Below are 57671 nucleotides of genomic sequence, written 5' to 3' on the forward strand. Positions count from 1 at the left end.
GTAGAGAAGAATAAGCATAATAAGTATTGAAAACACCACACCGAGAATGGGAATGAAGATGAACCATTTCTTCTTAACAATTGCAGGAGCCGTTTTTCTAAGCGTTTCATTTTTCTTCAGTTTGAAAACCGCAAACATCGTGGGAATAATCACCGCGATTCCTCCAATCGAAGCGAAGGCTGCAAATAGGTTTAGGCCGGATTCGCCGACTGAAATCAGCATAATGGAAGAGAGAAGCCAAATAATTGTCAGCAAAACCCATGGTGTTCCTCTCTTGTTGACCAGTCCGAGTTTCGAGGGGAATACTCGAAGTTTGCACAGCGCAAGCAAAGATCTAGTACCCCACATGTATGTAGCGTTTATCGTTGTGGCGATAGCGAGTATCGGACCGCCGAATGCAAAGACGTAGAAAAGAAATCCGCTAAGGTAATTCGAAGCTACATCATTAAGAGTGCCGTTAGCCATTACCTCTTCTCCCACTCCAAAAGAGACTATTGCCATCAAAAGATAGCAGATCAGAACAATTGAAAGAGATAACATAACTGAAAGCGGGAGATTTTTTCTGGGATTCTCCACTTCTCCGCCCAGCTCTATTACGGCATTTGAACCGGCGAAAGTAAATGTAAGGAGCGCAGAAGCGTAAATCATTGGACCCAATCCCGTTGAAAAGAGTCCTTCAAGGTTTCTCGGGTCGATTTTTGCAACGCCCGGAACGGTGTAAATGGCAATCGCTACAAAGAGGAGAGCAACAAATACTATCTCTACTATAGAAGCCGTTTTCAGCCCGAGCAGATTGACTACATAGAAGAATGTGAGAATTATCAAAGCGACAGGTACGACAGAAATTCCATTCCAAATTCCTTTCATGTAGGATGCCAGTGCCAGAGCATTCAACGGAAAAAGTCCCACAAATGCACCGAAGAGATAGGCCCAGAGACCAAGGAATGCAACTTTGGGTGAAAAGAGGAAAGCGCCGTACTTGAAGGTTCCACCGGTCGTGGGAAGTGTCGATCCAAGCAACATGACGTTTATCATTATTATCGCCATAGGAAGAAAGGCAAAGATAAAGGCAACGATGGTCCCAATCCCGGCACTTTTGTAAGCTATCGGCATATAGACAAATATGCCTGCACCAATAGTCATACCTACTTCTAAAGCAACAAGATCCCAGAACTTGAGTGATTTCTTCATTTGAGACACCTTTCTGGCCAAATTAGAAGGCATTCAGAATGGCCTGACAGTATATGGCGTATTATACAGTAAATCTTCTCTATAGAAAATTCTCCTATATCCATGACTTCTGGGGGTTCGGGTGACGATCTAACTCTCTCCGCTTTTTCAGAAGGGGATACTATGGCCTGCGCCGGATACTCAACATCTCTTGAAAGGTCGGGCGTTTCTTCGGAAACTAAAGATCTTTGGGTTATTGAAGTCAAGAAATCGAAAGCGTACCTGTCGCGAATAGTTCAAGAGCGAAGGTTTTTACGTGTCCACTAAATGAAATTGGTGGGAAGACTAGAAACCTCAAGTAAACTGTTCAACGCGGTTCTATGCATGAATTTTACGGATTGTCATACGCTTTCACAATTTTGGGCAGCAGATACACTGTCTGTCAGTCGTCATGTTAGGTGGTTCTAGATTGCTGATCCATATCTCGAAAAAGTCATGAGTGAGCGTTACGTAGCAGGTTTTTCTCTGAGAACCCAGTTTCCCAATTGAAGCGTTCCTGTACAGGTCTTGGAGACTACTGTGCTACAATCAGTTTGGATCCGTTCTTCGATAAATGGAGTGTGAAATAAATGGGCCTTTATGCGGTCATTACCGCCGACATTATTCAGTCCAGAAAGCAGGTGCTTCCATTTGAGAGAATTGAGCAGACTCTTGCTTCCTTCGCAGGAGAGCATCTCGTCAAGTCGTTCGCACTGTCAAGAGGCGACGAAATTCAAGGCGTAGTATCTGATCTAAGTGTCATCGTATCGCTGGTGCGAAGGTTAAGATACGTTATGTGGCCTTTAGCCCTTAGGGTGGGGATGAGCATCGGCGAAATAGAAGATGACAAACTTAAAAAGGCTGGCACTTCGTGGGATTTGAGCGGAGAGGTTTTCTTCAGCGCAAGAGACGCTCTTGACATGGCAAAGAAATCAAGGGTTTCTAACACGTTCTTTCTTTGCAGTGATGAACTTTTATCCACTGCACTGAACACGTCTCTTTCTCTACTGGAGACTATTGAAAGCGGCTGGACTGAAAAGCAGTGGCAGGCCGTTCATGTATATGAAAGGGAGGGGACCTACGAGAAGGCGGCCAGGGTTCTGGGAGTTACTGCTCCGGCCGTGCAGCAGCATTGTGATAAAGCTGGCTGGAACGTGGTTAGGGCGGCGGAGAAGGAACTGGCGAAATTGATCTCTCTTTCATTGAATATATAAACCATTATAGATTTATTTGTACCAAATAAAGTTATATAGCCTTATATAAGATAAATAAAGTCTTTAAGATTAAATGTGGTATTTATCCATGATTAGAAAGTATCTTTCTGGAACTGGATGGAGGCAAATATGAATGGATTCATGATACCTTTAGCTCTTTCGATCTTGGCTCATGTACTCGCCGATTTCTTGTTCCAAACAGACAACACTGCAAAGGAAAAAAGCGAGCAACAGGCAAAAGGCTTCCTGAAACACTGGATCGTTGTTTTCTTGACGCTTTTAGTCTTGATGATGCCCTTCGGACTCATGGATGTGCTTCTGTATTGTGTAGTCCTTTCACTGTTCCACATACTTCTGGACGTCTTCAAGTCCAGCATTGAAAGTAAACGTGGCCCGGCTACCAGGTTTTCGATGTTTATTATTGACCAACTTCTTCATCTAATGTTGATCGTCTTTCTTGTTCCGATTTCCAGTTTTACAATAGCCAGAAGCTTTTCTGCCTTTATAGTTTGGATAGATTTTCATACAGGACTAGATTTAGCCGTACTTCCGGTTAGTAAAATGCTTTCCGTACTTATTGTCTATCTATATGTTCTCTTTGCGGGAGCGGTATTCATAAGAAAGCTTTTCGACCTGATATACAAGAACCAGCCGGACTACCTTGAGAGAATCGTTGGAAACAGCTCCTCTCTAGATAATGTGAGAACGGGAAAAGCGATCGGCATCTTCGAAAGACTTCTAGTTCTAACACTTTACCTCACGGGAAACGTGGCTTCCATAACAATTGTCATTGCCGCGAAATCTCTGGCAAGATTCAAGAACTTCGATAACAAAGACTTTGCCGAGTACTATCTTATCGGGACACTGGCTAGCGTGATGATTGCAATCATCGGTGGCATGATCTTGGAGGTTCTTTGAAAACGTTATGCGCAAAGAGTTTAGTAGTGTGAGGATAGAGGTTAGAAAATCAAGATCAAAAATCGTATCTCGCCGTGTTTGAGAGAAAGCCGTCCTTGGATAAGATCAAAACCAGATCCAGAAACAAGTTCGGGATGACCCTGAACAAGAGCATTTCAGGGCAGGCTCCGTGGAATGACAAAGAATGCTTATTCCGAAAGCGTCTCAATCTGTCATGAACTTGTTTCAGCATCCCGGTTATGAGAGCCGCTGAGCGCTTAAAAGCGGAGAACCCGCTGATCGCTGTGAAGAGCCGTCCTTGGTTCTTCGTTGTTTGTTAGAATAAGAGAGGCAGGGGATGCAAGATAAGTCCAGTCCTTTGGATAAGATCAAAAGCAAGATCCCGGATCAAGTCCGGGATGACAGAGTGAGAGGCTTTCACAAAGCGCCCGGACAACTTCCTCAGTTGCATTGAAACCCTGAACTGATTGCCGGTTCTCTTCACGAGACCCCAGACCCTGTAATCGATACCCCGCGCTCCGCGTCATCTGAACTTGTTTCAGCATCTAGGTCTAGCGTTCAGGTTTTGGTTCTTATTCTTGCAACTTGGAACTTGCATCTTGCAACTAATTTCAGCTCTTTCGAACCTGCTATCCCAGACGCCGGATTATTGAAAAGAGAGGACTGATTTCATTTCATCACCCAACTGATGGTCGAATGTTGGATCCGTTATAGGAGAATTCTACACGACTCGCATATCTTTGTTTACAGTGAGGAAGAGAAGAATAGATAATGCTAGAAATGTAGAAGCGACAATGAAGATCTCTTCTGAATGAACGACCCAGAAGATCCACTAAAACTTCAGCATGGGAAGGTCATTGAGTTACTGCCGATCTTCATATCAAAGATGATAGACTTTATAGTAAACATTGTCTCACACTGGAGTATTTATGAAGAACCGGCTAATCTCTCTTTTCCTAGCTGCAATTGCTACAGTTTTCGCCGCTGTCATAATTTTCGCGATGACAGAAGTAAGGTATTCCAAAATAGAGAATCACATCGCAAACTCCGCCAGGATAATCACGGAGAATAACGCAAAGACCGCCTTCCTCGGTTACTTCCACTGGGATTCGATGTACGAGGCTTTGGAGTCAGGTGATGCCGACTTCGTTATCTACAATCTAGAAGATCTGCTGAAGAACAATAGCCTGATCGAGGGTGTCGTTGTCGTGTACCGCAACGAGGAATTCGTATCTGCCGGTGAAAGCTTCCAGACTCTTAGAGATCACACGATTGGAGCTTCGGCCTTCTACGAGATCATTCCAAGTGGAGAGGACTTATTGGCGACGATGAGAGTTACCGATAGCGCCGGCTTGGAGAGTCTGAAAGACTCATATGCTATTCTGAAACTTAATCTAGACGAGATTCTAAGATTATTGACTACTGAAGACTACAGATTATCGAGTGTAGAAGGGACTTCCGTGTTCGAAGGTATCTCACTTTCTATTATCAGAAAGTGGTCTCCCGCCAATTATGCTACTGTGAGTCTCGTTTTCCTGATGTCGCTTTCATTCACTATGATTGTTCAGCGTTTGGAAGGCAAAAGGTCTATAGCATCCAAGAACAACGAGATGCTGTTGCTTCTAAACCACATCCCAACACTTATCTGGTACTTCAAAGATTCCGAGACTTTCGGGATCGTAAACAAGTCATTTGCGGAGTTCTTTGGCATGCGTCCGGAAGATATCGAAGGAAGGAAGATTCGCGAGATCTTTTCGGGAGAAGACCTCTCAACAAGTATTGAAACCAATAAACTAGTCTTTGCTGGCAAAGAGGAGCACATTTACGAGCAAGATACCAGGAATTCGAAAGGCGAGCTTAGAACTCTGATTGTTACCAAGACTCCGGAAATCGATGAAAACGGTAATATAAAATCCGTAGTCTGCTCTGCATGTGACGTAACGGATGAACGCAAGGCTCTCAGAAGAATAGAGCTCATCCAGTTCGGGCTCGACAACGCAAACGATGAGGCTTTCTGGATTGCCCCTGACGGATCGATTCTCTACGCAAACAGCGCTGCTTGCAAGAGTCTCGGGTATTCGAGAGAAGAGATAACTGCAATGAAGGTCAATGATCTTGACAAATCTCTAGAAGCTGATGACAGAAAAAGCAGCTGGGAGAGGCTCAAATCAAACGGGAAAGACAATTTCGAGGCATACCATCTGAGAAAGGATGGTTCCACTTTCCCCGTTGAAATCAACAGAAACTATTTTAAGTACGATGGAAGAGAATATGAATTCACGTTTGCGCGGGATATTTCTGACCGCTTAAAAAGTTTTGAGATTCTTGAAAGAGACAAGTTCAGGATCGAACGGCTCCACGAGGCGGCTCTCAATCTCGAAAGGTGCAGTGAACTGCAGAGCGTCTACGACCTTGTCATCGAAGCGGCAAAAGAGATTCTCGAATTCGACATTTGCTTCATATGCGTAAGGGAAGAAGAAAATCTCGTAATAAAGGCGTCTTCCAACCTGAATCCACGGGATCCCCTGGAAATGTCGATCGATAAGGGCATTGTAGGAAGGACTTATAGAGAGAAGAAGTCATATGTAATCGATGATATCCAGGAGTTTCCCGGTGCTCTTAGAACAAACGATATATATAGAGCTGGACTCAGTGTACCGGTTGGAGATGTCGGAGTCTTTCAGGCAATGTCCGTGAAAAAGGCGATCTTTGGCGAACAGGAATTGCGTCTTGCTGAACTCCTGATGTCTCATGCCCGCGAAGCGATTGTGAGGATTGAAACAGAGAAGCGCATGAATTACATGTCTCTTCACGATAAACTTACCGACCTTTACAACAGGTTGTACTTCGAGGAAGAGCTTAAAAGACTTGAAGGCTCTAGATTCTACCCCATCTCAATTGTTTCGGCAGATATCGATGGACTGAAGTTGATCAACGATACGATGGGTCACTCAAGAGGAGACCAGATACTCATCGAGCTTTCGCAGATATTGAGATCTTGCTTCAGAAAGACGGATGTTGTGGCGAGATTTGGGGGAGATGAATTCGCAATAATATTGATCAAGACGGACGAGGAGATTACAGAAAAGATCGCTCTGCGGGTAAGAAAGATTGTGGAAAAATTCAACATGAACAACTCCGGACCGCCTCTAAGTGTTTCGATGGGTATTGCTACGAGCAATGGCCCTGAACAAGAACTTGTTGAAACACTTAAGCAAGCCGATGACTTGATGTACCGCGATAAACTTTACAGAAGTTCGAGCGTTAGAAGTCAGATGGTCAACACACTCCTTGTAACTCTAGCCGAAAAAGACCAGATCTCAGGAGGGCATGCGAAGAGACTTCAGAAACTCTGCCTTGAACTTGGAAGAAGAGCCAGACTTAGCACGAGGCAGTTGAGCGACCTTGCATTGTTCGCACAGGTGCACGATCTCGGAAAGGTGGGAATTCCAGACAGCATTCTGTTTAAACCAGGTCCTTTGACCGCTGATGAATGGAGGATAATGAAGCTACATCCTGAAAAGGGATATAGGATAGCGATCTCATCTCCCGACCTCTCTTCAGTTGCGGATTTGATTCTCAAGCATCACGAAAGATGGGATGGAAGGGGTTACCCGCTGGGCATAAGCGGTGAAGACATTCCAATAGAATGCCGGATTCTCTCGATTGTCGATGCCTTTGATGCTATGACAAACGACAGGCCTTACAGTAGGGCGATAAGCAAAGAAGAGGCAGTTGAAGAAATAGTGAACTGCTCAGGTACCCAGTTTGACCCGAAACTGGTCCAAATGTTTAAGAGTATCGTGAGCAATGAACTTGTTTAGATCTCGTTGATTACCAGCTTCACCTTTTTGTAGCTGAAGATAGAAATCAAGATAGCTACCGCAAGCGACGCTAGAGAAATCAGGATGAGCCAGATATTTGAATTGCTCTCTGAAGCGCCACTCAGTATTGTTGTTAGTGGCATTATTGCACCAAAGCTGAGGCCCATGCAGATCACCTGGTTCAGAAGGACAAACTTTGTTCTCATAAAAGTATTCGGATTATCCATCTGATCCGGTGGGGATACCAGGACACCCCTGATTCCTAATAGAGAAGAGGTAATATATAGGACGAAGACTATGGGAACTACAACAAAATAGCCGAATGACTCGCCCTTCACGAGTATGCTGGTTGTGAGAACCCCGACGAAGAGAACTGACCCCAGCAGAACGGGCAAGGTTGCCTTCAGGGCTATCATTCTTCCCAGAGAGATGGGAAGTGTCTTTGTCGTTTCAATGAAAGGGAACTCTCTTCCCATAAGAAATGCAGATTGAATTGTTGTAAAAATAGTGCTTATGAGCACCGTAGTAAATATCGAAGCAACAGCGTCATCTGAAATGAGTCCGAAAATCAGACCGAACACTACGGGGTAGAAAAGATAGTATATAAGTTGCTCATAACGCTTATAGATTTTTAGCTCTCTTCTCAGCAACACCCCTCGCGATCTCCCATTAAAGGAGACCGTTTTCGTTCTGCTTTTTGTATAGGAAACCGGTTCAAACTTAATAGATGAAGCTACTCTGAAAAATATGTATCCCAAAACCGGAATTGCCCCAAGGCCTACAAGAAGATAAATCGGCTGCTCCGAAGCTTTTACACTCCAGGTAAAAACGTTCATGGGATTCGAAAGAACTCCCCATGCGGATGCCAGCTTCTGCAAGTACAGCGGTATATTGTCCGTGCTTCTCGGAACCAGCTGAACGATAATAAAAAACATGAAACCAGCGATTATCTGAACAACAAACATCACTTTTCGCGCTGCCGCCCTTGACATGAACTTTCCGAAAGCCACTGAAACTATGGAGGCCAAGAGCACAGTGTCTATTACTACCAGAACGAGCGCGGGAATCCCAATCCATGGACTGGGATCGACTCTCAGATGAAAAGGAAGAGCTATTCCGATGAAGACGGATAAGGTAAGACCCTGATATACAGTCGATATCATTATTTGATAGGCTATTATGCTGACTCTTTTCACGGGAAGAACGAGAAGCATATCTATCTCCTCATTTCTCATGAAGAGATATGATGACGTCGCGGAGAAAGAAATCAGGAAGAAGAACCCTGAGATAGTTAGGAAGAAACCTGCCATAACCTTTCCAAGAGAGACTCCCTCGATAGAGACCCCTGCAGTAGATCCATATACCTCCCAAAGAAACGTGCCGATCATAATCGCAAATACGGCGAAAATAAATAGCTGACCGGAAAGGCCACCCCTATTGCCTCTCTTGCCTGGGAAGAGAAACAGCTTGTGTTTGAAGAATAGCTTTAAATCATTCAAAGGGGCCACCTCACAGTGCACTTACTATTTCCTGGATGTCTTCATCCTCACCGGTTAACTGAAGGAAGAGGTTTTCGAGAGTTTCCCTTTCATCGGCACCGGCCTTCCTTCTCAATTCATTCATTGTACCTTCCGAAATCAACTTCCCCTTATTGATTATTCCTATCCTGTCACACATCTTTTCAGCGATTTCAAGTACGTGGGTCGTCATAAAAATCGTAGATCCCTCATTCTTGTACTTCTCCAGAAGCATCTTCAGGATTTTTGCGCTTCTTGCATCGAGGCCGACTGTGGGTTCGTCCAGGAATATCACTTCGGGCCGTCTCATCAGAACGGATATGACCATTATCTTTTGTTTCATGCCGTGGGACATCTCGGAGATCATCTTACCTAGATAATCGATTCCAAAGGCTTCGCATAGCTCCCCGACTCTTTTCTTCGCTTCTTGCTTCTTGTCAGGGAAGACGTCCATTATGAACTCCAGAAACTCCGCACCCGTGAAGTAAGAGTAGATTCTTGGCTCATCGGGTACAACGCCAATCCTGCTCTTGATAAGCAGTTCGTTTCTGGAAAAGTCCATATCGAGTATTTTCACCTCTCCAGATGTGGGTTTCAAAGTGCCCGTCAACATTCTTATGGTAGTAGTTTTTCCGGCCCCGTTCGGTCCAAGAAAGCCGTATATCTCCCCTGAACTAATAGACAGATCTATCTCATTCACTACAGGGTCTTTGTCGAAGACCTTGGTAAGCTTTTTACAGCTGATCATTTGGATCCCTCCAGACTCTACTGCTAAGTGTCGGCCAGATTGTTCACACGCCCCAATTTTACGACAAGAGTCAAAGCATTTCAAATTACGTTACGATTCCAATTCATCTGCGAGGCGTTCAATCTCTACATAGGCGATGAATCGTAAAGTCAGATGATATAATGGGCTGAGTTCATGAGGTGTGAATATGAGAAGAGCGATATCCTTTATCATATTGGCCGTAGTAGTCGTGATTCTGTTGTCCGGAATAAACGGGTTTAGCTTTGACCCCTCGCCTGCTGCCTTTTTGAGCGACGACGATTCGGAGCTTGAGGCGTTCAACAAGATCGCGGAAGTTTTCGGCGATACCGGATCGATAGTTTTGATTCTTGAAGCTTCTCAAACCTCTTTGGAGCTCTTGAAAAGCGTCACCGAGAAGATCAATTCTCTTGACTGGGTGAAATCCGCTTTGTCTCCCACCGAGGCCGTTAAGCTGGGAAGCTTCAATCTTTTTACGATGAGTATTCCATCGGGAAGCTACGTTTATGAAGATGAGGGCCGACTGGTTCTTAATGAAGAACTGCTCACGGATCCCGTTTACAGCAATCTGATCGTTTCTTCCGATGGCAGGTACTATGCGATCATGATTACCATAGCAGAGGGGAACGAGCTGAAAAGTGACATGATGATCCCGGAACTGCGTTCGGTACTGGACTCTTCCGGCGTAGAAAGCTACAAATTGATCGGAGAAAGTGTTGCTAATTTCGAAACCTTCAGGTCGATCTTTGATCTCACCTTCAAGTATCCACCCTTCATACTGCTTGCCATCATGGCAGTTTACATGATCAAGTTCAGAAGAATATCGCTATCACTTTTAACCCTTGTACCACCTTTGGCTGCAGTAATGGTGATAGTAGGAATAATGGGACTGCTCAAACTTTCTATAAACAGTCTTACGGTTATGATACCTTCGTTCATAATTATAATTGGCAGTGCTTACGGGATGCATTTTCTATCGAGATTTGAAGAAAACATCCATATGAAGAATGCCGTCAGAAGGACCATCCACGAAGAGAGAGTGCCTATACTCTTTTCTGCTCTTACAACTATGGCGGGCTTTTCTTCATACATCCTACTCGATATGAAGGCCTTTCAGGAAATGGGGATATTCGTCTGCTCCGGGATCTTTTTATCGGCGATTTTTACTATCACTGTCCTTCCGGGGCTTGTTACCCCTAAGGCGGGCACTAAACGCGAGGTTTTGCCACCAAGGGATGTTCACCCATTAGTTAAAAGAGCGGTTATCTGGGTTGTCGTTGCCACAAGTATTGTCTCTCCCTTACTAATCATCACTATTCCAATGACGATTGATCAGTATAATTTTTTCAAGGAGGATTCAGAGATCAGAGAAAGCGCAAGAACGATGAAGGAAGCCTTCGGTTGGTTGACGAATTATACTCTCATGGTTGAACCTGCTAAGGGAGCAAGCATTTCATTCACAGGTGACCAGGTTGAGAATCTAGAAGCTTTCGAACAGGAGTTGAAGGGGATTGAAGGAGTTTCAAAGGTTTTGAGTCTCTTTGACCTTTCGAGAGAGACCAACGTACCCTTACCTTTGATGATCAGAGTGCTCAACTCTACAGAGGCATTTGGTGATTCTACTTCACTTCTGGTCAGTGACAATGCGATCCGTTTCAACATCTTTTCATCTCAGAGCGACAGCCTGAGTGCTGAGAGATTGAAAGCCGCAGTCGAAAAGGCCATAAGAAAATTCCCTGAAATGAACAAGAACTTCGAATTCACTCTGGCTGGAACAACTCTCATATGGGAGAGCGTCAATTCATCGGTAGTCAAGAACCAGATTCAAAGTCTAATTGTCTCATTTGGGCTAATCATATTGCTTCTGTTTTCTATATTCAGGAGCTTGAAATCAACCATAATAGCTACTATTCCAATTCTGCTGACAGCACTGTTCAACTTCGTCTTTATGGCCGTTTTCAGGATCCCCCTAAGCATTTCTACAGCTCTTATTTCGGGGATGTTGATGGGACTGGTAATCGACTACGCTATCCATTTCACGATCTGGTTTAGGAGATTTGGTGATTCACATAAGGCTTATGAACAAACGGCTAGGGCAATTCTTACAAATGGTATAAGTCTTGTAGCGGGTTTCTCGGTTTTGCTCCTCACACCATTACTGCTTTATGTGGATGTTGCGAAACTTATGGTAAGCGGGCTAGCTGTGGGAATGGTTCTTACCCTAATACTTCTCCCCGAAATCGCATCGAGGAGTGAAAGGTTTTTGAGCAGGGGCAAAGACTCCGACTGATATAATTCTTATAATAATCAACTGGAGGTGCGTGGTTCTGAAGGCACTTGTTTCTCTTCTCCCAGAGGATTTGGATCGTTTCGTCAGAGGGATATGGGACGAACTGAAGACAGAGTTTGGTTTTTATTCAGTTTTTCTAACCCCTTTTCCTCATATAACCTTCTGCATTGTGGAAGAGGAGGAGACTGGAATCGACCCTTTGATCGAGGTCATAGCTTCCAGTACGCCTCCTTTGATGGCCAGAACGGAGTATCTAGGAGTCTTCTCCGGTGAGAAACCCGTGATCTTCATTGGACTCGCAAGGAATTCGCGTTTAGCATCTCTCCACCATGCTTTATGGACCGAACTCCGCGATTCGGTAAACAACAGAGCGATCGCTTATGATGAAGACCACTGGATACCTCATATTACAGTTGTTTTTGGAGATGATCTTAAACGATCCAACATTGGTCCTGTTATGGAGAGACTTGCCTTCAGGGATTTTCATCACGAGTTTACAATAGACAATCTGACCATACTCGAAGAGGTTCCCGACGAAGGGATAGTTGTCAGGAAGAAGCTGAAGCTCGCCGGCCAGTCGAAGAAAGATTGACCTGTATCTGGCTCTTACAATCCCTTCTCAAAGGGTAAACAACTAGAAATCCAGCTACCAGATTACCTGTTTGTTATAATCTATCCAAAGAAGGAGGTAGATGCATGAGAAAAGTTGGCTGGAAGGACATAGATCTGAAGATTGCGCTACCGGAAGACGTGAAATCTACTGAGTGTATTGGCGAACTGGAAGAGTTTATAGGTCAGGAAAGAGCCATAAGGGCACTTGAGACTGGACTTCACATAGATGCGAAGGGTTACAATGTGTTTGTTTCGGGTACTACCAACACTGGCAGAAGGACCTTTGTAAGTCGCTATCTCAAAAAGAAAGTCGAGGGCACTAAAACCCCCGGAGACTGGATATACGTCTATAATTTTGACGACCCAAGGTCTCCAAACTCAATATCCCTTGAAGCGGGAACGGGAAAGATATTTCAGAAGGAAATGAATGACTTTGTCGAGATCGCTATAAACTCCATTGGCGAGAGCTTTCAAAGCGAGGACTATCAGCAGAAAGTTACATCCTTACAGAATGAACAGTCGGAGAAACGTTCAAACATGCTGAAGGAACTCGTTGAGAAGGCCAAAGAGAAAGACTACACCGTTCAAATAAACCAGACCGGAGTCGCAACAATTCCTATATGGAACGGAAAACCACTTACGCAGGAAGTATATGAGGCTCTTCCCGAAGATTATCAGAAGCAGATTACGAAGAAGGGCGAAGAGGTTCGTGAGCTGGTTAATTCCTATCTTCTGAAACTGAGCAAGATGGAAAAAGACTTCGGCGAAAAGTATAAGGAACTGAACAGAAAAGTTGCCTCATTTGCCGTTGAAGGTCACATAAGGGAGATGAAGGATAGATTCAGCGAAAGTAAAGAGGTTGTAGAGTTTATTGAGAGCATGAAGAAGGATCTTCTTGACAATCTTGGAGTCTTCTTCAGCCAGGAGATCGATTCGAAGGCCTTTTTTGGCAAGAGATACGCAGTAAACCTATTTGTCGACAATTCTGGAATAGAGGGAAAACCGGTTGTAGAGGTAACAAACGCCAATTACTCTTCCCTCTTTGGAAGAATCGAGTACGTAGCGAAGATGGGAATGCTCGATACCGATCACACAATGATAAGACCAGGAGCGATACACAGTTCCAATGGCGGATACCTTGTTCTAGATGCTAAAAACGTGCTAAGTGAACCGTATGTTTGGCAAACACTGAAACAGGTTCTCTTTTCGGGCCTGGAAGGAATCGAGAATCTTGAACATAAGATCGGCCTGCTTTCGACTGTGAGTCTGAAGCCGGAGCCGATTCCACTTGACATAAAGATCGTCATGATCGGAGAGCCCTGGATATACAGTATGCTTAGCACCCTTGACACCGATTTTAAGAAGCTCTTCAAAGTAAAGGCAGAGTTCGACTGGGAAATGACTATACAGAATGATACTGTGGACAAGCTCTGCGGACTCATGTGCAATATTGTTAAGGCGAACTCCTTAAGGCCATTAGAGAGAGAAGGAATAATAGAGGTTATCAAGAGAGCGATCTTCCTTTCTGGGAGTAGAAAGAAGGTTTCTACACAGTTCGGTGCACTTGAACAGATCCTTCTCGAAAGCTCGGCCGTCGCGGAAGTCAGTGGTCACGAGATGACACAGGCCGATGACGTATCGACTGCATGGGAAGAAATGCACAAGAGGGTTTCGCTCTATCAGGATAAGATCAAAGAGATGTTCCAGAACTCCACTTTAATGGTTCAAACAGAGGGGGAACTTGTCGGCGAAATAAACGGGTTGACAGTGATCCAGACTGAAGATCTTTCTTTCGGGATACCGGTGAAGATTACCGCCAAAGTCGGACCGGGCAACAGCGGAATCGTCGACATACAGAAGGAATCCGAGCTTAGTGGACATATCCACAATAAGGCCAGTCTGACCATTCAGGGATATATGAGCTCGAAATACGCGCAGCAGTTCCCGCTAAGCCTAAATGGCTCGATAAGTTTCGAGCAGGTTTACTCGGCGGTTGAAGGAGATAGCGCTTCGGTTGCCGAAACGGTGGCCTTCCTTTCTGCAATTGCTGAAGTTCCAATAAAACAGTCGATAGCCGTAACAGGTTCTATAAACCAGAGCGGACGGGTTCAGCCGGTAGGTGGTGTCCAATACAAGATTCAGGGCTTTTATGATCTCTGCAAAATTAAGGGCTTCAACGGCCAGCAGGGAGTGATAGTGCCCGAAGCGAACTCCGATAACGTGATTCTAAACGACGAAATAATAGGAGCGATTAAAGAAGGTAGATTCAACGTCTGGACTATCGAAACCGTGGACGAGGCCATAGAAATTCTCACGGGAATGAAACCGGGGAAAATCGGAAAGAACGGGCAGTACTCTTCAGGCAGTTTCAATCGACTTGTCGTTGACAGGCTCAAGAAGTTCTACGAGATTGCCTCTCGAACACATGATCGAACCGGCAAGGACGCCGATTAGTCCGGCCACTTCATTAAACCAGCAAAAACGGCGATAGATTATATCTCTGACTATCGCCGTTTTGATTTTAAGAACAGCGCTTCTAGAATTCCGAATCAATCTCTGCAAATCGTGCAAGCATATAGTTTATGTAACCCTTTACATAGGAGGCAGTTTCTCTCAAAATCTCTACTGAAAGCGCATCGAGCTTCTCTGTTTCGCCTGCGTTTTGAAGATCGTCGAAGTAAGCTTTTCCTAGCCAGACTGCCTCGGGATTTTCCAGTTCGTCCCCCATTGTACGCTTAAGTTCGTAATATACTGAACTCAGCTTATTTCTGGAGTACCTTCGCAAACTAACGGCCGCTTGGTTCGGATCCTTAATCTCTTTGGGTGAAACCTCTTTGATCGCCTCAACGAGCGGTTCGTATTCTTCCCAGAGCAGGTATCCTCCGTAGAAATCATATGCGAAATGAAAGTTTGCAAAAACAGTCTGCCACTTGGCTATATTGAATGGTAGCTTCACCAGCTCGAAAAACGGTGCCGGGAAAGTATGAAATGGCTGACCGACGTCTTCAAGATAGTGAATGGCTCTTCCCATAAACCGGTATGCCCAGTAACGGTCTCCTCTCGAATAAGCAATCTCGGCGAGATCACTGAAATACTGAACCACGTCGGTCGCCTTACCAATTCTAATGAAGAGAAGCATTCTGTATTCCATGTGTCTCAACCCCTGGCTGTCTCCGAGGAGTGTCTCTATTCCTTTAAGTTCAAGCCCCTTGTCCATACCTAGATCGGGCTCGTAAGAATAGACAGAAAGGATCTGCCACAGGGGCGCCAAGTTGTCAACGGGTTTGGGGTTTGGGAAGATCGAGGTGTAAAGATCGAGGTCTTCTTCAGGCAGATAGTTTTCACCGAGATAATCGTAGAAACCCTCTATGGCCGGATTATACTCCTGAGTATCTACATCGGCGTACGTATAAGGGGTAATTTGGACAAACTCATCGAAATCATCCTCATACTGCGAAACAATGATATAAGTAAGCGCGTCATGCCCCGACCACGAAAAGGCAAACGCAGTCACAAGCAGTATAAGAATCACCATCACTCTTTTCATGTGATCACCTCCAGTCTGATAATATCAGATTTCATGTTGCATTATTACCTTCTCAAGAGCGTTTCGCTTTCGGTATTAGAACTCTTTTCTGATAGTATTATTGAGAAAAGGCGTTAAAGGAGGTGCGAAATGGGGGACAATTCAAAGAGAGTCTCAAGAGGTTTGCTAGATGTGAGAATACTGCGTGATGTCGAATTCGATTTTCAACTTTACAGGTCTCTCGGAGCGGTTTCCTACGAAGGGGGAACGGTTGGGGAGATCCTCTCTCTTGTACCACATATAAATTGCGACGATCCCGACTCGTGGGTGAAGTCATTCAAAGAGCTCGCGACGAAGCTGAAGAATCACGCCCTTATAGTTCTTCAGAAAGGCAATAACGAGAGCGCGAGACAGGAGTTTTTGAGGGCTGCAAATTATTTCAGAGCTGCCGAGTACTTTGGCGATCCCAGAGACTCGAAGACAAGATACCTCGGAATGGAAAGCAGAGATTGCTTTGTATATGCTTTCAGGACCACCGATATTCAATTTGAAGCGGAGAGGATACCGTACGGCGAGGATTTTATTCCGGCGTACTGGATTGCTCCGACAACAGGCGGCAAGAAGAAGACGATAATGATGATTAGTGGTTTTGACGGGACGTCGGAAGAAATGTATTTTCAGGCAGGCTCGGCCGCTTTGCAAAGGGGTTACGCGGTTGTTCTCTTCGATGGTCCCGGTCAGGTGGGAATGAGAAGGTTCTCGCCAGAGACTCCGTTGCGTCCCGACTACGAAGTCCCGATCTCCAAAGTTGTCGATTATGCCCTGTCGAAGGAGGATGTCGACCCTTCTAAACTTGCGCTGTACGGCATAAGTCTGGGAGGATACTTCTCACTTAGGGCGGCGGCCAACGATTCCAGAATAAGGGCCCTGATTTCTAACTCGCCAATTACTGATATGTACAGGTACATGTCTGCATTTGCCGGAGAAGCGATCAATTCTCCCGAAGACATAACACTTGAGACAGTCGACCTTGTGCCGACCGAGTATCTATCGAAGGCCCAAAAACTGCAGCTCGTTAACATAATGCTTAAATATGGAAGGCATTCAATGTTCAAGGCTTTCGAGAGAATGAAGGACTTTGTGGTCGGTGATAGCATAAAGAATATCCAGGTTCCCTTCCTTGCAATGGTTAGTGAGGGAGAAGGAGAAGAGGCGCTTTCCCAGGCGAAGGAAGCTTCTGATAGCGTTTCGGGAAAGTCAACAATGAGGATCTTCACTAGAGAAGAAGGCGCAGATTCCCACTGTCAGGTTACAAATCTTCCCTTGTCCAATTCAGTTCTTCTTGACTGGTTGGATGAGGTCTTCGGAGCGTAGACATGAAGCGCATAGGTTTACTTGGAGGAATGAGCTGGGAGTCATCGCTCGAGTACTACAGATTGCTTAATGAGATGGTTAAGAACAGGCTTGGGGGATTGCATTCCGCGGAATGCATAATGGCTTCCGTTGACTTCGGACCGGTCTCGGACATGATGAAGACGGATGACTGGAAGGGTATAGAGAGAGTCCTTTCCGAGGCTGCCCAAGATCTTAAGAGAGCGGGTGCGGATTTTCTGATTATCTGTACGAACACAATGCACCTCATAGCAAGGGAAATTGAAAAGGCATCCGGACTCGAGGTCATCGAAATAGGCATTGCTGTCGGTGAGGAGATCGAGCGAAGAGGACTTAAAACCGTTGGACTCCTCGGAACAAGATTCACCATGGAAAGAGCTTACTATAGGGATACATTGGCGGGATTTGGGATAAGTGTTATCGTTCCCTCGGAAGAAGAAAGGGCAGTAGTAGATAGGATCATCTTCGAGGAGCTGTGCAAAGGAATCTTTAGAGAAGAATCAAAGTCGGCATATAAGAAAATAATTAACGGGTTGCAAATGAACGGAGCAGAGGGAGTGATCCTTGGTTGCACCGAAATACCTCTTTTGATAAAAGAGTCCGACGTGGACATTCCCGTTTTCGATACGACGGCCATTCACGCCCGGGCGGCCGTTGAACATGCACTTTCGTGATTCGAGACTGCGAATAGTAGATCGTTCACAGTTCCACAGAAAAGTATACTCAAGTGTCCGCTTCATAAAACAAGGGCAGTATGTTTCTGAACCAGTTAGTTCAACCTGATGTTAGATTCAAGATCACTCTTGTATGGATCTCGACAGGTTAATGGAATACTTCAGCTGGATACTGTCACACGCGGAGATCATTAGCTATTTCAAATAACTGAAATTGCCTACATCCATGAAGGAGGATTCAAGTATGAGAAAAATCTTGTCAGTGCTTTTGTCAGTATTGCTGTTATCAGCAGTCTTATTTTCAAACGTTTACAGCAGTGCGTGCAACGGTGACTTACAGGGAGTAAAGGAAGCCTTGAACAGCGGTGGTGACATCAATGAGTTGGGTTACGCAAACAAATCGGCCCTTATGGTTGCTGCAGATTCCGGCCACTCGGATATTGCGGTTTTTCTAATCGAATCCGGAGCAGACATCTCCATTGTTGACGACAACGGTTATACCGCTCTTCATTACGCGGCGAGAAAGGGCCTCCTCGAGGTTGTGAAGATACTGCTTGAAAGAGGGGCGGATATAAACGCTCATCCAGCAAGTTCGATGTTTTATGAAGGCTATACGCCCTTGATCCTCGCTTGTGACAACTCCAAGAACGACGTTACTCTGGAAGTTGTGAAGTATCTTGTAGAGAAGGGAGCCGATCTTGAGAGAGTTGAATATGCTTTCCGGTCTCCGCTGATCGCCGCGATCTTTTCGAAGGGAACAAACACCGTAAAATTCCTTCTGGAAAGCGGCGCCGATCCAAACCGACCGGCCAAAGACGGCAGAACGCCGCTATACCTAGCTATATCGGAAGGCCTCCCAATTGAGGGCATAGAGGCTCTTCTGGAATACGGGGCCGATGTGTCTGTAGGAAACGAGTACTACACGCCGCTTCAGCTGGCTGTATCTAAGTCGAAAAACGATGTCGCTATTAAGCTGATTGAGTTTGGAGCGGACTACTGGGCTGTAGATGAGGATGGGAATACTCTCCTCCATCGTGCTGCCGGAAAAGGTTCCACAAAAAACATAGAAATGTTTGTCAAGCTTGGGATCGATATAAACGCTAGAAACAACGAGGGAAAGACACCTCTCCATATCGCTGCCGAAGATGATCACCTCAAGAATGTCAAGCTGTTGATCTCTCTTGGAGCGGACGTCCTGGCAAGGGACAACAACAACTATTTACCGTTCCATCTGCATCTAGCCGTGTATGAAGAAGATGTAGAAGTTATCGAGCAGTTGCTTTCGGCAGGAATCAGCGTAGACAACAACGAAGTCGAGACCGGGATCTCTCCGCTTCATATCGCTGCGGCATATGGAAAAACTGACATTGCAAAGCTTTTGATCCAGAAAGGAGCAGACGTCTCGATAAAAGCACAGGGAGGTCTTCAGCCAATCCATGCAGCGGTGGGTAGTTATGGGAGTCTGGAGATGGTTGATTACTTGCTGGAAAGTGGGGCAAATATCGACGCCGAAGATGACGAAGGCAGAACCCCAATTTTCTATGCTGTAGTAGACTATAACATGGAGGCGATCTCCCATCTCGGAGAGAAGGGGGCCAACGTAAATCATAGGGACCATGCCGGTATGACACCCGCTCATTATGCGGTTCAGGACGAATGGGACGGAATTGAAATGTTGACAATTCTAAACAGTTTCGGCCTTCTAGCAAATGTCAAGGACAACTCCGATAAGACCCCAGAGGATTACGCGGCTTCCGAAGAAATAAAAGAGTTCTTGAAGACTCTTTACTGAAGATTCAGATAAGCTTTTCGCAATGTCCCACAAACATGGCCTCTGCGTTTGCGGAGACCGTGTTTTTTGATTGCCTGAGAAGGGACCCGGAGATAGTTATGAACTTACTTTGCCTTTTTCGCATTAGTGGCTGCTCTCTCAAGAAGGGATAGCAGTTGCTGCTTTTCGTCGCCTGAAAAGCCTTCCGTTAGTATCTCTTCAAGCTCCGAGCCAAGTTTTCGGAGTTTCTGTCCGATCTTCTTCCCGTTATCGGTAAGAAAAAGCTTGTAAACCCGGGTGTCCAAAGAATCGATTTCTCTCTTAACGTAACCCGCTTCAGTTAGTTTGCTCATAGCCTTTGCGGTCGTGGCCTTGTCAACGCCAAGAATATCGCTAAGTTCGTTCTGGCTGATTCCTTCTTTTGACATAAGAACTCTCAAAAAGAAGAAGTGCCCGCTTCCCAATCCATATTTCTGCATTTCCCTGCTGAAGTAGACGTTTGCACTGCGTGAAATGCAGTATATCCAGCGACTTATGTACCCTTCCCCACTGAAAGATAGATCATGAGACATCCGTTATTCCTCCTCAACATTGAGCTCGCCTGAACGGAATATTTTCAACTCTCTAAGGTAGAAAACCAGCGAGATTGCGAAAGCAATCAAATCGGCAAGAGGGAAGGATATCCAGATGCCGTTAATCCCAAGGAAGCGCGGGATAACTAAAATCAGAGGGATAAGTATGATTATCTGCCTGAGGAGGGATAAGAAAAGTGCTGGTAAAGCCTTTCCGAGAGCCTGGAACATTCCAGATGCAATAACCTGAACTCCTATCGTGGGGGTGGCAAGGATAACTATTCTGAGTGCATAAATGGTGGACTCAATAAGCTCTGTTTCATCGGTGAAAATTGATATGAGTTGTCTCGCGAACAGAAACATGACTATTGACGAGAAAAGAGCAATCACTGTAGTAACTGCAGATGCAAGTTTGACAGACTCTCTCGCCCGTCTCATTTTTCTGGCGCCATAGTTGTATCCGACAATTGGAAGAAATCCCTGGTTTACGCCGAACATGGGCATGATAAAAACCATCAGAAGTCGGTTGATCACTCCATAAACTGCAACGGCAATATCTCCTCCGTAGAAAACCAGCGAATTGTTGAGAACCACGGCCAGAAGGCTGCCGGCTACCTGTCTTGAAAAGGCGGAGAGTCCTACCGAGACAGTCTCCCTCATGATTCTCCATTCGGGGATCAGCGATCTTAAAGAGACTCTCAGCAAGCTTTTCCCACTTAAGAAGTAGAAGAGAACATAGATTGAAGTGGCAGCTTGAGACAGAACGGTCGCCAAAGCCGCGCCCCTTATTCCCATATTTAGAGAGAATATGAAAATCGGGTCAAGTATAATATTGAGAACGGCAGAGATCAGCATTGCGGCCATTGCTATTTTCGGTTTTCCTTCGGCCCTCACCACATGATTCATAGCCATGCCGAAAGAAAAGAAAGCGCTTCCAAGAAGTATTATACCCAGGTATTCTCTTGCATACGGAATTATGGCTTCACTAGCACCGAGCATTATAAGCAGCTGATCTAAAAAGAACTGTCCTAGGAGAGTCATTACCAATCCGAAGGCGAGCGAGAAGACCATTACGTTTCCGGCGGCTCGTCTCGCCTTTTCGTGGTCCCTTTCACCCAGTGCCCTCGATATCACTGAAGCGCCACCGATTCCGAACATTTGAGCGAATGCCATAACGAATATTTGAACAGGCAAGGCGATCGAGATGCCTGCGATTCCCATCGATCCGACACCTTTTCCAACAAAGATTGTGTCAACAAAGTTATACATAGCCTGGACAAGCATCCCAATAGTAGCAGGCAAAGAGAGACTTAGAAGAAGCCTCCCAATCTTTTCTTCACCGAGCATCTTATGTATGTCTTTTGCCATAACTCACCTCACAGATGGTTGCACATTCAACTATTATAGTCCGAAGCAATATCAAATGCTGTCGTTTGCCTCCTGGAGAGAAGTTCCGGTTTGAGAAAGTAGAATTGAAAGTCGTTGTTCGTAAGCGGTCCCACCGTCCTTGGTCCTTAATGAATAGCAGTCGCAAGTTGTCTGTTCCAAGTTGCGAACCCTAAAGTAAAGAAACGTCAAATGCCGTCATTCCGACAAAGCTCCTGGTCGGAATCTTGATGCTCTTGCTTCATTACTTCAACCAAGAACGAAGAACCTGGACGCGGAGCGTCGGAACGAAGCACGGGTTTTTTCTTCGGAGAAGGGAGAACCGCTCAACGGTCAACCAGTTTCTCTTGCTCTTACGAACCCCAACCTCCCACCCCGAACCACGCTTCAAAAGTGCAGGTCCCGAAACAAGTTCGGGATGACCGTAATTAGAGGCCCCACACAGGCTAGTAACGGCTCTTTCCAGCGATCAACGGTTCTTTGCTTTTCAGCGAACAGCGGATCTAAAATTCGAGATCCCGTGCAAATACATCACGGGATGACGAAGTTAATGTATTCAGGGCAGGCTCAGCGGGATGACAACTGACGGTTATTGCGAGAATGCGAGATGGGTATGACAGCGTTTGCTGATTCCAAAGACGAAATAATTCGTCATGCTGAACTTGTTTCAGCATCCCGGTTCTGAGAGACGTTTAGCGCTGCTCTTTAACGCTTAGTGAATCCGTAGAACGAATAACAGATCCTCGCTCTGGAACGAAAAACAGGTCTTTTCTTCGGAGAACCACTAAACTCGGTCAACCAGTTTCTCTTGCTCTTACGAACCCCCGACCTCCGACCCCCAACCACGGTCTTACAACTCCCCTGACTTTCCTCTTTCCAACCTGCCACGCCCAACCTCCAACCCCGCGAAAGTCTAATACTTGTCTACTTTGAGCTTCTGATGTATTCTTCTTCCATGGGGATTGAAGCAGAATCGGCAGGTGAATTATGAACCGGAGTAAAGAGAGGTCTTCTGGAACAAAGTCCGTGATCTTATTGATTCTTACCGGTCTTCTTTGGAGCACCGGAGGTCTCTTGATCAAGAACGTCGACTCAAATCCTCTTGCGATATCGGGGATCAGGAGCATGATTGCATCCCTGGTAATACTCGTTGCCCTTGGAAGACCGAAATTCACATGGTCCCTGTCACAGATAGCCTCTGCCCTCTCTTATTCGGCCACGGTGATTCTCTTTGTTTCGGCAAACAAGATGACAACGGCTGCAAATGCTATTCTGCTTCAATCGACTGCGCCTATATATGTTGCTCTGTTGAGTGTATGGATATTGAAGGAGAGGGCGAAGCTCCTCGACTGGGTTACCATTATTATGGTCTTTGGCGGTATGGCCCTCTTCTTCTTTGAAAGCCTGGACAGCAGGGGAATGACGGGAAATATTCTGGCGGTTGCCAGTGGAGTTACCTTCGCTCTTTTCAACATCTTCATGAGGCTTCAGAAGGATGGTTCACCTTTGGAGTCAGTGCTTCTAGGGAACATACTGACGGCTGCGATCGGAGTGCCTTTCATTGTGGGATCTCTACCGAGTCCTTCCGGATGGATCAGCCTCTTTATTTTGGGCGTGGCACAACTGGGATTATCGTATGTTTTCTACTCTGAGGCAATCAAACATTCCACAGCCCTAGAGGCCATTTTGATTCTCATGATTGAACCCATTCTCAGTCCCGTTTGGGTCTTTTTGTTCATGGGAGAGATTCCCGGTAGGCTTCCCATGATTGGAGGAGCCGTAGTCATAGGTGCCATTGCGATTAGGTTTGTTCTTAGAAATCTCGCCGGCAGACCGATTTTCCTTAAATATGGAGTTCCCAGGAGATCCAGAAGGAGAAATTCCACCTAACCTTATATTTCATTTCCTTTGTTAAGACCTCAATCTCGAAAATGTTGTAGAATTGTAAGAATACCTAACAAGATTGGAGGTGCATCATGCATTCAGATGAAGCATACTCCGCAGTTATCAACAAGATACTGTCTGGCGGAGCGGATTTTGCAGAGATCTTTTTGGAAGAGAGATATACGGGAAGTATAAACATGGTTCAAGGTGAAGTAGAAGGTAGCGTGTCGGGGAAATTATTCGGAGCGGGGTTACGTGCCTTTAAAGGTACTAGAAGCATCTATGCTTACACAAACGAACTTTCGCTCGATGGTCTCATGAAAGTTGCAGAAAGGCTGAGGGCCGTTATAAGTCAGGATAGGGTCGCGGATTCAGTTATTGATTTTAGAAATGAAGAGTTTGTTGACGTCTGTCCAGTTCTCTTTTCACCGAATAATGTACCGAAAAAAGAGAAGGTAAGAGTTATGCAACTTGCCCATGAAGGAGCATCGACCTTCGCTTCGACAATATCTCAGGTTGTCGTGAATTTCGTTGAATACGATCAGAACGTCTGGATCTACAATTCCGAAGGCGTGAAGGCGCATGATCGCCGTGTAAGGACGAGACTAGCGATATCGGCTGTCGCCACAAAAGACGGACAAATGGAAAGTGGTTTCTACGGACCGGGAGCAGCAATGGGCTTTGAGTTCTTTAATATGGTCGATCCCAGGGCCGCCGGAGAAAGGGCCGCAAGAATCGCAGACAGAATGGTAAGGGCGGAGTTTGCTCCTGCTGGACGAATGCCTGTGATAATCTCCAACGAGTTTGGAGGAGTAATATTCCACGAGGCCTGCGGCCATGCGCTCGAAGCTACGGGAGTAGCCAAAGGCGCATCTGTATTTGCCGGTAAGCTCGGTCAGAAGATAGCAAATGAATGTGTGTCTGCTGTAGACGATCCAACAATTCCCAATGCCTGGGGATCGGCAAATGTTGACGATGAAGGTACTCCGACAAGGAGAAACTTACTGATCGATAAAGGAGTTCTAAAAAGCTACATGATCGATCGCCTTGGTGGAATAAAGATGAAAATGAAACCTACTGGAAGCGCAAGAAGACAGGATTACACGTTTGCGCCGACATCGAGAATGAGCAATACGTTCCTTCTTCCCGGAGAGTACTATCCCGAGGAGATAATAGCTGCCACAGACTACGGTCTCTACGCGAAGTCTCTCGGCGGGGGATCGGTTATGCCTTCCACGGGTGAATTCAACTTTGCGGTAAAGGAAGGATACATGATAGAGAAGGGAAGGATAACCAGAGCGGTAAGGGGTGCGACACTTATCGGAAAGGGCAATGAGGTCCTTACGAAGATTGATATGGTTGGCAACGATCTCGAACGGGGGCAGGGTATGTGCGGGTCGATCTCGGGTTCGATCCCGGCCGATGTGGGCCAGCCAACCGTAAGAGTTTCTGAACTGATTGTTGGGGGGCGAAATTGATGGATTTCAATACCTTTGCCGACAAGGCTTTCAAAATCTCCAAAGAAAAGGGCTTTGATGAAGCCGAGATCTATTACTCGAAAGGTGGAGAATTTCAGTTAAGCTCTCTGAATGGAGAAATCGATTCATACACGGATGCCAGTTCGATAGAGGTTTACTTCAGAGGCCTCAAGAACGGAAAGATCGGCACGGCATTTTCAGAGATTCTAAGCGAAGAGGCGGCGACACTGCTGGTCGAAGAGGCTTTTGAGAACTGCTCAATAGCGAGCGGAGAGGATGTCTATATCTTCCATGATGGAACTGGTGAGTACCGTGACTTTGAAGGTTATTCAGGAGCCTTCCAGAAAAAGACCGTGAAGGAAAAGATCGATACCGTGGTATCTCTGGAGAAGCTGGCTCTCGAATACGACAAAAGGATCGTGATGGTTCCGACATGCAGGACTGCCGATACCTGGTCGGAAGTAACCATAATCAATACACTTGGACTGAATAGGCGGTACAAGAGCGACGGCGGATTTGCAGTTGTCGTGAGTCTTGCAGGCGATGAGAAATCCAAGAAGACGGGTTTCAGTTTCTCTCTTGTCAGAACGCCTGAAGAGCTGGATGTGAAAGGAGTCGCTGAAGAGGCTTCAAAAAGAGCCATAGATCAACTTGGCGCGAGAAATGTGAAGAGTGGAAAGTACAGAGTCGTTTTCAGGAACGACGTTTTCGGGCAGCTTTTCGGAACTTTCACCTCTATGTACTCGGCGGACAACGTTCAAAGAGGCCTTTCCGTCTTGAAAGGAAAAATGGGGACCGTAATTGGATCAAGCAAGCTTACGGTGTACGATGATCCCTTCCTTTCCGAGAGTCCTTACAGTAAGCCATTTGACGACGAAGGAGTGCCGACGCGTAAAAAAGCGCTTGTTGAGAAAGGCGAGTTGAAGACTTTCCTGTATGACTTGAGAACGGCCGCGAAAGACGGTACGAAGTCCACGGGGAACTCCGTAAGGGGTACTTACAGATCAAAGCCTTCAATAGCCCCAGTGAACACTGTTGTTAGATCGGGAGACTTGAGTTTCGATGCACTCCTCGAAAGTATGGGCGAAGGCATTCTGGTCACTGATCTTACCGGTCTTCATTCCGGCACGAATCAGGTTTCGGGCGAATTTTCGCTTGGAGCGAGCGGCTTTTTCGTGAAGGACGGGAAGATAAGTAATCCCATAGAGCAATTTACGATATCTTCGAACATATTGAAGGTCTATAGTGGCATTTTAGAAGTTGGCAGCGACTCGGTTTCATCTATCTATCGTGTGAGTTCTCCTTCGGTCTTAATAGATGAGATCGATGTGGCTTCTGAATAATTACGGAGGTGATTCTTTTGCCCTTATACAGGTTTGTCTGCGAAAAATGTGGTCACGAAGAGAGTCTTCTTTTGGGGATGAGCGCTACGGTGCCTCCCTGTGAAAAATGCGGGGGGATTCTCTCAAAGCAGATAACTAATATTTCGAGCTTCGGATCATCCTCGAGTTCCGATAGCTGCGGCTCATGCTCCGGCGGAAGCTGTTCAACCTGCGGACACTGATTCTTTCGGACATTTAAGTGCCCGGATAATCTGCCCGGGCACTTCTGTTTCAGTAAATCCGAATGAATTCACTTGACTTCAGGATAATTTGACTGAAAATCTAAATTCATCGAGAAAAGTTAGACTGCTTTTATCCTTCCAACCTCTTGGTGAGACTTTCCTCAATACAGCTCCAGATACTTACTGATCTCCCAGTCGGTGACCGAAGCGCAGAATTCGCTCCATTCGCCCTCTTTTGATCTGACAAAGGTGTTGAATATATGATCGCCAAGTGTCGACCTGACGAATTCGCTGTTTCTGGTAAACTCAAGAGCATTGATCAAAGTCCCTGGAAGGTTTTCTATCATCAGTTCCTTTCTTCTCGAGCCTTTCATCTTGAAAATATTCTCATCGACTGGATTAGGCGGGTCGATCCTCTTCTCAACACCGTCCAGACCGGCGGCAAGAGTCAATGCTAACGCAAGATAAGGATTGCATGTGGGATCGGGACTTCTGAATTCCAGCCTTGTTCCTTCTCCCCTTGTGCTGGGTATTCTGATCATTGCGCTCCTGTTTCCCAGCGCCCAAGAGATATTCACGGGGGCCTCGTATCCAGGTGTAAGTCTCTTATAACTGTTTATAGTTGGATTTGTGACGGCGGTAATCTCTTTTGCGTGTGAGATGATTCCCCCGACGAAACTCAGAGCGGTTTGGCTTAACCCGTGGTCTTTTGAGGAATCGTAAAAGGCATTGTTGCCGTCCGAGAAGAGGCTCATATGGATATGCATTCCCGATCCGTTGACGCCCGAAAAGGGCTTCGGCATAAACGTGGCATGAAATCCGTCGGCTATAGCTATCGTCTTTACAACCCATTTGAATGTCTGAATATTATCTGCGGTTTTCAGTATGTCAGTGTATCTGAAGTCAATTTCGTGTTGTGAAGGGGCCACCTCATGATGTGCCGCCTCAACTTCAAACCCCATTTCCTGAAGAGAAAGCACGATCTGTTTCCTTACCTCCTCACCTCCATCAACTGGAAGGAGGTCGAAATAACTTCCCGTATCCAGAAATGCTCCGATCGGTTTTCCACGGTCATGGTCTCTCTTGACTATAAAGAATTCTGGTTCAGGACCGGCGTAAGTCTCAAACCCCATACTCTTGGCTCGCTGGATAACTCTCTTCAAAACATATCTTGGATCTCCCTCAAATGGTGTACCGTCAGGTTTGTAGACATCACAGATGAGTCTTATAGTTTTTCCCTGACAGTTGTCCCAGGGAAGGAAGGCGAAAGTCGAAAGATCCGGCCGTAGGTACATGTCGGACTCCTCGATTCGCACAAAGCCGTCGATTGAGGATCCGTCGAACATTGCACCCTTTTCCAGAATTGTAGGCAGCATTCTTGCAGGAACTTCCACATTCTTCAGCATACCGTTTATATCGGTTATCTGAAGCCTGACGAAACCAATTTCTCCAGATTCGCATTTCTGAATCAATTCTTTTTCAGTCATGTTACTCCCCCGCTATCCTTGCCCGACCCAAGGGCATGAGATACTAAAGTATACGCCAAACTGATAACATTATAAATTATTAGTTGAATTTTTCAGGGATTGATTGATGATAAACTAATCACATGGAGGTGCCCGATGAACATAAAGCGTGCCTTTGTCAGCGTACATGACAAGTCAAGAGTGGAAAAGATCGCTGGATATCTAGTCTCGAACGGTGTAGAAATCGTCGCCACTGATCATACCGCGGAATACCTTATGGATCATGGTGTCGAGGCAATAAAGGTCGCTGATTACACTGGGTTTCCTTCGATATTCGACGGAAGGCTGAAAGCTATCCACCCAAAGATTATAGGTGGAATTCTTGCGATCCAGGATCTTCCTGCCCATATTGAGGAAATGAGAGAACATTCGATTTTGCCTTTCGACATGATAGTTATGAATCTCAAGCCTTTTGAGTCCGCTGTAAAGGAATCACCGGATGAGTCTAATCTCTCAAAAGAGATCGATATCAGTGGACCGGCCCTGCTGATGGCGGGCGCCAAGAACCACAGGGACATTGTAGTCATATCCGATCCCATGGATTATGATGAAGTGATTGACAGTTTAGAGGACTGTGGAGATGTTCCCCTTCTTAAAAGAAGAAGATACGCTCTTAAGGCGATCTACGCTGCCTTGCTTTACAATTCTTCCATTCATAAGGCGTTATCGCAGATTTTTGCTTCCGAGAAATACGACTATACGGTCATGGAACACGTTATGCAGCTGCTTTACGGGGACAACCCCTCTCAGAAGGCTCATTTGCTAAAGCTTACGAAGGAACCTGGTCTGCTTGATGAGGTTCAGATCGGTAATCCCGCCATTGGACTCAAAAAGTCTCAGCTGAGAAACATTAATGTTTTCATGGAGCTTTATTACTACAGCGACAACATTTCGCTTTTCCTTGATAAAGGTAAGATCACAAAAGTCTTTGCGGGCAAGGTACCGGACGATTTTTCCATGGGCGGTCCCGATACGATGTTTGCTTCGACCTTTGCCATCGATGGTGATACTTTGAAGAGACTGAGTGACAATGGCGTAGAAGCTTTTGGAGGCGTTTTCGACCGCGATGCCATACGCGCTGCAAGAGAGAGAGATATAATGATACTGACCGTACCGGCCCATGAAGCGGTGACACTATCGAAGGAAACTTATTCGGGCTTCGGGAACTATTTTGTAAGAGAACTCACATTCGAGATGAAGAAGTATGACCTTGATACAGACGGAAGGCTCGCTCTCTATTGTTCACGCGTGAACAGGGCGAACAATTTCTCAATTTTCAAAGACGGTGAGAGTATTCTTCTCAAGAGCGGTTTGAGTTACGAAGAACTTCAGAGTTACGATTTCGGCAGTCATGATTTGAGGGATTCTGTAATGGCTTCTGACAATGATTTGACCGACGATCTGATAGTAAGAATACTTGCCTCCGGGGTTAGACAGATAATCCTTCCCGGTACGAAAAGAACCTATTCGAACAGAAACATTCTAGTGCTTGGAATAGACTTCACCAGACTGAACAACTAGAGATCACTTGAAAGCTGAGAAAGCAGAATATATAATGTATATACACCATGCTAGGTGGGGAGCTGGCGGTTCCCTGTACCCGAAATCCGCCATACGCGGGGCCGAATGCCTTTTGAGGCTTTGCCGGTTTGGTGTCGGTTTGTCTAAAGGTGTTGAGGATTGAGTCCTGCGCAACGGGAACTTGCGAACCTGGTCAGGTCCGGGAGGAAGCAGCCATAAGCGAGCGCTCTCGTGTGCCGCGGGGTTGCTCAGTCTGAGCCGGAAGGCAAATACGGCCAGGTCGGGAATGTCGATGGAGGATGCATGGTGTTTCTTCTTCTATGTATCGCACCTAATCATCTGTTAGAATTAATATGACAATAATAGACGGTTTTAGGAGGTACATGGGATGTTATTAAAAGGAGAAAAGGCGATAGACTTCTCACTATTCGGTTCGGATCTTAAGGAATACAAACTCAACGAATATCTAGGAAAGAAAGTTGTACTCGTTTTCTACCCCGGTGCGTTCACGAGTGTATGTCAAAAGGAACTATGTACATTCAGAGATTCTCTTGCGAACTTTGAGAGCCTTAACGCTACAATTCTCGGGATAAGTATGGACAGCCCTTTTGCCAACAAAGCTTTCAAGGAGCAAAATTCCCTTTCCTTTCAGCTTCTCTCAGATATTGGAGGAGAAGTATCCGGGAAGTACGGCGGCGTGCATCAGGACTTTGCCGGCGTAAGGGGTCTCACTGTTTCAAAGAGAGCCGTATTTATTGTGAATAAAGACGGAAAGATTTCCTACACATGGGTTTCAGACGATCCCAGAGTTGAGCCAGATTATGCAGAAATCTCGAATCATCTTAAGAAGATTTAGCGATGGGGGGATAACCCCCACCGTTTTTGTTAGAGGAGGTTAGTATGACAGAATTCAGCTTTCCGGAGCACTCGACGGAGCTTCTTGAAACCCTCAGGGACGGGAGAGTTCTGATCGGAGTAACAGATGGCGTTGAAACGAACCTGATAACCGTTGGCTGGGGTTTCCTGGGTTACACATGGAATCGACCTGTCTTCATTGCCATGATAAGGCCCAGCAGATTCACGCACGATTTTTTCAGAAGCAGCGACGGATTCTCGGTCAATTTCATGTCAGCAAAGTGGCAGGAGGCTCTGGATTTCTGTGGAACAAGAAGCGGAAAGTATTTCGACAAGTTCAAGGAAACCGGATTGACTGCTAGAGAGGGGCTGTCACCTTCAATAGTCGTAGTAGATGAGGCTGACAAAGTTTTGGAGTGTCGCGTTGTTTCAAAGGAAGCGTTGACGCCTTTGGCTCTGAATGGTAGTATAGCCAGCACATTCTATGGCGATAATTCTTATCATTCGCTCATCTTCGGCGAAATTACAGATTCATACACTCTTCCTTGAGAATACTCCTACAAAGAATGTGAGCAAGAGAGAGGCTACTAGAATTGACCAGAGAATGTATGACGACCAGTTGGGAGTCTGGAGGCTCAACTTCAGAGAAGAGTCCAGCAGAAGAATATCTCTTGCGAAAATCAGGGAGATTACGGCTTGAAAGGAAGACAGGAATCCTAGAACGAGGTTCCAATTCCTTATTCCCGCGCTCAGTGAAGTAATCAACGCAAAAACGTAGATAAAGAATGAAATAGGCGCGAACACTATTCCTGCGATGAAGATAGGCCTAATCGAGTCTGCATCTTGCACAATGTTCGTCGACATTTGGTTTGCCGTGACTATCAAAACTATCGAAAGCAAACCAACTATGACACCTGCGGCCGTAAAGTATTTGTAAGCCTTTTCCTTTCTGCGAGCATATGCAACGCTTATTGCCCCGCGATCTCTCTTCTTCAAATGAATCACCCAGACAGCTTTTTAGAAAACTAAAACGGCTTAAAGCCGCAAAACACACATTATTTCTGCATTAACTCTAACGAATAAATCTTGCAGAAACATTATCATTATACTGCAATTTATAGTGATTATCAAAAACTAATTTAGAACCAATAATTGTATCGTTTATGCCTATGCATTCGCTTGACTTTAATGCTTATTTTCTTTTCCTCTTCGTAGAGAAAAGTTCAGGACTGCTTCAAGTGAAACAAGTGATCTTCTCTCCGGGTATTTTTTGTTAGGGAAAGGCATCTTCATGGGTAGAAAAACCTTGAGAGGCTCAGTTTGAAGACATCATTGAACAGGTATAAGGAAATTTCTCTTTAAGATAAGAAACTTAAAAGAGCTTTCACTGGGTGAGATTCCCGTGCTGATATGATCAAACCACAAAATTCAGCAAAGGCCTTATTTTTTCCAGTTCTTCTATTCCGATCCCTCGATTGAAAATCTTCAAGGTCACATTTGTCTGCCAGATCGCCAGAAATCATCTAGCTCAGATTGTTGTGCGGTTTTCTGGAAGCTCGAGAAGGGATAGGCATGACGAAGCGCATACTGATTATCACACTGCTGGTAATTCTCTTGACCTTATCTTCTTGTGTAAAAAAGGATCAGCATCTCATAACCCTTACTGCAAATCCTGCAGAGGTCTGAACAAGGGACCTCTTTGCTGCGGTTGCGAGACAGCCTTTGGGATTGATTGCATAGTTATGCGTGTTGGCAAACTATCACCAGTTCTTACTTGCCTGGTGCAGAATACGATGTAAGACAGAGATCAAATGACACTTCAGCAAAGCTTTCCCTAACTTCATGCATGTGCTGCAGTATATCATCGAAGCCCTTATTGCTGCGTAAACTGGGATCTTGATTTTCATATGACGGGTGTCACTAAAGAATTTTCGGGACCATCTCAATGATTGTTCATGTTTAGCCCCGCTCATTTTGCAGTTCACCTTACATTTTTAGTGTAGACTAATTTCATGGATATTTTGAAAAAGAAGTGGATGGCGGCCTTGACCGCGGTATTCTGCTCTATTCTCTGGGGCAGTGCTTTTCCCGTGCTGAAACTAAGCTACGAGGAAATGTCTATAGCTCCGGACGACGTTTCAGCCAAACTTGTCTTTGCGGGAATTCGGTTTCTGGGGGCCGGTATCATGGTGCTCATGCTTTCAATACCCCTTGGTAGAAAGGGTAGAACAAGATTCGCGAAGAAGGACTACCTCCATTTGCTGGCGCTCGGAACACTACAGACTTTTCTACTTTACTTCTTCTTCTATAACGGGCTGAGCTACACGACGGGTATGAAGTCTTCAATAATAATGGCAGGAGAGAACTTTCTCGTTATTCTTCTTGCTCATTACATGTACAAGAATGACCGTTTGAGCTGGAAAAAGACGCTTGGTATGATACTGGGATTCGTCGGTGTTTTCCTTGCAAATTTTGAAGTCGGCTTTACTTTGAGCTTCGTATTTCTGGGAGACGGATTCATGTTGATCGCGGCGACTATCGGTGCATTCGGCACCATGTATGCCAAATGGATGTCAGCTAGGCGATCTCCCTTTCTCGTGTCGGGATGGCAGCTTTCGATCGGCGGCTTTCTTCTCCTGATTGCAGGCTTTCCCGGGATGAAAGAGGATTCGCTTGTTTTCACACTGAAGGGAAATCTCCTTCTGGTATATTCTATGTTTCTTTCGGCCATAGCCTTTTCCTTATGGTATGCGATTCTCAGCTTTCACAAAGCCGGTGAGATCACTATGTTTCGTTTCGTGATCCCGGTGGCCGGTGTCTTTCTCTCGGCAGCCTTTATTCCGGGAGAGGTTCTAAATCCGTACATGGCATTTGCCCTCGTATTGGTTTCGGCCGGTATAGTGGTTGTCAACTGGAGGAACAGGGGAGTCTCATAAGATAATTCCGCTTGATAAATTCGAATACCGCTCTGGAAATTCACATCGTGTTGCTGTGGGTTCTTTACGAGCCGTGACCCCGCCCTATCACCAAATAGAAATGCAAGCGATTTTTTTCGAGCAGAATCATTCCGGCAGAAAGATGCGGCGAAGAAAAGAAAACTGAAGGAAGACGACTCAATTCTAATTTTAACGTAACTAGGTAAAGGATAGCCGACGGCTTCTGACGAATCTAGAACAGTCTTTACATTTGCATATAACGAGAAAGATGGTCGAAGAGAAAACTGAATGGATTCTCTCAACTGGTTTTCGCAAACCTTCTTGCAGCGAGTCTTATGCCAATGGCGCCAAGGGGGGCCGTTGTAAGGATCGATAGAACCGAAACCGAGAGTATCACATCTCCGTAAGCTACTCCCATTGCTAAGGGTATTCCTCCAACTGCAGCCTGAACTGTGGCTTTGGGCAGATAGGAAATCATGCAGAAGAGTCTTTCGCGGATATCCAGTTTCGAACCGAGAGTGGCCGCCAGAACTCCTGCGCTTCTAAATATGAGCCCAAGTAGAATTACGAGCAGTCCCATAAGCCAGGAGTCGCCTATCGCACTTATGTTGACACTTGCGCCAACCAGAACGAATAAGAATATTTCTGCGACAACCCAGATTCTCTCCATCTTCCCCGCAATCCTGTCGGCGGCTACCGGAAGTCTCTCTCGAAGTACGAAACCTATCGCCATCACTCCCAGGAGAGTTGCTGCCGGGAGTACTTCCTCGAGCTTATGGAAGACGAATGCAACAGATAGGATCAAGAGAACCTTCTTGGTGTCCCTGATATGGAATCTCTTGAACAGCAAGCTGAAGAGAAACCCAATTATCGCCCCAAGAGATATTCCGAGAACAATCTCTACCGGCACCATAAGAAAAGACATTCCGATACTGACGTCCTGTCCTCCCTCAATTCCCAAAAACACTGTAAAGAGTGTAATGGCCACAACGTCGTCTATTGAAGCTGCCGCAAGAATTGTAGAAGGTATTTCGTTTCTCTTTCCGAAATCCCTTTCTTTCAGTCTCAGCATCTCGGGAACTACTACCGCAGGCGACACCGCCGCAATAATGAAGCCTAGCATTCCGCCTTGAATGAGGCTGAGATTCAGCAGGAAGTGAGCCACTACCATAATTGAGAAACCTTCGAAGAGGCCAGGAAGAAAACTAAGACGAAGAGCCAGGGGACCTATCTTCTTAATGATTCTCCTGTTCAATCCGAGACCGGCACGCATAAGTATGACTATCAGCGCGAGCAGCCGGACTTCATCGGAAATTGAGAGCAATGATGGGTCTATGAGATTCATTCCACCCGGTCCCAAAGCTATCCCAAGCAAGACCAGGCCTATCAGACCGGGAAGACAAATTCTTTCAAAGAGGGAAAGTACCACGATCGAGAGAATCACTATAAGGGAGATGCTAAGAATCATATGTTCCTCCAGAGTCAAGCAAAACCAGGCTACGAATTTTGGTAGAAGCTATCAGCTGGTGGCGGTTCTGGAGGATTGTTCTCCAAGGCAAGCTTCATTGCCTAGAGAATTATATAGTTTATGCGTTATACTGTCAATGACCAGTGAACGGAGGTGATTTCTTGAACACTTTTCTAGCCATTGTTGGCGCATTGTTCCTGCTTTATCTTGCAATTAGGTTCTTCCCTGCGCTGATAATGATTGTAGCCGGCGTAGGAGTGGTATTGATAGTGATTTTTGCCATGGCAGGTCTTGTTGTTTTCTTCTTGCCGATCTTATTGGTTGTTGGTCTAATACTGGTTATTGTTAAACTTGCGTCATGAAAGACACTGATTTTACTGCAATACAGGTCTGGTTTGATCAGGATTCATTTGGAGAAGAGGCATTTCGCAGAAAGATGAGAGACTATGTGGCCGAGGCTTCTCTGTTATGGAAGGGAACGAAACACATTGTGGTCTTCCCCGAGTTTTTTGCGACCTTTCTTTACCCATCCTTCAGGAAGCTGAGCTTCGAGGAGACGACGGCAAAGACTCTTGCCTTATATGCGATTAAGAACATGGGACTTTCCTTCAACCCCCTCAAGAAGGCTTTTCTGAGGGACGCTCTTGTGATCGAAGCTTACTATCATGATGTCTTTCAAAGCGTGGCAAAGGAATTTGGAGCCTATCTTCTTGCGCCTTCGATACTGCTTCCGATTGTCGACACGGAATCGGAGAAAGGGAGATTCATCCGGGGCGATAAGCTATACAACCTCGCCTACTTCTTCAACCCTTCGGGAAAGGTTGTAGCAAGGGCTTTCAAGCACAATTTAACCAAGGCCGAGAGTTCCATTATCTTTTCCAGAGGAGAGCAAGAGCTTAACGTCGTGCACACGGAGATAGGAGTAATTGGCATTGCAATCTGCTACGACATGTTCTTCCAGAGTGAAATAGAGAAATTGGATGCCTCAGGTTGTGAGGCAGTTCTTGTTCCTTCGTGCAACTTTGCCCTGTGGAAGGGAAGACTGAGTGACTCGACGCAGGAGAGGATATGGTTTCGTGACGGGCCGATCAAGGCATCATCAGGTAGAGAGAAGATTCGCTATCTTGTAAATCCAATGGCGACTGGAATTGTCGGCAGAGATAGGGCGCAGGGGAGATCTTCCATATGGTACGGAGGAAGGGCACTTGCCGTTGCCAGAGAATTCGATAGGGAAGAAATACTAAACGTTACGACTTAAGGCGATGCGCATTATCAGCAACATATATAACAGTCTAACATACTTTCTAGACTGGTTTTTCCCTTCCAGTGATACTCATTTTAAAAGTCAAAAATCTGGAGTGTGTACAATTCTTTTGTAGTGATACTTCTAAGATATACCAAGGAGGAATGTTATGAGAATTACTGTCGTTCATGATGCGCCGCTCGATCTTCATCATGAAAAGATGGTCAATAGTGTCGTGAACTCGCTTGAGAAGAGCTTCGAAGTTGATTCGAGACCATTTGAGATCGATGCTGTCGGCAGACTTAGAGGCACCGATCTCGTATTCAATCTCACTACCGCCATGGGCAATACCGAGAGGCAGGTCCATCTTCCGGCCGTCCTGGATCTTCTGGGCATACCCTTCACCGGCTCGGGCACTACGGCCAACGCTCTTTGTATAAACAAGACGCTCACAAAGTTAATCATGAAGGCCTGTGGAATATCCACTCCCGAATTCTTTTCGGTACGTCCCGGAGAAACTGCCGACAACCTGCCGTTCAGTCCGGCGATCGTCAAACCCGTTAAGGAAGGAGGCGCAAAGGGTATCTGGGAGGACTCGGTTGTGGAAAGCGTTGATGACATGCAGAAAGCGGTTTCACGTATTCACGAGAGATTTGAACAGGCCGCTCTCGTCGAGAGATTCATTGAAGGAAGGGAGTTCACAGTTGGGATTGTTGGCAATGAAGTTCTTCCAATCATGGAGATAGATTTCTCGTCACTGCCAGATCACCTTGAAACCTTCTATTCCTACAGGGTGAAACAGTTCCACGGTGACGAGACGAATTACATCTGTCCCGCGAAGATCTCGCGGAGAGAGGAAACAGTTATAAGAGAGTTTTCGATGAGAGTCTTCCAGGTGCTCGATCTAAAGGACTATTGTCGTATCGATTTGAAGATCGACGACGAAGGTAATATCTACTTCCTGGAGGTCAATTCCCTTCCTCTCCTTGTTCCGGACTACTCCGATATCGTTAAGATGGCCGAGACCAGAGGGTGGAGCTACGAAGATCTCATTAAGAGGATCGTCGCTTCAGCAATCCGTAGATACGGACTCGGGGAATGAGATGGAAGAATATGAAGAGATCCTAGATAACACAAGGCAGATCCCGGTGATCGACACACATGAACACCTGGTCCAATCGGAAGATTTGCTCCAGGGGCGCGACGATGTTCTTCAAGAGTTTCTCATACACTATATGAGCTCCGACCTGATCTCTTCGGGGCTCGACCCGGAGGTTCTGGCGATAGCTAGAGATAGCGAGAGAGATCTCGTCCACCGATGGAAGCTAATTGAAGATTACTGGGAGTTCTGCAGGCACACCGGTTACGGCAGGGCGCTCGATGATTCGGTAAGAGAGATATACGGGATCGACGGAATAAGGGGTTCAACAATAGAGGAGCTAGGAAAGAAGTTCGGGGAGGCAAACAGACCGGGACACTTGAAAGAGATCCTGAAGGATTTATGTAACATAGAACTCGCGATAATTGATCCATGGACCGGCCGATTCGAGTGTGACAGGAGCCTTTTCAGAAGGGTCTGGCAGCCACAAAACTACATAATTCCTATGCCTCCGGAATTCGATATAGTTGGTTGGCTGGAGGAGACCCACGCCGTAGAAATCAGATCGCTCAAAGACTGGCTCGAGGTCTTCGAATTGGAGTTAGACGAGAATATTTCGAACGGCATCGTCGGTCTGAAGAGCGTTCTGGCCTATCACAGGCCGATTAGATTCGAAGAAGTAAGTCTAGACGATGCTGCAACTGCGTTTCGTAAGGCCCTTGAAGAAAGGGGAAGAAGAAGTCCCGATCGTAACAGAGACCTCTTGATTCCCGAAATAGTGCAGGATTATGTGATGCATCACATACTTTCAGCGGCAAATGAACGGGGTATTTTCATTCAGTTTCACACCGGGCTTCTCGAAGGCAATCGTGGAATACTGAGCAATTCTAATCCCGAACTACTGGAAAATCTCTTTTCAAAATATCCGCGCGTGAAATTTGATCTCTTTCACATAGGATATCCTTACTGGGGAGTGACTGCGGCCCTTGCCAAGACCTATCCAAACGTCTTCATCGACATGTGCTGGTCTCACATCATATCGCCTGTTTCTGCACGGAACGCTTTGAGCAATTTTCTGGACTCGGTGCCGTTCAACAAGATATCCGGTTTTGGCGGGGACTATGCAATCGTTGACGCGATCTACGGACATTTAAAGATCGCGAGAGAAAACATCGCCCGGGTTCTTGCGGAGAAGATAGGAGATAGAATTCTTACTGTTTCACAGGCGGTAAGAATCGCGGAACGGCTTCTCCATGACAATCCGAAAGAAATCCTCCTTAACAGTCTATGATCTGTGAAGAAATCTCAGAGAGGACGGTTTTGGAGAATAAGAAGGTGGAGATCACTTGACACATGAGGAGAGGTACAACCTGGCTCTGGAGATTTCCGGGAGGCTTTCGAGAGAGACGAAGGATAATCTGATTTGCTTCTGCCTGTATGGTTCCACCTCAAGAGGGACCGATACTCACTGGTCCGACCTAGAAATGCTTATGATAACAAGGGAAGAGGTTCCCAAGAAAGCCTTTCTGGAAGGCTTGGTCCCGATCACTACAAATTCGATAACTGAAAAGAAACTCTGCGGAATACTCGAGGAACCGGGAGTTGAATGGCCATTCTATGCTGGACTCGTAAAGAACCTTGTCGTACTGGAGGGCGATGCATCGAAGCCCGAGCAGTATTATGATCTCGCTTGCCGTGTTCCTGAAGTGAAGTTCAGGAGGGCCTTGAAGGAGAATCTCTCGGAGCTCGTATTCGAGTCGTGCGGGAGAATCTTCTCCTGCATCGCAAGGAAGAGATACGAGGATATTTACTGCGCAGTGATAGAGACCCCGCTAGAAATGAAAACCGCTCTTTGCCTTCTGAACTGTACTCACGTTAACCATGACTACTTCGAAGGGCTGCAGGAGAGTTTCAAGTTTAGAAAGTTACCAGAACGATATCCCGTCCTGGCAACCAGATTATGGAGGAGCAGAAGTCCATTCGGCATTACAAAGAATTTCGGAGAACTCATGAGGAACTACCTCTATCTTCTCAAGAGCGAGGAGATCACTTAGAGTCAATCTTGGGAATTCGCTATTTCACCTCGCATCAGTAGAAGAGGGTTTCTCATCATGGCACATACCCTGCATCCGTTGCCCACAGGCTAATATTGTCGAACATTATATATGACAGGAAACTATTGCTCGTTGTCATCCTGACTCCATTTGTTCCGGCAGATACTGTGCCATAGACGAAACTCCTTTTATATGTGCCATCTACATATACTGCCGCGTTTCCCGTTGTGTGATTGAAAACAACCTTCACTTTGTACCAAACTCCAGGTGAGATATTCATTACTTTCTCGGAATGGTAAGAACCACCTGAATTTGTCCAGCAGATTATTGCCTGGCTTCCTCCTAAATATCCTATTCCTGTGAATGCATTAGTGTTGTTTGGCGCAATCCAGCCCCATTTGGGTGCTGTGGAGGAACTCAACCTGATGTCGTATTCTAGATAGCCAAGCTTTATGGGTTTCACCGATGAAGTGTAGACCACGGAGTAACCCCCGGTTCCACCGTAGAAGCCGATGACTTTGCCGTGACTGCTAATCGTTGTAATGAAAGGATTGGGCACACTACCAGACTCAATGTAGTGCCATTTCCCGAATGAACCTGTAATAGCTCCTGTAGAATATGTCTCAAAAGTCTCTTCAAAGGCTTTTGTTGGCGCAGTACGGAAACTCCAGACAGGGCCGGTCTTTGTGGCTCCTTTACTGTCTATCGCAACAATGCGCCAGTAGTAATAAGTTGAACTGCTCAGTGTACCGGTAGGGTAAGTAGTTGTACTCCTGTTTGTTTTGAACACAAGAGACGTTGGAGAGGTACCGAAATACACGTCATATGTAACCGCATCGCCGTCCGGATCTCCGCCGATCCAAGAGAGTGTAAGATTGGCTGGCTGTGTAAGTGCCCCACTGGCAGGGTTGGGATTCGAAGGGGTATTCGGTGGGTTGTTTATTCCACTTGGATTGATGATTATATCGAATGTCTGGTCGGTTTGGCCTCCATTTCCATCATTTGCTCTGATCGTCGCGTTTCTTGTTCCTGAGTCACTTAACAACGGAGAATAAGTGAAGGTGCTACCGGCCACAGCTCCAACACCAGCGACTTTGGAGAAGGTAAGCGAATCTCCATCGGGATCACTTGCGAATGTGGAGATGTCCAGAGATAATGTCGTTCCGGCTGTAACATATTGTGGGGAAGGGATCGATAATACGGGAACTCTGTTACTATTGGTAACGGTTACAGAAAAACTTGTCGTCGCCTCTGCTCCTTTTGAGTCAACAGCTCTTAGCACAACACTATAGACTGCTGCTTCTTCAAACCTTACCGCGGCTTCCTCATAGGAGGGAGAGTACTCATAGTTGTTTCCGTTGATCTCACCGGGACCTTCAAGAATATCGAATGTAAGAACATCTCCATCTGGGTCGCTGGCGTAGGTTGTAAGCAGAACTGTAAGAGTGGAACCTTCCTGCACAGTTTTATTTGGAATCGTTATCCAGACTGGAGGTCTGTTCGTGGACATAACGGTGACGTTGAAGCTTTCACTTGCCGTTCCGCCCTTTCCGTCGTCTGCAGTGATCGTAACTGGATATACCGCTTCTTCCTCGAATTCAAGTGCAGATTCGCCGATGTCCGGAGTATAGGAATATAGAGCGCCAACAACACTTCCCTTTCCAGTTACCGAGAAGCTTAAAATATCGCCATCTTCATCTGAAATGTGGTCTGTAAGCAGAATTTCCAGAGTCTTGGTTTCTTCCACAATCTGATCTCCTATGGGAAGAAACCAAACAGGAACTTTGTTTGGCGGGTTGAATGGACACGCAGAAAGCAAAAGGATAAGGAAAACTGCTGGCAACAAGACAAAACGGTTCTTTTTCAGAAGCATTTTGAACACCTCCATGATTTGCCATTCCAGTGGCATATGAAGTCAGCATCTCTATTGTTTCAGTCTACTTCACGAATTAACGACATTATCTTTCGATTCGAAGATTAAGGAGAATAAGAATGTGAGCCGCATTTGCTTCGGAAGAGTCACATGTATTTCGTTAATAAGTCCACTAAGCTTAATTAAATAAGTTTGAAATGAAAAGCGAATCAACATGTACATCACCGAATAGCGAATGATATTTTGAGACGACGCCGGCTATTGCCAAAAAAAGCGAAAATAGACTGTTATAGCCTTCGCTATACTTGATCGATTGAGCTTTGACAAATTGATCAAAATCACTATATTGCTTTTCTATTTAGATTTGAGCTGCTAGAGTCGATTTGCAATAATCAGTGAGTTGCTGAACATTCTTCAGAAGATGTCTTAGAAATTGACCTCTCATTCGTTCATGCTACTCTGCACTTAGAGATGAACCCTCCTTGTATATCCTGGAGTAGTGACGCAATATAGTCTATCTCAGGCATAATTGATTCGTGGAATCTCAGGGGGAGAAAAATTTGAAAGGAGAGGAACCAGATGACTTCACGAGATAGGGTGTTGAAAACGTTGAAACACTGCGAACCTGATCGTGTTCCAATCGATCTGGGAGGAATGAGGTCGACTGGTATTCATGCTAAAGCTTACAGGAGGTTTGTCGATTATCTCGGTTACCGTGATCTTCCAGTAAAGGTTTTCGATGTTCATCAGATGCTTGCCTCTGTCGATGATGAGATCAGAAGAGAAGTCCATTCCGATTCGATCGAACTTAAGAGACTGAATGGAGGCTTTGGAACTCGAATCGATTCCTGGAACGGGCGAGACATCTTCGATGATGGGTCGAAATACCTCTTTCCAGATGGATTCGACCCGAAAGTGAAAGAGGACGGTTCACTCGTAATCGAGAGGGACGGTGTCGAAGTTGCGACAATGCCCCGGGGCGGCCACTACTTCGACAGGAGTTACTTTCCCCTGGCCCATGCCGGGCGAAAAGAGGAGATCTCGGCCCTTGTTATGCCAAGATTGACTGGCGAGGAAATCGAGTTCTTGAAGGCTCAGCTCACGGGAATACGCGAATCAACAGACTGCGCTGTGATCGGGGCTTTCGGGGGGAACTTCCTTGAGGCCGGCCATTCAATGTTCGGGTACCAGGAGTTCATGGAGAGGCTTATTACCGATCGGTCTCTCATGGAGTTCTTTCTTGACCGTCTTCTAGAGACCTATCTTGTAGATCTGGAGAAGTATCTCTCTGCCCTGGGAGACGATATAGATATTATTCAGATCGGCGACGATTACGGCATCCAGGAGAACACCGCGATATCGCCACGAATTTTCAGATCTATCTTCAAACCTAGACTTAAGACCCTGTGCGACTTCATTCATAGGAAGAAACCCGATCTTTTCATCTTTCTTCACTCCTGCGGGTCTGTCTATACCTTCATACCAGATTTCATAGAAGTCGGTGTTCAGATACTGAATCCGGTTCAGACCAACGCGAAGAATATGGAGCCGGAAAGGCTCAAGAGTGAATTTGGAAGAGATATCGTCTTCTGGGGAGGGGGATGCGATACACAGCACGTCCTGCCTTTCGGAACACTAAAGGACCTTGAGGACGATATTCGCCGCCGCATCGACATTTTTTCTCCTGGGGGAGGCTTCGTTTTTTCTCCCATCCACAACATTCAGGCCGAAGTACCACCCGAAAAGATCTTCAGACTTTTCGAGTGCGCATACGAATACGGTTCTCAATAATACCCGCTGAAGAAACTGCTCTTGTTCTAGACTTGAGACGTTTTGCTACGAACGATAATTTCTGCCGGCTCTGAAGAAGGCTGAGATGTTTTCTGGAGGTGTCTCCAGTGGGATGTCACACCCGGAACTTAAAATGAAGTTGGGTACGTCCTTCATTTTCTCTAGAAGTTTTTCAGTCTCTCTTTCGACTTCCTCTTCATTTGACTGAAGAAAGACCTTAACAGGATCTATGTTTCCAATGATGAAAACATTCTCGGGAACTCTCTCCGCTGCAGCCTTCAGGTCCACCATGCTGTCGAGGCTCAATCCGTAGGCGCCGCTGGCGCCCATAGGTTCTACTATGTGTTCCGTGTCTCCACAGATGTGATAAATCAAAGGTTTTGAAAGCTCGGATCTTAGCCTTTCAAAATAGGGAAGCGCAAAACGTTTAAACTGTCTCTTAGACAAAAGCACCGCCGTCGGTTCGAGAACGGCTATCATGTCTGCGCCGTGGTCGATTAGCGCTTTCGAATATTCACTTACAACCCTTGAGGAGAAGTCAATTACGCTCTCTGCAAAAGCCGGATCTTCTATCAGTTTCATACAGAGGTCTGTAACCCCAACCAACTCTCCTGCGAGGCTAAGTGGGCCTATAACGTAGCTGCCCCTCTTTCCCGGCAGTTCTCTTGCCATTTTATCCGCAACCTCTGTGAAGACCCTCATTCTCCCGGATACGCCGCTCCAGGAGTTTACCACTGAGGACAGCTCGTCCGGTCCCTTTATTGGATGTTCCTTCACGTAGGGATTGTTATCCTCGGGGAAGCCGACTTCCAGTCCTAACGCCTCGGCTTCGACCGTCAGATCCATCATGAAGAAGATCCCGTCTGGCTGAAACTCCTCCATAAGCTTGGTCAAAGAGCTAAACTGGATTTTCGCGTTTGTGAGATTCTCTTTGAGCTTCGTTCCCGTCAGCCTTGCGCCCGGCGCGCCGAGCAAAGGTATGATTGATCTATTGAAGGCCATTGCTTATCCCTCCCTTAAGGCAAGATTGTCAACGAAAATCTCGTTGAAATCCTTTCTGCCAGATAGTTCAACGTAGTATATGTTGTTGCTAAGATTCTCCGCTCTCTCTCGAATCCCGCTGTCCAGAACTGCCAGAACTGCCCCGAGACCGGCCGCATTACCGACGGGTGAAACTCTTTCGACTGGGACATTGGGAAGCATGCCTATTCGCAGAGCGTTCTCGGGGTCGATGTAGTTCCCGAAGGCTCCGGCAAGTAAAATCCTGTCGATGTCTCGTGTCTCGATGCCGGCCCGGTTCATCAAGATGGATACTCCCGCTCGAATGGCTGCCTTTGCAAGCTGCACTTCACGAATATCTCTCTTGTTTATACGCACTCTACCCGTTGGGCCTTCAAGCTCGAAGTACTCTCCTTTGATTCGTCCCGATTCAGTAAGAATACCGGCATCAATCATTACGGCAATCGCGTCTATCAGTCCCGAACCACAGATTCCAGAGACCTTCGACCCATTCACCGTACTGAACCCGATACCTTCTCCATTGAGCCATACATGATCGACCGCTCCCGGCCTGGCAATAGTTCCCTGACTAATATTGCCTCCTTCGAATGCCGGACCTGCCGCTGTGGAGCAGGCGAAGATTCTGTCGCCCTTTTTGAGGGCCATCTCCCCGTTGGTCCCGATGTCTACGAGGAGAACGTTGCCGGAATCTTCGATAAATCCCGACGAAAGAATACCGGCTGTGATGTCCGAGCCAACATAGGCGGAGATTCCGGGCATTATGTAGATTTTCGAATTTGGAATGGACTCTTCTAGATCCAATTCCCGTGACTCGAATACCTTTCCTCCCGTGAATACCGGTATGAAAGGGGAGGAGGCGATTCTCTCGGGGCTTATTCCAAGAAGGATGTGGATCATTGTCGTGTTTCCCACTATCGAAGTATCGTAGATCCTTTCCTTCGATACTTCGCTTTCCTTGCAAAGATCGTCGATCAGCTTATTGAGTGTTTTCAAAACTGCTATTCTCAGTTCATCGATTCCTTCGGCTCTCTTTATTGTGTAATCTATCCTGGAAATGACATCCTGGCCATATGAAGACTGGGGATTTGGGGCAGATCGAACAGCAAGAATCTCTCCCGACTTGAGATCCGCCAGGTAAACTGCGAGAGTTGTCGTGCCGATGTCGATAGCGACGCCGAAGATCCCTCTTTCGTCAGAGAAAGGTAGTATGTCTATTACTTCACTTCCGTACATGACGGCCCGGCCTCTGTAATCTATCTCCCTAATAATATGGGGAAGCCTTCTCAGTAGATTCAGTCTGTCAATCCGGGGCTTTTCTGTAACGAGAGCACTGATCAGTCTTGAATAGTCTGAAGCCTGGTCATGGATATCCGGCCTTGAAAGAGAAAACTCTTCGAGTCTAACCAATGGGGATATCTCTCGCATCAAGGCCTTCGGAAGAGGCGGTTTGGAAACTGCAGAATCCACTGCCGGATCCTCCGTTTTGACTCTGACATCGGTCATGACTTTGAACTGGCAGCTCAGCCTGTATCCGGCCGCAATCTCGTCTCGTGTCAGAAGTCTTGCCTCGGTAAGGGTTAGTGGGAAGGCCTCGCTTCCTTCAGCTACAAGGGCCTTGCACTTTCCGCAGTTCCCCCTTCCCCCGCATACGGCACTTATGGGCTGAGACTCCCTTCTCAAAACATCGAGCAGAATCTCGCCTCTCTTTGCCGTCACCGTTCTTTGCGAAGGCAGGAATATGACCTTATGCACAGCTTCTTTCATTATTTATCTTCTCTCCTCATCGGTATCCTCTATTCTATTTAGCCTATCCCTTCACTCGATAGCTACACTGCAGCGGGCTCTTTGTTGGCGGCAAGATTGGGCCATTCTATTCAAGGGAGTTCCTCAGCTTCTCATCATATGGTGCGCTCCTGTAATTACAGTTAACCCTTTTGCAAACCATGCAGCTCCTGTAATCCTTCTCGGATTGAAAGGCGATTCCCGAAATCGATTTCGTCGGAATCATGAGAAGAGATTCCTTCAGTTCGACCCCAATTTCCTCCTTCACATTTCCAATCAAGGAAAACAACTCCTTCTGCTGCTGCAAAGGCCAGATCTCCGCATCACCCGAACCCGGAGACATCCAAACTAGATTTTCGATCAGGTTATTCCTTGAAATCTCCCTTCTCATGAATTCGGCTGCCTCACTGAGTATGTGCTCCAGCAAGCTATCCCAGAGAAAGATCTTGAGAAAGTCTGCACGATCGAGCGGGTACTCGTAAAGTTCTCGTCCGGAAGTTATGACGAACGGGAAGACTCTGCCTACCGAATGGAGTTTTTTCGACAGGAGACGGCTCTCGAAGCGAACACCTTCTATCGTAACTTCGTCTCCGTTAACGCAGTCGACGAAGCAGGTCCTGTAGATTGCCTTTGGGTTGGCGGTTTTGCGGGCGCACTCGACGAGCTCTTTGAAAGTAACCTCTTCCTCAGAACCGGCTCTGATCCGCAGGCTTTCTCCAAGCGAAGCCAAATCTATATCGAAAGGAATGCCTTTCAAAACTGCGATGTTTTTCTCGCGTTCTACCATGAACGGACCGAATCGAAAGCCGGTTCGAAGTATCTAGCGAGAGTTGAATTCATTTCCGGCCTCCAACATTGCCAGGTAGTTTTTCACCGGGATGTAGTTGGCGACGGTGTTGCCCGTGCCTAAAGCATACCCGCCTCCCGGAGCGCATTGTTCGAGAGTCTCGAGCGTTCTCTTCCTAACTTGCTCGACGGAGGCATGGCATAGAAAATCAACATCTATTCCTCCTAGGATCGAAATTCTCTCGCCCCATCTTCTCTTCACTTCGGTAACGGGCATTATCTGGTCTTCAAAGGAGTGTTTTGCATCGACACCGGCGCCTATGATATCGTCCATCACAGTGGTTAAGTTGCCGCAACTGTGAAGGACAAAGGGTTTACCGTTTGCATGTACCACACTGGCTATCTCTTTGTACCACGGGAAAACAAGTCTTCTGAGATGTCTCGGAGAGAAGATGGTCGATGTCTTGTATCCCAGATCGTCTCCAAAACAGTATGCTCCCACGCAGTCCATCGAAGAGATTATCTTCGCGGCTCCGACCAGAACATTGCCGATCTTTTCGTTGAGAGTGTTGACCAGCTCGGGATCCTCGTAAACGGCCATGGAGAGATTTTCGACACCCATCAGGAAGCTGGAGTGCTCAAATGGCCCACCGGAAGCACCTCCAACTACTTTCATTCCTTCGGGAAGGTGGTCTCCCAGCTTACGGAAAAGGTCAAAGTCAACAGCTTCCTCTGGCTTCGGCCAGTCAGCTTCCTGGAGATCTTTCAGGGTCTTGATAGGGCCACCCTTTTCATTCATCCACTTCCTGCTTTCTCTCCTGTATGTGGCCGTGTCTTCACCATGGATGTAATCGGGAGTTGGAAAGCGCGGAGCCTGATAGAAGGGAACGTAGTCATATCCCATTTCCTTATAGAAACCGACCAGCTGGTCGAAGTATCTGTCGGGATCCTCTTCTACTTTTGCAAGTTTGTAGCCCATAACTTCTTCCATTATTTCATCGTCGGCAAAGAGCTCAAAGAAAGGAACTCTGCAAGGTTCTCCGTTACGCCTGAAGACGCCCAGAATCACTGTGAAATCGGGTGCCGGTTTCAAGTAGATCCCTCCCCATTTTTTCAAAGGCTCAAAACTTCTCAAGCTCCGATCGGATTCAAGTGTATCGGGTATTCATCAAAAACATTCTAGCATCAATTCACATCTCAAATGAAGCCTCTCGCTTGAGTGGATTTAATTATGAAGCTTTACGGCCTCGACGGATGTGTACCTGCATTTACGGGAATAATCAACTTACGAAAGAAAGCCTAAGAACCGTACCGATCGGTACTGTTATAATCATCATGAGATGAGTCTGATGCCCTGCATTCAACTCTCTTCATGCCTCGAGGTGAAGCCAGATGAGACTTATTACTAAGAAGATGTTTCTTGAGTACGACTATTGCCCCGTCAGGGGATGGATCGAGAGGAATGAACCTCGGGAATTCACGCCGACCATCGCAGAGGATTTCAGGATGAAGGAAGGCCTCGAGGTCGGGAGAAGGGCGAGAAGTCTCTTTCCTGAAGGCATTCTGATAGAAGAACCGGATCCATTTGAGGCCTCCTTCATAACCGAACGGATTATCGGCGACAGGCAGTCTGTAACTCTTTTCGAACCTGCTTTTATCAGTGGCGATTTCGTCTCCAGGGCCGATGTTGTGAGAAAAGAGGGCGAGGCACTGGATGTCTTCGAGGTCAAGTCCAGCCTTGCCGGTTCATCTAACACAAAGGACTACATAAGGGATCTCTCTTACACGGTATCTGTCATAGAAAACTCGGGTTACAGAGTCAAGAAAGCATGTTTGATAATGATCTCAAGGATGTATCGCAAGGGCGATGACGACCGGAAGCTCTTTGAGATCATAGATGTTACTAACGAGGTCTCGGAGCAGAAAATCGAGATAAAGGCCAAACTCGAATCTGCCTCAGCTATCCTGACTTCAACATTGATCCCTTCCGGCTCACTGGGATACAAATGCAGGGACTGCGAGCATCTTCGAAGATGCTTCGGCCTGGAAAGGAAACAAAGCATCTTTGAACTTCCCAGACTGGGTGCCGACAAGACAGATGCTTTGATCGAGAAGGGATACTTCTATCTAGAAGAGCTTCCGCAAGAGGCACTCGGCGACAAACCACTCCTGCAAAGAGTCTTTCGCGGAGCCAAGTCGGGAAGGATAGTCTTTGACGAACCCGAAGAACTGCGTGAAAAGCTGAACAGTCTCAAGTATCCGATAGGTTATCTCGATTTCGAGACTGCCGCCTCGGTTATCCCCCTGTACGATGGACTGGCTCCCTACGAGGGGATTCCGTATCAGTATTCACTGCACATTCGAAGGGAAGTCTCGGGCGTCCTGGAACACAGGGAGTTTCTCTTCAACAATCCTTCGAGAGATGAGAGTCTTCTGCTGGCCGAAAGGCTTGTTGAGGACCTGAAGGACTGCAGAACACTTATGGCACACCATGCTTCCGTCGAGAGAAATATTCTCAGATGGCTGTCTAACAGATACAAGGATTTCCCAGAGCTTTCAGAACAGCTCATATCCTTCTCGGAGAAATTTGTAGATTCAGAACTCCTTGTGAAGGACCACATATATCATCCCGACTTTGGGGGCAGCTTCTCGATCAAAAAACTTCTTCCTGCACTTGTGGAAGGTGTTGGTTATGAAGGGCTGTTTATCCACAACGGTGACGATGCCAGGTATGTTTTCGTAAATATGGCTCTGGGAAATTACAGAGAGTCAGAGATAGAGAAAATAAGAAGAGATATGCTGGAATACTGCAAGATGGATACACTGGCGATGGTGGAGATTCACAGGTTTCTCTGCGATCTTTCATCGGAACAGGGATGAGTCAAATGGAAAAAAGAGTAATCGGCAGGTTCTTAATCGAATTCTTTTCAAAGTAGAATAGTTTGGTCATCAAATTAGGTTATTATGAATCATGCACAGTTTTTGGCATCGAGAGGATGTGACGACATAGAGATTTTCAGGATAAAGAATCATGAGGCATCTCTGCCCCTTATTCAGGGTGGAATGGCCGTAGGGATATCTCTGGACAACCTTGCCGCTTCCGTTGCTTCTGAAGGTGGAATAGGGGTTATTGGGACGGCAGGTATCGGTATGACGGTTGACGGTTACAGAAAAAATTTCAGGCAGGCAAGCATCGATGGCCTCAAGAATACCGTAAGAAGGGCAAGGGAGAAGACTAAAGGGGTTCTGGGAGTAAACATAATGGTGGCCCTCACAAACTACGCAGAGATGGTGGCAACGGCCGTGAAGGAGAAGATAGACATAATCATTTCTGGCGCAGGACTGCCTCTAGATCTTCCCTCTTATCTCGAGGAAGGATCGGAAACGGCTATCATTCCTGTAGTCTCATCTCTGAAGTCTGCGACTGTAATATTCAAGAGATGGTTTAGCAGGTACAAGTACATCCCCGACGGTTTCGTTGTGGAGGGACCAAAGGCGGGCGGCCACCTCGGATACAGAGTTGAGGAGATTTTCTCTGAAGAAAGTTCGCTCGAGAAGACAGTACCCGAAATTAGAAGGTTTGTGGATCAAGTGAAACGGGATACCGGGAAGAACATACCTGTGATAGCGGCCGGGGGAATATTTGACAGAGATGATGTCGAGAGAGTCTTCAAGCTGGGAGCTTCTGCCGTTCAAGTGGGAACTGCCTTTGTTGCCACGGAAGAGTGCGATGCAGACTACAGGTTCAAGCAGGCATTCGTCGATGCGCGCAGCGAAGATATCACGATTATCAAGAGTCCCGTGGGAATGCCCGGAAGAGCGATCAGGAACAAGTTCATAGAAGATGTTGAGGAGGGGAAAAGAAAGCCCTTCATATGTGCTTTTCAATGCATAAAGACATGTAATTACAGAGAAGCGCCTTATTGCATTGCTGAGGCACTTATGAATGCGTGCAAGGGAGATCTCGAAAACGGGTTCGCCTTTTGCGGAAGCGAGGTACACAGAATAAGCGGTATCACTACCGTGAAAAAGGTAATAGATAGACTGTTTGGAGAAAAGCGTTGAAGCGATTCTTTTCACTGCGTTTTTTTTATACAAGCTCTTTGATCATAGATAAATGTACGGGAGGTTGAAAATGAAAAGTCTGGAGAAGATAAGGAACGCGATAATCGAGACAATGCCGGCAGAGGCCGGGGTGGCCACTGAAGAGGCTCTGGCTGAAGGCCTCAGCGCGAAGGAAATCCTGGATGGAGCGCTTATTCCGGGGATGGACGAAGTTGGAAAGCTCTTCAGGGAGGGCGAGTATTTCGTTCCCGAGGTCCTTGTTGCCGCCAAAGCGATGAACCAGTGCATGGACCTTATCGAGCCACTGCTCGTAAGCGGGGGAGTCAAGAAGATCGGGAAGGTAGTCGCCGGTACCATAGAAGGAGATCTCCATGATATTGGAAAGAACCTCGTCTGTATGATGCTCAAGGGAGCGGGCTTCGAGATAATCGATCTCGGCGTTGATGTGAAGCCCGAAGAGTTCGTTGAGGCAGCCAGAGATGCGAAGCCCGATATTCTTGTTGTTTCAGCCCTGTTGACAACCACCATGCTGAATATGCCCAGAGTTATCGAAGAACTTAAGAAGGCAGGTATTCGGGACTGTGTGAAGGTCTTGATAGGCGGGGCCCCTGTCAGCCAGACCTATGCCGAGGAGATCGGGGCAGACGGCTATTCTCCAGACAGCTCGGGAGCGGTCGAACTGGCAAGAAGACTCGTTTCTTGAGTGGTTCATTGGTTTCTTTTCTTGATGAGGATCGACAGTTAACAGGTTGGGAAGACGAAAAATAAGAGAGATTTCCCGCTTCCATCTCTTTCAAGCTTTTTGCCTGTTTTGACTGCAGCTAGATGAATTGCTATAATATTTAGGTATTCATTCGTTTATTTGTTTTGTACGTTTTTATTTGATGGCGGATAGACCGTCTCGTTACGGATGGAGGGTTAAGTATGCTTATCGCCCTGATAATTCTGTCGGCAGTTACACTGATCTCCTTTCTCTTCGCAATTGCATCTATAAGAAGATTATCCCGGAGCATCAAGAAGAACCAGGAGCTACAACTCAGCCTTAAGGATCTCGAAAGGGATGTCTCGGATAGAGATGAGAAGCTCCAGTGGCTGACTTCTGCCAAGGAGGAACTTGAAGAGACTTTCAAGGCTATTTCCTCGGACGTTTTGAATTCCAGTACTGAAAACTTTATTCGACAGGCAAACGACAAGTTCTCTGGCCTACTGAAACTCCAGAAAGAAGACTGGGGAAGTCAGAAAAAGGATTTTGAGAGCCTTGTCAGCCCGGTAAGAGACAATCTTGAAAAGCTCGAGAAAAATGTTAAAGATCTTGAATCAAAAAGGGAAGGAGCTTATAAAGCTCTTGAAGAGCAGCTGAAAATGCTTTCCGAAGCCAACACCGACCTCAGACAGGGCGTAACGGATCTCAAGAGCGCCTTGAGGAACAGATCGACACGCGGCCGTTGGGGCGAGATAGAGCTTCGCCGCATTGTTGAGCTCAGCGGGATGACCGAACATGTTGACTTTGTGGAACAGGAGTCTATCGATAACGGTAGACCGGACATGATAGTGAAGCTGCCCAATAACGCCTTCATTCCCGTCGATGCCAAAGTGCCGCTGGATAGTTATTTGACCGCGCTGGAAGAAGAAGACGAATCTCTTAGAAAGCATCTCATGGGTAACTACGCGAAGAATGTCCGCGATACCGTCAACAGGCTTGCCGGTAAAAAATACTCGGAGGCCTTCAGTAGAACGGCCGATTTTGTTGTCATGTTTGTTCCTCTGGAATCGGCAATCAACGCCGCCTTTCTCGCAGATCCTGAACTTTTCGAATATGCCGTTTCAAGAAAGATCCTGATCGCCTCTCCCGTCAATCTAGTTGCATTGCTCAAGTCCGTTGCATATGGATGGCAGCAGTACAGTCTTACAGAAAATGCCGAGCGTCTCGTTCAAGCCTCTAAGGAACTCTATGAAAGATTTCGGGTCTTTTTTTCCCATTACAGCAGATTACAGGGCCATCTCAAAAACGCCGTAAAGGCCTACAATGATGGGGTGGGCTCCTTTGAAAGCAGACTGCTACCCAAAGTCAGGGAGATAGAAGCACTTGCCGAGGTAAACGAAAAACTGGAAGAAATCGAGGAGATCTTGGATGAGCCTAAATCGTCGGATCTCGTCGACCGCAACTGAATTGCTCATCCGGTAGCGATTTATTGAGGAATACACTTGAACACGCGAAGTTCTCAGGGTAACGGTGTTTTCTTGACGACCTGATCCGGCCGCTTCTTGGCATAGTCTTAGTAAGCGCTTCCCGCTTCTAGTGACGTTTTTCCTTCCACTGTGAATGCAATCCGGTCTTTTCGCTCTTATTTCAACCAAGATTCACAGCAGTGGTTTCAAGATCTTTTATGCGATAAAATGCGAAAGGGAGCTTTGAGGTTTCCAAGATCATATGAAGAAGGAGAAATAGATGAATGAGATTCTCTGGTTCTTAATGCTGGTAGTGAACTTTGCTTTGATTACCATAGCATACAGATGGTGGGGAAAGACGGGCCTTTACGTATGGGTAGCCATTGCCGCGATAATAGCTAACGTGCAGGTTATCAAGACAGTCTCTCTCTTCTGGATGGCCGCCACGCTCGGAAATATCGTATATGCGACCTCTTTCCTCGCTACAGACATCCTATCGGAAAACCACGGAAAGAAAGAAGCCAGGAAGGCCGTCTACGTGGGATTCTTCTCTCTAATATCCGTTACTGTGATAATGCAAATTGCGCTCGCCTTCGAGCCCCACCCTTCAGACTTTTCGCAAGAACACCTTTCTGTGGTATTTGGTCTCCTTCCCCGCATCGCTCTTGCGAGCCTTGCCGCATACTGGTGTTCTCAGCTGCACGACGTGTGGGCATACGACTTCTGGAAGAAGAGGTTCCCCGAGAAACGGCACATCTGGATAAGGAACAATGCGAGTACAATGATCTCGCAATTGATAGACACGGCCGTCTTCACTGTCATTGCCTTTGCGGGAGTCTTTCCGGCAGGTGTCTGGTGGCAGATATTCTGGTCCACTTATATTCTGAAATGGGTCGTTGCCGTTCTAGACACACCGTTCATCTATCTCGCCAGAAAGATGAAAGACGACGGGAAGATCAGAGATCTTGTTCCTTAACCCTTATCATAGGCTGAAAATACTAAAGGCGTGAATTGTTGAAGCTTCTGTTTTTGGAAAACCGCCAATCTCCGGCTGGTATAATTGGGCCAAATATCCTCTGTTCAGTGGTTTGGTACTTCAGCTTTCACGTATGTTGCCATGTCAGGAGGTGAACAGTGAAAGAAAGAGAAGAGAAACTAGATAAATACGCGAAAAAGAGAGATTTCAGCAAGACATCGGAACCCGATGGAAGAGAGGCCTCTATTGACTGGTCAAAAAAGAGGCCGGTATTCGTCATTCAGAAGCATGATGCTTCAAGACTTCACTACGATTTTAGAATAGAAGTCGACGGGGTTCTCAAGTCATGGGCCGTTCCCAAAGGACCTTCAACGGATCCATCGGAAAAGAGGCTGGCCGTTCCCACGGAAGACCATCCCCTTGAATACGGCGATTTCGAGGGAAATATCCCCGAAGGCGAGTACGGAGGCGGCACGGTCCTTCTATGGGACCGGGGAACCTACAGAAATCTGAAGGAAGACCCTGAATCGAATCCTATTTCAAAGCAGATAGAAGACGGGCATATCACAATATGGCTCGAAGGCCGGAAACTTAGAGGCGGTTACGCTCTCATAAGAACAGGTAAAGGTAGCAAAGCGAGATGGCTTCTCGTAAAGATGAATGATGAGGAGGCCGATGCGAGGAGAAACCCGACGGTCACCGAACCGGATTCCGTAAAGACCGGTAGAACTCTCGAAGAGATTCGTGATTCCGGAGAGTGATGTTGATTCGAAAAAAAGTCATTATCTAAGAATAAATCAGACAGTATATACCAAACCCATTTTGAAGACCTCAAAAGCTTTCAAATGTCTAGAAGACCTTTTAGATATGAAAAAACACCGGCGTTTTGGAGTTGCCTCAGCCATTCGAGCCGGGGTATTTGTCGGTCATCTCTGGATTCTTAAGGCCCTCCCTAACTTTTTCAAGGATCTCGCCCGTCAGTATCTTCAGTTTCAACGGATGAATGGATACGGCCGAGCCAACTCCGACGAGGATAAGTGTGACGGCAGTATTGGATATCAGTATCATTGTCAAGGTGAGAGTAGACCAAAGCAATAGAAAGGCAAGGTTCCTTCCTCTCCTCCTTACTGCGCGGAAATGGAGATGGCTGTAGATGTATGCGCCGAAGAGCCTGTGACAGATCAGCCACCTATAAAGCTTTTCAGAGCTCCTAGATTAACAAAATGCCGTCAACAACAAAAAGTGAGTTGTTGGCACCAAGGAAGAATTATTTTCGTTATCCTAAGAAATAGGGACAGCGCAGTGAGTTTGACTTTCTTCTTCGATCTTTTTCCATGTTTTTCTCCTGCCTTGATAGTACCGAAGAGCGTACAACGTTGGGCAGGCTTTAAATTAGGTTCTCGGCAATCTAGCGGTTAAGTTTATGGAAGTACAATCGGCTTTGAATTAGAGAAAGCGCTGTAAAGAGAAAAAAGAGTTCGATCGGAGAATCAAGACCGTTAGATGTTCCTACTTTTAATGATTCTGACATGACATTATGCTGACTTCTTCTAAGGGAAGAAGAGATGGTAGTTCAATTACTGGATCTCCCCCAGTTCAGAGTTTTAGTTAGGTTTAATAACTTCTATATTGTGATAAGGATTCTGATATCATTAAGATGAGGTGATTGAATGCACGCAGTTCTCTCAAAGAAAAGAATCGCTCCCGATACGTATGATATCTGGCTTTCTCATCCAGATATCTACAGATACGCAAAACCAGGTCAGTTCCTGATAATAAGGATAGACGAGTTTGGCGAGAGAATTCCTCTCACGATAGCGTCGGCAGAAAAAGACAGGGTAAGGGTAATAGTGAAGGCCGTTGGAAAGAGCACCTATAAACTCTGTGCAATGCACGAAGGAGAATCCGTAGCCGATATAGTCGGCCCCCTTGGAAATCCCAGCGAGATCGAGAAACTTGGAACGGTCTGTGTTGTTGGTGGAGGAGTGGGAATAGCTCCTTTGTTTCCCGTTGCAAGGGCTCTCAAATCTGCCGGAAACGAGGTAATCGGTATACTGGGTGCGGCGAACAAGGATCATCTGATTATGGTCGACGAGTTTAAACCCTTTCTTGACAGGCTTTACCTCTCTACAGATGACGGCTCTGCCGGAGTTAAGGGAACCGTTACGAACCCGCTCAAAGAGGTAATCGCAGATTATTCGCCAGCAACGATATGGGCAATCGGTCCGATGGTTATGATGAAGTTCGTCTCTCTTCTCGCTTCCCAGAATGACATACCTTGCTGGGTGTCTCTCAATCCGATAATGGTTGATGGCACGGGAATGTGTGGCGCCTGCAGGGTTGAGGTCGGAGGCGAGATGAAGTTCGCCTGCGTTCATGGGCCGGAGTTTGACGGCCGATTGGTTAACTGGGACGAGCTGATCAAAAGGCAGTATCAGTACAGAGAAGAGGAACGGCTTGCTCTTGAGAAATACGTACGTGAATTGGGTGAGAAGGATGGTTGAGAAGTTCAAAGTAAGAATGAGAGAACTCGACCCTTCGGAGAGAGTTAACAACTTCGAGGAGGTTGCCCTCGGCTACACTAAGGAAGAGGCAATCGCTGAGGCAAATAGATGTCTCCAGTGCAAACACAAACCCTGTGTGGCCGGTTGCCCTGTTGGAATAGATATTCCCGGTTTTATCAAGGCCCTTAGAGAGGGTGACATCGAGAAGAGCACGAGAATCTTGAAAGATGCGAACAACCTTCCGGCCATCTGTGGACGAGTCTGCCCTCAGGAGAAGCAGTGCGAACTGGCCTGCGTCGTAGGAAAGATTCCCGGCAGCGAGCCCGTTGCAATAGGGAGACTGGAGAGATTCGTTGCCGATCAGAATATTTCACTCGAGACCACCGTGAAGCCGTCTGTAAACAAGAGAGTTGCTGTAATCGGTGCAGGTCCGGCCGGATTGACGGCCGCCGCCGATCTCGCGAAAGAGGGTTTTTCGGTTACAGTCTTCGAAGCCTTCCATACGGCGGGAGGTGTGCTTGTTTATGGTATTCCCGAATTCAGGCTCCCTAAAGAGATCGTCGCAAAGGAAGTCGAATTTGTGAAGAGCCTGGGAGTTGAATTCCGTTTCAACCAGATCGTCGGCCGAACGATTCCATTCGAAGAGATCAAAAACGAATATGATGCCGTCTTCATAGGTATCGGCGCAGGCGCCCCGAGATTCATGGGGATTCCGGGATCGAATCTCAACAACATATTTTCCTCTTCCGAATATCTCACGAGGACAAACCTGATGAAGGCCTATCTCTTTCCGATGTACGACACACCAGTAAAAATAAAAGACAGAGTGGCCGTGATTGGAGCCGGAAATGTGACGATGGACGCTGCAAGAACTGCAAAGAGGCTCGGAGCCAAAGAGGTCCATGTGGTCTACAGGAGAAGCGAAGAAGAGATGCCCGCGAGAATAGAGGAGTATCACCATGCCGTAGAAGAGGGAATCGTGTTCCACTGGCTAACCCTTCCCGTTGAGTACATAGGAGATATAAACAACAACGTCACCGGGATGAAGTGCGTAAAGATGACTCTGGGAGAACCGGACGATTCGGGGAGAAGAAGACCGATACAGGTTGAAGGATCGGAATTCATTATGGAAGTTGACATGGTCATCGAAGCAATCGGTCAGACTCCAAATGCCATTTTGAAGGCCGGTTTCCCAACTATAAGACTGAACAAATGGGGCAACATCGATGCCGATGAAGCCAGCGGCAGGGTTGACGAAGGCATCTTTGCCGGCGGAGACATCGTTACGGGCTCTGCAACGGTAATAGAAGCGATGGGAGCCGGCAAACGCTCGGCGAGGGCGATAAAGTCATACTTATTGCGTAAGGGGTAGGCTTCAGCACTGCAATGTATATTTGTGGAGAGTT

General features: G+C 46.5%; 46 protein-coding genes, 1 other RNA gene and 1 riboswitch (1 of these 48 only partly in view). Of the genes, 32 read left to right on the forward strand and 15 right to left on the reverse strand.

The features are described 5' to 3' along the window. Positions 1–1191: the 5' portion of an APC family permease gene (locus Y696_RS00245; RefSeq protein ID WP_236609158.1), read on the reverse strand. Its footprint begins 153 nt before the window's first position; only the first 1191 of its 1344 coding nucleotides appear in the window; the start codon lies at positions 1189–1191; the stop codon falls past the left edge of the window. A 608-nt stretch (positions 1192–1799) separates the two neighbouring features. Here Y696_RS00245 and Y696_RS00250 point away from each other — a divergent pair. The 3 genes from Y696_RS00250 to Y696_RS00260 all read left to right on the forward strand — a co-directional run bounded on the left by Y696_RS00250 (position 1800) and on the right by Y696_RS00260 (position 7165). After that, positions 1800–2423: a SatD family protein gene (locus Y696_RS00250; protein ID WP_121509507.1), complete on the forward strand. Its 624-nt coding sequence runs from the start codon at positions 1800–1802 to the stop codon at positions 2421–2423. A 129-nt stretch (positions 2424–2552) separates the two neighbouring features. Beyond that, a complete protein-coding gene (locus Y696_RS00255) occupies positions 2553–3341 on the forward strand; it encodes a DUF3307 domain-containing protein (RefSeq protein WP_006490054.1) in 789 nt (262 codons plus the stop codon). Positions 3342–4270: 929 nt separating this feature from the next. Beyond that, positions 4271–7165, forward strand: a complete 2895-nt coding sequence (locus Y696_RS00260) for a diguanylate cyclase (RefSeq protein WP_014731722.1) — start codon at positions 4271–4273, stop codon at positions 7163–7165. Here the strand turns inward: Y696_RS00260 and Y696_RS00265 are convergent. Both Y696_RS00265 and Y696_RS00270 read right to left on the reverse strand, forming a co-directional pair. After that, on the reverse strand, positions 7162–8673 hold the full coding sequence (locus Y696_RS00265; RefSeq protein WP_041928486.1) for a hypothetical protein: 1512 nt from the start codon (positions 8671–8673) through the stop codon (positions 7162–7164). The two genes, Y696_RS00260 and Y696_RS00265, sit on opposite strands and share 4 nt — an antisense overlap. A gap of 1 nt (position 8674) precedes the next feature. Continuing rightward, positions 8675–9430 (reverse strand): ABC transporter ATP-binding protein, encoded by a 756-nt coding sequence (locus Y696_RS00270; protein WP_014731720.1) that lies wholly within the window; start codon positions 9428–9430, stop codon positions 8675–8677. A 187-nt stretch (positions 9431–9617) separates the two neighbouring features. On the opposite strand from Y696_RS00270, the gene Y696_RS00275 reads away from it, so the two are divergent. The 3 genes from Y696_RS00275 (at position 9618) to Y696_RS00285 (ending at position 14804) form a co-directional block, all read left to right on the forward strand. Further along, positions 9618–11738, forward strand: a complete 2121-nt coding sequence (locus Y696_RS00275; RefSeq protein ID WP_014731719.1) for an RND family transporter — start codon at positions 9618–9620, stop codon at positions 11736–11738. A 31-nt stretch (positions 11739–11769) separates the two neighbouring features. Further along, a complete protein-coding gene (locus Y696_RS00280) occupies positions 11770–12330 on the forward strand; it encodes a 2'-5' RNA ligase family protein (protein WP_014731718.1) in 561 nt (186 codons plus the stop codon). 104 nt (positions 12331–12434) lie between these two features. Then, entirely contained in the window at positions 12435–14804 is a 2370-nt protein-coding gene (locus tag Y696_RS00285) for a Lon protease family protein (protein ID WP_121509508.1), read from the forward strand. Positions 14805–14886: 82 nt separating this feature from the next. On the opposite strand, the gene Y696_RS00290 is transcribed toward Y696_RS00285, so the two are convergent. Continuing rightward, positions 14887–15897 carry a phospholipase gene (locus tag Y696_RS00290; protein ID WP_121509509.1) on the reverse strand — a complete coding sequence of 337 codons (1011 nt, stop codon included), beginning with the start codon at positions 15895–15897 and terminating at the stop codon, positions 14887–14889. Positions 15898–16026: 129 nt separating this feature from the next. Between Y696_RS00290 and Y696_RS00295 the strand changes: the two genes are divergently transcribed. The 3 genes from Y696_RS00295 (at position 16027) to Y696_RS00305 (ending at position 19734) form a co-directional block, all read left to right on the forward strand. Continuing rightward, positions 16027–17250 carry a S9 family peptidase gene (locus tag Y696_RS00295; RefSeq protein ID WP_006490071.1) on the forward strand — a complete coding sequence of 408 codons (1224 nt, stop codon included), beginning with the start codon at positions 16027–16029 and terminating at the stop codon, positions 17248–17250. Positions 17251–17252: 2 nt separating this feature from the next. Then, the gene (locus Y696_RS00300) at positions 17253–17942 is read left to right on the forward strand and encodes an aspartate/glutamate racemase family protein (RefSeq protein ID WP_006490073.1); all 690 of its coding nucleotides are present in this window, start codon (positions 17253–17255) and stop codon (positions 17940–17942) included. Between the two features lie 244 nt (positions 17943–18186). Further along, positions 18187–19734, forward strand: coding sequence for an ankyrin repeat domain-containing protein (locus Y696_RS00305; RefSeq protein WP_006490075.1), 1548 nt, complete (start codon positions 18187–18189; stop codon positions 19732–19734). Positions 19735–19838: 104 nt separating this feature from the next. Here Y696_RS00305 and Y696_RS00310 read toward each other — a convergent pair whose 3' ends face one another. Both Y696_RS00310 and Y696_RS00315 read right to left on the reverse strand, forming a co-directional pair. Beyond that, on the reverse strand, positions 19839–20285 hold the full coding sequence (locus tag Y696_RS00310) for a MarR family winged helix-turn-helix transcriptional regulator (protein WP_006490077.1): 447 nt from the start codon (positions 20283–20285) through the stop codon (positions 19839–19841). 3 nt (positions 20286–20288) lie between these two features. Continuing rightward, positions 20289–21653, reverse strand: a complete 1365-nt coding sequence (locus tag Y696_RS00315) for an MATE family efflux transporter (protein ID WP_006490079.1) — start codon at positions 21651–21653, stop codon at positions 20289–20291. A gap of 1005 nt (positions 21654–22658) precedes the next feature. Between Y696_RS00315 and Y696_RS00325 the strand changes: the two genes are divergently transcribed. From Y696_RS00325 to Y696_RS14435, 4 genes are all read left to right on the forward strand, one after another. Further along, the gene (locus tag Y696_RS00325; RefSeq protein WP_121509511.1) at positions 22659–23561 is read left to right on the forward strand and encodes a DMT family transporter; all 903 of its coding nucleotides are present in this window, start codon (positions 22659–22661) and stop codon (positions 23559–23561) included. 86 nt (positions 23562–23647) lie between these two features. After that, a complete protein-coding gene (locus tag Y696_RS00330; protein ID WP_121509512.1) occupies positions 23648–25033 on the forward strand; it encodes a TldD/PmbA family protein in 1386 nt (461 codons plus the stop codon). Continuing rightward, positions 25033–26376, forward strand: coding sequence for a TldD/PmbA family protein (locus Y696_RS00335; RefSeq protein WP_014729975.1), 1344 nt, complete (start codon positions 25033–25035; stop codon positions 26374–26376). Before Y696_RS00330 ends, Y696_RS00335 begins: the two co-directional genes overlap by 1 nt. An 8-nt stretch (positions 26377–26384) precedes the next feature. Beyond that, positions 26385–26597, forward strand: a complete 213-nt coding sequence (locus Y696_RS14435) for an FmdB family zinc ribbon protein (RefSeq protein WP_373561615.1) — start codon at positions 26385–26387, stop codon at positions 26595–26597. Between the two features lie 161 nt (positions 26598–26758). Here the strand turns inward: Y696_RS14435 and glnA are convergent, their stop codons facing one another. Continuing rightward, positions 26759–28084, reverse strand: a complete 1326-nt coding sequence (gene glnA, locus Y696_RS00345) for a type I glutamate--ammonia ligase (RefSeq protein WP_121509513.1) — start codon at positions 28082–28084, stop codon at positions 26759–26761. A gap of 135 nt (positions 28085–28219) precedes the next feature. On the opposite strand from glnA, the gene Y696_RS00350 reads away from it, so the two are divergent. The 4 genes from Y696_RS00350 to Y696_RS00365 all read left to right on the forward strand — a co-directional run bounded on the left by Y696_RS00350 (position 28220) and on the right by Y696_RS00365 (position 31048). Beyond that, complete coding sequence (locus Y696_RS00350; RefSeq protein WP_006490086.1) at positions 28220–29644, forward strand: phosphoribosylaminoimidazolecarboxamide formyltransferase; 1425 nt, start codon at positions 28220–28222, stop codon at positions 29642–29644. A 45-nt stretch (positions 29645–29689) separates the two neighbouring features. Further along, positions 29690–29951: signal recognition particle sRNA large type (ffs, locus tag Y696_RS00355), an RNA gene on the forward strand. Positions 29952–30032: 81 nt separating this feature from the next. Next, positions 30033–30500 carry a peroxiredoxin gene (locus tag Y696_RS00360; RefSeq protein ID WP_006490087.1) on the forward strand — a complete coding sequence of 156 codons (468 nt, stop codon included), beginning with the start codon at positions 30033–30035 and terminating at the stop codon, positions 30498–30500. Positions 30501–30544: 44 nt separating this feature from the next. Next, on the forward strand, positions 30545–31048 hold the full coding sequence (locus Y696_RS00365; RefSeq protein ID WP_006490088.1) for a flavin reductase family protein: 504 nt from the start codon (positions 30545–30547) through the stop codon (positions 31046–31048). Here Y696_RS00365 and Y696_RS00370 read toward each other — a convergent pair. After that, complete coding sequence (locus Y696_RS00370; protein WP_121509514.1) at positions 31031–31504, reverse strand: hypothetical protein; 474 nt, start codon at positions 31502–31504, stop codon at positions 31031–31033. The genes Y696_RS00365 and Y696_RS00370 overlap by 18 nt on opposite strands. Before the next feature lie 1007 nt (positions 31505–32511). Here Y696_RS00370 and Y696_RS00375 point away from each other — a divergent pair. Beyond that, positions 32512–33435, forward strand: a complete 924-nt coding sequence (locus Y696_RS00375; protein ID WP_121509515.1) for a DMT family transporter — start codon at positions 32512–32514, stop codon at positions 33433–33435. 298 nt (positions 33436–33733) lie between these two features. Here Y696_RS00375 and Y696_RS00380 read toward each other — a convergent pair whose 3' ends face one another. After that, positions 33734–34903 (reverse strand): sodium:proton antiporter, encoded by a 1170-nt coding sequence (locus Y696_RS00380; protein ID WP_121509516.1) that lies wholly within the window; start codon positions 34901–34903, stop codon positions 33734–33736. A gap of 35 nt (positions 34904–34938) precedes the next feature. Beyond that, a riboswitch (Fluoride riboswitch) is annotated at positions 34939–35014 on the reverse strand. 50 nt (positions 35015–35064) lie between these two features. Here Y696_RS00380 and Y696_RS00385 point away from each other — a divergent pair. The 5 genes from Y696_RS00385 (at position 35065) to Y696_RS00405 (ending at position 39299) form a co-directional block, all read left to right on the forward strand. Next, complete coding sequence (locus Y696_RS00385; protein WP_121509517.1) at positions 35065–35265, forward strand: hypothetical protein; 201 nt, start codon at positions 35065–35067, stop codon at positions 35263–35265. Next, complete coding sequence (locus Y696_RS00390; RefSeq protein ID WP_121509518.1) at positions 35262–36161, forward strand: nitrilase-related carbon-nitrogen hydrolase; 900 nt, start codon at positions 35262–35264, stop codon at positions 36159–36161. The genes Y696_RS00385 and Y696_RS00390 overlap by 4 nt, the downstream gene beginning before the upstream one ends. Positions 36162–36315: 154 nt before the next feature. Continuing rightward, positions 36316–37248 carry an ATP-grasp domain-containing protein gene (locus tag Y696_RS00395; protein WP_006490103.1) on the forward strand — a complete coding sequence of 311 codons (933 nt, stop codon included), beginning with the start codon at positions 36316–36318 and terminating at the stop codon, positions 37246–37248. A 1-nt stretch (position 37249) separates the two neighbouring features. Continuing rightward, positions 37250–38536, forward strand: coding sequence for an amidohydrolase family protein (locus Y696_RS00400; RefSeq protein WP_121509519.1), 1287 nt, complete (start codon positions 37250–37252; stop codon positions 38534–38536). Positions 38537–38591: 55 nt separating this feature from the next. Continuing rightward, positions 38592–39299 carry a hypothetical protein gene (locus Y696_RS00405; protein ID WP_121509520.1) on the forward strand — a complete coding sequence of 236 codons (708 nt, stop codon included), beginning with the start codon at positions 38592–38594 and terminating at the stop codon, positions 39297–39299. A gap of 55 nt (positions 39300–39354) precedes the next feature. Here Y696_RS00405 and Y696_RS00410 read toward each other — a convergent pair whose 3' ends face one another. Then, the gene (locus Y696_RS00410) at positions 39355–41172 is read right to left on the reverse strand and encodes an Ig-like domain-containing protein (protein ID WP_121509521.1); all 1818 of its coding nucleotides are present in this window, start codon (positions 41170–41172) and stop codon (positions 39355–39357) included. A gap of 579 nt (positions 41173–41751) precedes the next feature. On the opposite strand from Y696_RS00410, the gene Y696_RS00415 reads away from it, so the two are divergent. After that, positions 41752–42963 (forward strand): uroporphyrinogen decarboxylase family protein, encoded by a 1212-nt coding sequence (locus Y696_RS00415; protein ID WP_121509522.1) that lies wholly within the window; start codon positions 41752–41754, stop codon positions 42961–42963. Positions 42964–43008: 45 nt separating this feature from the next. On the opposite strand, the gene Y696_RS00420 is transcribed toward Y696_RS00415, so the two are convergent. The 4 genes from Y696_RS00420 to Y696_RS00435 form a co-directional block, all read right to left on the reverse strand. Continuing rightward, the gene (locus Y696_RS00420; RefSeq protein WP_014729989.1) at positions 43009–43965 is read right to left on the reverse strand and encodes a methylcobamide--CoM methyltransferase; all 957 of its coding nucleotides are present in this window, start codon (positions 43963–43965) and stop codon (positions 43009–43011) included. A 3-nt stretch (positions 43966–43968) separates the two neighbouring features. Further along, a complete protein-coding gene (locus tag Y696_RS00425; RefSeq protein WP_121509523.1) occupies positions 43969–45747 on the reverse strand; it encodes an ASKHA domain-containing protein in 1779 nt (592 codons plus the stop codon). Positions 45748–45853: 106 nt separating this feature from the next. Beyond that, a complete protein-coding gene (locus tag Y696_RS00430; protein WP_121509524.1) occupies positions 45854–46552 on the reverse strand; it encodes a vitamin B12 dependent-methionine synthase activation domain-containing protein in 699 nt (232 codons plus the stop codon). Between the two features lie 33 nt (positions 46553–46585). Then, a complete protein-coding gene (locus Y696_RS00435) occupies positions 46586–47644 on the reverse strand; it encodes a uroporphyrinogen decarboxylase family protein (RefSeq protein WP_121509525.1) in 1059 nt (352 codons plus the stop codon). 299 nt (positions 47645–47943) lie between these two features. On the opposite strand from Y696_RS00435, the gene Y696_RS00440 reads away from it, so the two are divergent. The 6 genes from Y696_RS00440 (at position 47944) to Y696_RS00465 (ending at position 54522) form a co-directional block, all read left to right on the forward strand. Continuing rightward, positions 47944–49431, forward strand: coding sequence for a DUF2779 domain-containing protein (locus Y696_RS00440; RefSeq protein ID WP_121509526.1), 1488 nt, complete (start codon positions 47944–47946; stop codon positions 49429–49431). Positions 49432–49515: 84 nt separating this feature from the next. Next, positions 49516–50616: a nitronate monooxygenase family protein gene (locus Y696_RS00445; protein WP_183084163.1), complete on the forward strand. Its 1101-nt coding sequence runs from the start codon at positions 49516–49518 to the stop codon at positions 50614–50616. A gap of 70 nt (positions 50617–50686) precedes the next feature. Then, positions 50687–51319: a corrinoid protein gene (locus Y696_RS00450; protein ID WP_121509527.1), complete on the forward strand. Its 633-nt coding sequence runs from the start codon at positions 50687–50689 to the stop codon at positions 51317–51319. A gap of 221 nt (positions 51320–51540) precedes the next feature. Continuing rightward, positions 51541–52785, forward strand: a complete 1245-nt coding sequence (gene rmuC, locus Y696_RS00455; RefSeq protein WP_121509528.1) for a DNA recombination protein RmuC — start codon at positions 51541–51543, stop codon at positions 52783–52785. A 280-nt stretch (positions 52786–53065) separates the two neighbouring features. Then, entirely contained in the window at positions 53066–53761 is a 696-nt protein-coding gene (locus Y696_RS00460) for a queuosine precursor transporter (protein WP_006490127.1), read from the forward strand. 158 nt (positions 53762–53919) lie between these two features. Next, complete coding sequence (locus Y696_RS00465) at positions 53920–54522, forward strand: DNA polymerase ligase N-terminal domain-containing protein (protein ID WP_121509529.1); 603 nt, start codon at positions 53920–53922, stop codon at positions 54520–54522. A 136-nt stretch (positions 54523–54658) separates the two neighbouring features. Here the strand turns inward: Y696_RS00465 and Y696_RS00470 are convergent, their stop codons facing one another. Beyond that, positions 54659–54946, reverse strand: a complete 288-nt coding sequence (locus Y696_RS00470; protein ID WP_121509530.1) for a hypothetical protein — start codon at positions 54944–54946, stop codon at positions 54659–54661. Positions 54947–55431: 485 nt separating this feature from the next. On the opposite strand from Y696_RS00470, the gene Y696_RS00475 reads away from it, so the two are divergent. Together Y696_RS00475 and gltA are read left to right on the forward strand one after the other, a co-directional pair. Further along, positions 55432–56265 (forward strand): sulfide/dihydroorotate dehydrogenase-like FAD/NAD-binding protein, encoded by an 834-nt coding sequence (locus tag Y696_RS00475; RefSeq protein ID WP_121509531.1) that lies wholly within the window; start codon positions 55432–55434, stop codon positions 56263–56265. After that, on the forward strand, positions 56258–57637 hold the full coding sequence (gene gltA, locus Y696_RS00480; RefSeq protein WP_121509532.1) for an NADPH-dependent glutamate synthase: 1380 nt from the start codon (positions 56258–56260) through the stop codon (positions 57635–57637). The genes Y696_RS00475 and gltA overlap by 8 nt, the downstream gene beginning before the upstream one ends. Positions 57638–57671: the final 34 nt, after the last annotated feature.

Origin of the sequence: Mesotoga sp. H07pep.5.4, assembly GCF_003664935.1 — a bacterium.
Classification (GTDB): Bacteria; Thermotogota; Thermotogae; order Petrotogales; family Kosmotogaceae; genus Mesotoga; species Mesotoga prima.

Coding starts and splice junctions, on each gene's coding strand:
- Y696_RS00400 (WP_121509519.1), top strand. CDS start 37,250: ATGGAAGAATATGAAGAGATCCTAGATAACACAAGGCAGATCCCGGTG.
- Y696_RS00450 (WP_121509527.1), top strand. CDS start 50,687: ATGAAAAGTCTGGAGAAGATAAGGAACGCGATAATCGAGACAATGCCG.
- Y696_RS00315 (WP_006490079.1), bottom strand. CDS start 21,653: ATGGCAAAAGACATACATAAGATGCTCGGTGAAGAAAAGATTGGGAGG.
- Y696_RS00425 (WP_121509523.1), bottom strand. CDS start 45,747: ATGAAAGAAGCTGTGCATAAGGTCATATTCCTGCCTTCGCAAAGAACG.
- Y696_RS00285 (WP_121509508.1), top strand. CDS start 12,435: ATGAGAAAAGTTGGCTGGAAGGACATAGATCTGAAGATTGCGCTACCG.
- Y696_RS00270 (WP_014731720.1), bottom strand. CDS start 9,430: ATGATCAGCTGTAAAAAGCTTACCAAGGTCTTCGACAAAGACCCTGTA.
- Y696_RS00275 (WP_014731719.1), top strand. CDS start 9,618: ATGAGAAGAGCGATATCCTTTATCATATTGGCCGTAGTAGTCGTGATT.
- Y696_RS00375 (WP_121509515.1), top strand. CDS start 32,512: ATGGATATTTTGAAAAAGAAGTGGATGGCGGCCTTGACCGCGGTATTC.
- Y696_RS00295 (WP_006490071.1), top strand. CDS start 16,027: ATGGGGGACAATTCAAAGAGAGTCTCAAGAGGTTTGCTAGATGTGAGA.
- Y696_RS00255 (WP_006490054.1), top strand. CDS start 2,553: ATGAATGGATTCATGATACCTTTAGCTCTTTCGATCTTGGCTCATGTA.
- Y696_RS00260 (WP_014731722.1), top strand. CDS start 4,271: ATGAAGAACCGGCTAATCTCTCTTTTCCTAGCTGCAATTGCTACAGTT.
- glnA (WP_121509513.1), bottom strand. CDS start 28,084: ATGACTGAAAAAGAATTGATTCAGAAATGCGAATCTGGAGAAATTGGT.
- Y696_RS00395 (WP_006490103.1), top strand. CDS start 36,316: ATGAGAATTACTGTCGTTCATGATGCGCCGCTCGATCTTCATCATGAA.
- Y696_RS00250 (WP_121509507.1), top strand. CDS start 1,800: ATGGGCCTTTATGCGGTCATTACCGCCGACATTATTCAGTCCAGAAAG.
- Y696_RS00390 (WP_121509518.1), top strand. CDS start 35,262: ATGAAAGACACTGATTTTACTGCAATACAGGTCTGGTTTGATCAGGAT.
- Y696_RS00430 (WP_121509524.1), bottom strand. CDS start 46,552: ATGGTAGAACGCGAGAAAAACATCGCAGTTTTGAAAGGCATTCCTTTC.
- Y696_RS00410 (WP_121509521.1), bottom strand. CDS start 41,172: ATGCTTCTGAAAAAGAACCGTTTTGTCTTGTTGCCAGCAGTTTTCCTT.
- Y696_RS00305 (WP_006490075.1), top strand. CDS start 18,187: ATGAGAAAAATCTTGTCAGTGCTTTTGTCAGTATTGCTGTTATCAGCA.
- Y696_RS00445 (WP_183084163.1), top strand. CDS start 49,516: ATGAATCATGCACAGTTTTTGGCATCGAGAGGATGTGACGACATAGAG.
- Y696_RS00415 (WP_121509522.1), top strand. CDS start 41,752: ATGACTTCACGAGATAGGGTGTTGAAAACGTTGAAACACTGCGAACCT.
- Y696_RS00290 (WP_121509509.1), bottom strand. CDS start 15,897: ATGAAAAGAGTGATGGTGATTCTTATACTGCTTGTGACTGCGTTTGCC.
- Y696_RS00365 (WP_006490088.1), top strand. CDS start 30,545: ATGACAGAATTCAGCTTTCCGGAGCACTCGACGGAGCTTCTTGAAACC.
- Y696_RS00380 (WP_121509516.1), bottom strand. CDS start 34,903: ATGATTCTTAGCATCTCCCTTATAGTGATTCTCTCGATCGTGGTACTT.
- Y696_RS00325 (WP_121509511.1), top strand. CDS start 22,659: ATGAACCGGAGTAAAGAGAGGTCTTCTGGAACAAAGTCCGTGATCTTA.
- Y696_RS00310 (WP_006490077.1), bottom strand. CDS start 20,285: ATGTCTCATGATCTATCTTTCAGTGGGGAAGGGTACATAAGTCGCTGG.
- Y696_RS00300 (WP_006490073.1), top strand. CDS start 17,253: ATGAAGCGCATAGGTTTACTTGGAGGAATGAGCTGGGAGTCATCGCTC.
- gltA (WP_121509532.1), top strand. CDS start 56,258: ATGGTTGAGAAGTTCAAAGTAAGAATGAGAGAACTCGACCCTTCGGAG.
- Y696_RS00460 (WP_006490127.1), top strand. CDS start 53,066: ATGAATGAGATTCTCTGGTTCTTAATGCTGGTAGTGAACTTTGCTTTG.
- Y696_RS00335 (WP_014729975.1), top strand. CDS start 25,033: ATGGATTTCAATACCTTTGCCGACAAGGCTTTCAAAATCTCCAAAGAA.
- Y696_RS00440 (WP_121509526.1), top strand. CDS start 47,944: ATGAGACTTATTACTAAGAAGATGTTTCTTGAGTACGACTATTGCCCC.
- Y696_RS00360 (WP_006490087.1), top strand. CDS start 30,033: ATGTTATTAAAAGGAGAAAAGGCGATAGACTTCTCACTATTCGGTTCG.
- rmuC (WP_121509528.1), top strand. CDS start 51,541: ATGCTTATCGCCCTGATAATTCTGTCGGCAGTTACACTGATCTCCTTT.
- Y696_RS00420 (WP_014729989.1), bottom strand. CDS start 43,965: ATGGCCTTCAATAGATCAATCATACCTTTGCTCGGCGCGCCGGGCGCA.
- Y696_RS00350 (WP_006490086.1), top strand. CDS start 28,220: ATGAACATAAAGCGTGCCTTTGTCAGCGTACATGACAAGTCAAGAGTG.
- Y696_RS00330 (WP_121509512.1), top strand. CDS start 23,648: ATGCATTCAGATGAAGCATACTCCGCAGTTATCAACAAGATACTGTCT.
- Y696_RS00475 (WP_121509531.1), top strand. CDS start 55,432: ATGCACGCAGTTCTCTCAAAGAAAAGAATCGCTCCCGATACGTATGAT.